50 protein-coding genes and 1 tRNA gene (1 of these 51 running past the window's edge) are annotated in these 55,958 nt (G+C 74.0%); 24 read left to right on the top strand and 27 right to left on the bottom strand.

Going from position 1 to position 55,958, the window contains the following annotated elements; all coding sequences use genetic code 11:
• From AC3ET3_RS27920 to AC3ET3_RS27885, 8 genes are all read right to left on the bottom strand, one after another.
• Window positions 1-60, bottom strand: partial view of an undecaprenyl-diphosphate phosphatase gene (locus tag AC3ET3_RS27920; RefSeq protein ID WP_432133404.1) — the beginning only. It extends 777 nt beyond the left edge of the window; only the first 60 of its 837 coding nucleotides appear in the window; its start codon is at window positions 58-60; its stop codon lies beyond the left edge, outside the window.
• Window positions 61-166: 106 nt separating this feature from the next.
• Complete coding sequence (gene crcB / locus AC3ET3_RS27915; RefSeq protein ID WP_432133405.1) at window positions 167-532, bottom strand: fluoride efflux transporter CrcB; 366 nt, start codon at window positions 530-532, stop codon at window positions 167-169.
• On the bottom strand, window positions 529-906 hold the full coding sequence (locus AC3ET3_RS27910; RefSeq protein ID WP_432133406.1) for a DUF190 domain-containing protein: 378 nt from the start codon (window positions 904-906) through the stop codon (window positions 529-531). The genes crcB and AC3ET3_RS27910 overlap by 4 nt, the downstream gene beginning before the upstream one ends.
• The gene (locus tag AC3ET3_RS27905; protein WP_432156734.1) at window positions 903-1,358 is read right to left on the bottom strand and encodes a fluoride efflux transporter FluC; all 456 of its coding nucleotides are present in this window, start codon (window positions 1,356-1,358) and stop codon (window positions 903-905) included. The genes AC3ET3_RS27910 and AC3ET3_RS27905 overlap by 4 nt, the downstream gene beginning before the upstream one ends.
• Window positions 1,359-1,408: 50 nt before the next feature.
• Complete coding sequence (locus tag AC3ET3_RS27900) at window positions 1,409-1,645, bottom strand: hypothetical protein (protein ID WP_432156735.1); 237 nt, start codon at window positions 1,643-1,645, stop codon at window positions 1,409-1,411.
• A gap of 208 nt (window positions 1,646-1,853) precedes the next feature.
• Entirely contained in the window at window positions 1,854-2,141 is a 288-nt protein-coding gene (locus tag AC3ET3_RS27895; RefSeq protein ID WP_432156736.1) for an ArsR family transcriptional regulator, read from the bottom strand.
• Between the two features lie 232 nt (window positions 2,142-2,373).
• The gene (locus AC3ET3_RS27890) at window positions 2,374-3,942 is read right to left on the bottom strand and encodes a glycoside hydrolase family 53 protein (protein ID WP_432133410.1); all 1,569 of its coding nucleotides are present in this window, start codon (window positions 3,940-3,942) and stop codon (window positions 2,374-2,376) included.
• Window positions 3,943-4,066: 124 nt separating this feature from the next.
• Complete coding sequence (locus tag AC3ET3_RS27885; RefSeq protein ID WP_435613082.1) at window positions 4,067-6,088, bottom strand: beta-galactosidase; 2,022 nt, start codon at window positions 6,086-6,088, stop codon at window positions 4,067-4,069.
• Window positions 6,089-6,271: 183 nt separating this feature from the next.
• Here AC3ET3_RS27885 and AC3ET3_RS27880 point away from each other — a divergent pair, with 183 nt between their 5' ends.
• From AC3ET3_RS27880 to AC3ET3_RS27855, 6 genes are all read left to right on the top strand, one after another.
• The gene (locus AC3ET3_RS27880; RefSeq protein WP_432133412.1) at window positions 6,272-7,600 is read left to right on the top strand and encodes an ABC transporter substrate-binding protein; all 1,329 of its coding nucleotides are present in this window, start codon (window positions 6,272-6,274) and stop codon (window positions 7,598-7,600) included.
• Window positions 7,597-8,571, top strand: coding sequence for a carbohydrate ABC transporter permease (locus AC3ET3_RS27875; RefSeq protein ID WP_432133413.1), 975 nt, complete (start codon window positions 7,597-7,599; stop codon window positions 8,569-8,571). Before AC3ET3_RS27880 ends, AC3ET3_RS27875 begins: the two co-directional genes overlap by 4 nt.
• The gene (locus AC3ET3_RS27870; protein ID WP_432133414.1) at window positions 8,568-9,473 is read left to right on the top strand and encodes a carbohydrate ABC transporter permease; all 906 of its coding nucleotides are present in this window, start codon (window positions 8,568-8,570) and stop codon (window positions 9,471-9,473) included. Before AC3ET3_RS27875 ends, AC3ET3_RS27870 begins: the two co-directional genes overlap by 4 nt.
• A complete protein-coding gene (locus AC3ET3_RS27865) occupies window positions 9,470-10,501 on the top strand; it encodes a LacI family DNA-binding transcriptional regulator (RefSeq protein ID WP_432133415.1) in 1,032 nt (343 codons plus the stop codon). Before AC3ET3_RS27870 ends, AC3ET3_RS27865 begins: the two co-directional genes overlap by 4 nt.
• Before the next feature lie 230 nt (window positions 10,502-10,731).
• Window positions 10,732-11,082 carry a VOC family protein gene (locus tag AC3ET3_RS27860; protein WP_432133416.1) on the top strand — a complete coding sequence of 117 codons (351 nt, stop codon included), beginning with the start codon at window positions 10,732-10,734 and terminating at the stop codon, window positions 11,080-11,082.
• A 154-nt stretch (window positions 11,083-11,236) separates the two neighbouring features.
• A complete protein-coding gene (locus AC3ET3_RS27855) occupies window positions 11,237-11,665 on the top strand; it encodes a MarR family winged helix-turn-helix transcriptional regulator (RefSeq protein WP_432133417.1) in 429 nt (142 codons plus the stop codon).
• A 16-nt stretch (window positions 11,666-11,681) separates the two neighbouring features.
• Here AC3ET3_RS27855 and AC3ET3_RS27850 read toward each other — a convergent pair whose 3' ends face one another.
• Both AC3ET3_RS27850 and AC3ET3_RS27845 read right to left on the bottom strand, forming a co-directional pair.
• Window positions 11,682-12,077: an SseB family protein gene (locus AC3ET3_RS27850; RefSeq protein WP_432133418.1), complete on the bottom strand. Its 396-nt coding sequence runs from the start codon at window positions 12,075-12,077 to the stop codon at window positions 11,682-11,684.
• A gap of 149 nt (window positions 12,078-12,226) precedes the next feature.
• Window positions 12,227-12,844: a MerR family transcriptional regulator gene (locus AC3ET3_RS27845; RefSeq protein WP_435613081.1), complete on the bottom strand. Its 618-nt coding sequence runs from the start codon at window positions 12,842-12,844 to the stop codon at window positions 12,227-12,229.
• A gap of 97 nt (window positions 12,845-12,941) precedes the next feature.
• On the opposite strand from AC3ET3_RS27845, the gene AC3ET3_RS27840 reads away from it, so the two are divergent.
• The 9 genes from AC3ET3_RS27840 to AC3ET3_RS27800 all read left to right on the top strand — a co-directional run bounded on the left by AC3ET3_RS27840 (window position 12,942) and on the right by AC3ET3_RS27800 (window position 31,249).
• A complete protein-coding gene (locus tag AC3ET3_RS27840) occupies window positions 12,942-13,340 on the top strand; it encodes a DUF3291 domain-containing protein (RefSeq protein WP_435613080.1) in 399 nt (132 codons plus the stop codon).
• A gap of 315 nt (window positions 13,341-13,655) precedes the next feature.
• Complete coding sequence (locus AC3ET3_RS27835; RefSeq protein ID WP_432133421.1) at window positions 13,656-15,170, top strand: hypothetical protein; 1,515 nt, start codon at window positions 13,656-13,658, stop codon at window positions 15,168-15,170.
• A gap of 242 nt (window positions 15,171-15,412) precedes the next feature.
• Window positions 15,413-15,486: transfer RNA gene (locus AC3ET3_RS27830), tRNA-Pro, on the top strand.
• Between the two features lie 401 nt (window positions 15,487-15,887).
• Complete coding sequence (locus AC3ET3_RS27825) at window positions 15,888-22,754, top strand: SDR family oxidoreductase (protein WP_435613079.1); 6,867 nt, start codon at window positions 15,888-15,890, stop codon at window positions 22,752-22,754.
• Entirely contained in the window at window positions 22,751-27,886 is a 5,136-nt protein-coding gene (locus AC3ET3_RS27820; protein ID WP_435613078.1) for a type I polyketide synthase, read from the top strand. Before AC3ET3_RS27825 ends, AC3ET3_RS27820 begins: the two co-directional genes overlap by 4 nt.
• Window positions 27,883-28,191, top strand: coding sequence for an acyl carrier protein (locus tag AC3ET3_RS27815; protein ID WP_432156746.1), 309 nt, complete (start codon window positions 27,883-27,885; stop codon window positions 28,189-28,191). The genes AC3ET3_RS27820 and AC3ET3_RS27815 overlap by 4 nt, the downstream gene beginning before the upstream one ends.
• A gap of 3 nt (window positions 28,192-28,194) precedes the next feature.
• Window positions 28,195-28,992, top strand: coding sequence for an alpha/beta fold hydrolase (locus tag AC3ET3_RS27810; protein ID WP_435613077.1), 798 nt, complete (start codon window positions 28,195-28,197; stop codon window positions 28,990-28,992).
• Window positions 28,989-30,194: a glycosyltransferase gene (locus AC3ET3_RS27805; protein WP_435613076.1), complete on the top strand. Its 1,206-nt coding sequence runs from the start codon at window positions 28,989-28,991 to the stop codon at window positions 30,192-30,194. The genes AC3ET3_RS27810 and AC3ET3_RS27805 overlap by 4 nt, the downstream gene beginning before the upstream one ends.
• Window positions 30,191-31,249, top strand: a complete 1,059-nt coding sequence (locus AC3ET3_RS27800; protein WP_435613075.1) for a class I SAM-dependent methyltransferase — start codon at window positions 30,191-30,193, stop codon at window positions 31,247-31,249. The genes AC3ET3_RS27805 and AC3ET3_RS27800 overlap by 4 nt, the downstream gene beginning before the upstream one ends.
• Before the next feature lie 49 nt (window positions 31,250-31,298).
• Here the strand turns inward: AC3ET3_RS27800 and AC3ET3_RS27795 are convergent, their stop codons facing one another.
• A complete protein-coding gene (locus AC3ET3_RS27795; RefSeq protein WP_432156750.1) occupies window positions 31,299-32,150 on the bottom strand; it encodes a polysaccharide deacetylase family protein in 852 nt (283 codons plus the stop codon).
• A gap of 299 nt (window positions 32,151-32,449) precedes the next feature.
• On the opposite strand from AC3ET3_RS27795, the gene AC3ET3_RS27790 reads away from it, so the two are divergent.
• Entirely contained in the window at window positions 32,450-32,794 is a 345-nt protein-coding gene (locus AC3ET3_RS27790) for a cupin domain-containing protein (protein WP_432133429.1), read from the top strand.
• Window positions 32,795-32,900: 106 nt separating this feature from the next.
• Here the strand turns inward: AC3ET3_RS27790 and AC3ET3_RS27785 are convergent, their stop codons facing one another.
• Window positions 32,901-33,902 (bottom strand): LacI family DNA-binding transcriptional regulator, encoded by a 1,002-nt coding sequence (locus AC3ET3_RS27785; protein ID WP_432133430.1) that lies wholly within the window; start codon window positions 33,900-33,902, stop codon window positions 32,901-32,903.
• 122 nt (window positions 33,903-34,024) lie between these two features.
• Here AC3ET3_RS27785 and AC3ET3_RS27780 point away from each other — a divergent pair, with 122 nt between their 5' ends.
• Window positions 34,025-35,182, top strand: a complete 1,158-nt coding sequence (locus AC3ET3_RS27780) for a Gfo/Idh/MocA family protein (protein WP_435613074.1) — start codon at window positions 34,025-34,027, stop codon at window positions 35,180-35,182.
• Here AC3ET3_RS27780 and AC3ET3_RS27775 read toward each other — a convergent pair.
• Window positions 35,166-36,197, bottom strand: a complete 1,032-nt coding sequence (locus AC3ET3_RS27775) for a LacI family DNA-binding transcriptional regulator (RefSeq protein WP_432156752.1) — start codon at window positions 36,195-36,197, stop codon at window positions 35,166-35,168. The genes AC3ET3_RS27780 and AC3ET3_RS27775 overlap by 17 nt on opposite strands.
• Window positions 36,198-36,317: 120 nt before the next feature.
• Between AC3ET3_RS27775 and AC3ET3_RS27770 the strand changes: the two genes are divergently transcribed.
• The 3 genes from AC3ET3_RS27770 to AC3ET3_RS27760 are packed head-to-tail and all read left to right on the top strand — an operon-like array spanning window position 36,318 to window position 39,319.
• Window positions 36,318-37,481, top strand: a complete 1,164-nt coding sequence (locus tag AC3ET3_RS27770) for a phytanoyl-CoA dioxygenase family protein (RefSeq protein ID WP_432133433.1) — start codon at window positions 36,318-36,320, stop codon at window positions 37,479-37,481.
• A gap of 22 nt (window positions 37,482-37,503) precedes the next feature.
• Window positions 37,504-38,280, top strand: coding sequence for an SDR family oxidoreductase (locus AC3ET3_RS27765; protein WP_432156758.1), 777 nt, complete (start codon window positions 37,504-37,506; stop codon window positions 38,278-38,280).
• 31 nt (window positions 38,281-38,311) lie between these two features.
• A complete protein-coding gene (locus tag AC3ET3_RS27760; protein ID WP_435613073.1) occupies window positions 38,312-39,319 on the top strand; it encodes a Gfo/Idh/MocA family protein in 1,008 nt (335 codons plus the stop codon).
• Between the two features lie 149 nt (window positions 39,320-39,468).
• On the opposite strand, the gene AC3ET3_RS27755 is transcribed toward AC3ET3_RS27760, so the two are convergent.
• Genes AC3ET3_RS27755 through AC3ET3_RS27735 form a run of 5 tightly spaced genes read right to left on the bottom strand, consistent with a single transcriptional unit; the run spans window position 39,469 to window position 43,983 of the window.
• Window positions 39,469-40,050 (bottom strand): GNAT family N-acetyltransferase, encoded by a 582-nt coding sequence (locus AC3ET3_RS27755; protein ID WP_435613072.1) that lies wholly within the window; start codon window positions 40,048-40,050, stop codon window positions 39,469-39,471.
• A gap of 22 nt (window positions 40,051-40,072) precedes the next feature.
• A complete protein-coding gene (locus AC3ET3_RS27750) occupies window positions 40,073-40,975 on the bottom strand; it encodes a sugar phosphate isomerase/epimerase family protein (protein ID WP_432133435.1) in 903 nt (300 codons plus the stop codon).
• A gap of 1 nt (window position 40,976) precedes the next feature.
• Window positions 40,977-41,882 (bottom strand): ATP-binding cassette domain-containing protein, encoded by a 906-nt coding sequence (locus AC3ET3_RS27745; protein WP_432133436.1) that lies wholly within the window; start codon window positions 41,880-41,882, stop codon window positions 40,977-40,979.
• A gap of 5 nt (window positions 41,883-41,887) precedes the next feature.
• Complete coding sequence (locus tag AC3ET3_RS27740; RefSeq protein WP_432133437.1) at window positions 41,888-42,964, bottom strand: ABC transporter permease; 1,077 nt, start codon at window positions 42,962-42,964, stop codon at window positions 41,888-41,890.
• A complete protein-coding gene (locus tag AC3ET3_RS27735) occupies window positions 42,964-43,983 on the bottom strand; it encodes a sugar ABC transporter substrate-binding protein (protein ID WP_432133438.1) in 1,020 nt (339 codons plus the stop codon). The genes AC3ET3_RS27740 and AC3ET3_RS27735 overlap by 1 nt, the downstream gene beginning before the upstream one ends.
• A gap of 284 nt (window positions 43,984-44,267) precedes the next feature.
• Between AC3ET3_RS27735 and AC3ET3_RS27730 the strand changes: the two genes are divergently transcribed.
• Window positions 44,268-45,026, top strand: a complete 759-nt coding sequence (locus AC3ET3_RS27730; RefSeq protein ID WP_435613071.1) for a GntR family transcriptional regulator — start codon at window positions 44,268-44,270, stop codon at window positions 45,024-45,026.
• Between the two features lie 103 nt (window positions 45,027-45,129).
• Entirely contained in the window at window positions 45,130-45,648 is a 519-nt protein-coding gene (locus tag AC3ET3_RS27725) for a cupin domain-containing protein (RefSeq protein ID WP_432133440.1), read from the top strand.
• Between the two features lie 46 nt (window positions 45,649-45,694).
• Here AC3ET3_RS27725 and AC3ET3_RS27720 read toward each other — a convergent pair whose 3' ends face one another.
• The 3 genes from AC3ET3_RS27720 to AC3ET3_RS27710 all read right to left on the bottom strand — a co-directional run bounded on the left by AC3ET3_RS27720 (window position 45,695) and on the right by AC3ET3_RS27710 (window position 48,338).
• On the bottom strand, window positions 45,695-46,456 hold the full coding sequence (locus AC3ET3_RS27720) for an SDR family NAD(P)-dependent oxidoreductase (protein WP_432133724.1): 762 nt from the start codon (window positions 46,454-46,456) through the stop codon (window positions 45,695-45,697).
• A 2-nt stretch (window positions 46,457-46,458) separates the two neighbouring features.
• Window positions 46,459-47,637 carry an acyl-CoA dehydrogenase family protein gene (locus AC3ET3_RS27715; RefSeq protein WP_432133441.1) on the bottom strand — a complete coding sequence of 393 codons (1,179 nt, stop codon included), beginning with the start codon at window positions 47,635-47,637 and terminating at the stop codon, window positions 46,459-46,461.
• 128 nt (window positions 47,638-47,765) lie between these two features.
• Entirely contained in the window at window positions 47,766-48,338 is a 573-nt protein-coding gene (locus tag AC3ET3_RS27710) for a TetR/AcrR family transcriptional regulator (protein WP_432133442.1), read from the bottom strand.
• Window positions 48,339-48,556: 218 nt separating this feature from the next.
• Between AC3ET3_RS27710 and AC3ET3_RS27705 the strand changes: the two genes are divergently transcribed.
• The gene (locus AC3ET3_RS27705) at window positions 48,557-49,303 is read left to right on the top strand and encodes a DUF4232 domain-containing protein (protein WP_435613070.1); all 747 of its coding nucleotides are present in this window, start codon (window positions 48,557-48,559) and stop codon (window positions 49,301-49,303) included.
• 18 nt (window positions 49,304-49,321) lie between these two features.
• Here AC3ET3_RS27705 and AC3ET3_RS27700 read toward each other — a convergent pair whose 3' ends face one another.
• The 6 genes from AC3ET3_RS27700 to AC3ET3_RS27675 form a co-directional block, all read right to left on the bottom strand.
• Window positions 49,322-49,981 (bottom strand): SDR family NAD(P)-dependent oxidoreductase, encoded by a 660-nt coding sequence (locus AC3ET3_RS27700; RefSeq protein WP_435613069.1) that lies wholly within the window; start codon window positions 49,979-49,981, stop codon window positions 49,322-49,324.
• Window positions 49,972-50,223: a hypothetical protein gene (locus AC3ET3_RS27695; protein WP_435613068.1), complete on the bottom strand. Its 252-nt coding sequence runs from the start codon at window positions 50,221-50,223 to the stop codon at window positions 49,972-49,974. Before AC3ET3_RS27695 ends, AC3ET3_RS27700 begins: the two co-directional genes overlap by 10 nt.
• A gap of 2 nt (window positions 50,224-50,225) precedes the next feature.
• Complete coding sequence (locus tag AC3ET3_RS27690; RefSeq protein ID WP_432133446.1) at window positions 50,226-50,792, bottom strand: DUF4383 domain-containing protein; 567 nt, start codon at window positions 50,790-50,792, stop codon at window positions 50,226-50,228.
• A 137-nt stretch (window positions 50,793-50,929) separates the two neighbouring features.
• Window positions 50,930-52,174, bottom strand: a complete 1,245-nt coding sequence (locus AC3ET3_RS27685) for an NAD(P)/FAD-dependent oxidoreductase (RefSeq protein ID WP_432133447.1) — start codon at window positions 52,172-52,174, stop codon at window positions 50,930-50,932.
• Between the two features lie 26 nt (window positions 52,175-52,200).
• Window positions 52,201-54,339 (bottom strand): MMPL family transporter, encoded by a 2,139-nt coding sequence (locus AC3ET3_RS27680; RefSeq protein WP_435613067.1) that lies wholly within the window; start codon window positions 54,337-54,339, stop codon window positions 52,201-52,203.
• Between the two features lie 214 nt (window positions 54,340-54,553).
• Window positions 54,554-55,048, bottom strand: a complete 495-nt coding sequence (locus tag AC3ET3_RS27675) for a MarR family winged helix-turn-helix transcriptional regulator (RefSeq protein WP_435613066.1) — start codon at window positions 55,046-55,048, stop codon at window positions 54,554-54,556.
• 230 nt (window positions 55,049-55,278) lie between these two features.
• Here AC3ET3_RS27675 and AC3ET3_RS27670 point away from each other — a divergent pair, with 230 nt between their 5' ends.
• Entirely contained in the window at window positions 55,279-55,905 is a 627-nt protein-coding gene (locus AC3ET3_RS27670; RefSeq protein ID WP_432133450.1) for a pyridoxamine 5'-phosphate oxidase family protein, read from the top strand.
• Window positions 55,906-55,958: the final 53 nt, after the last annotated feature.

Genomic DNA, 55,958 nt, shown 5'->3' with positions numbered 1-55,958 from the left:
CTCGGTCACTCCCTCTACGGCTCCGAGGACGACGGCCTGGCCGACGGAGATGGCGCTCATGGGGTCCTGTTCGGGTTCGGTTGGCGGAACGTGCGGGAGACCGTCCTACCAGGCGCCGGTACGAGCGCCGGCCGGAACCGGCGGCCACCGGGGGCCCCGCGGGCCCCTAACCCCACACCGTCCGGCCCAGCCACACTCCCGCGAAGGCGGCCGTGAGCCCGGCCAGCACGCTCCCCACGGCGTTGACGGCGGCCTGCAGTCCGGCCCCGGTCTCCGCCAGCCGCAGCGTCTCGTACGAGAACGTCGAGTACGTCGTCAGCGCCCCGCACAGCCCGGTGCCCAGGAAGAGCCGCAGGTCGGCGCTCGCGGGGGCGGCGCCGGCGAGCAGCCCGAGGACGAGGCAGCCGGTGACGTTCACGGTGAACGTGCCCCAGGGGAAGACCGAGTCGTGACGGCTCTGCACCGCGCGGTCGGTGAGATAGCGGAGCGGGGCGCCGACCATGCCGCCCGCGGCGACCACCAGCCAGTTCACAACCACTTCTTACCCTTCGTGTCCGATGTGCCGGATTCCCCGCGGCCGGTGTACCGGATCACCTCGCACGCCTCGAGGGTCACCAGACCTTCGGTGACGAGTTCGTCGAGCTGGGGCAGGAAGGCGCGGACCCGGTCCTCGGTGTCCACGACGACGACGGCCACCGGCAGGTCCTCGCTGAGGGAGAGCAGCCGGGAGGTGTGCACCCGCGAGGAGGCGCCGAACCCCTCGATGCCGCGGAAGACACTGGCTCCGGCCAGGCCGGCCGCGTGGGCGCGGTGCACGATCTCGGCGTACAGCGGTCTGTGGTGGACGGTGTCGTTCTCGCCGACGAACACGGTCAGGCGCAGGGCACGTCCGGTCAGTCGCGTCATCGCCGCCTCCGGATCAGGGCGCGGCGGGTCGCGGTGGCCGCCAGCCAGACCGCCGCGAGGGCCGCGAGCAGGGTCGCCGCGAGGTAGGCCGGCGCGGTGAGCGGGTGGCCCGTGTCGAACAGGTGGCGCGCGTCGACGGCGTAGGTGGAGAAGGTGGTGAACCCGCCGAGCACCCCGGTGCCGAAGAACGGCCGCAGCAGGCGGTGGGCGGAGAGCACCTCCGTGAGCAGCACCAGGAAGACGCCGATCATCGCGCACCCGGCGACGTTCACCCAGAGCGTGGTCCACGGGAAACCGCCGGCGGTGGTGGGCCACCACTGGGCCGCCGCGTATCGCGCCGTGGCACCGAGACCGCCGCCGAGGGCGACGGCGGCGACGACGGGCAGCTGCTCCCGGCGGGCGGGCCGCCGCGGGGCGGCCGTCGGCGGGCTCCCGGTTTCCTGCGCTGTCATCGGTCGTACGTCTCCTGCCCGGCCGCCCCGCCCCGCCCGTCGGCGGGTGATCACGGCCGGGCACCAGCGTAACGCCGTCTCACCGGGCTGCCGGGGTCGACGGCCGGCAGTCCGCCGTGGCCGTCGCGGACCAGGAATTCCCCGTCGGGGCACAGGTCCGGGCCGAGCGGACGCCCGCCGATCTCGGCGACGCACTCGACGCGGGCCGAGGGCGGAGCGTCCGGACCGTCGACGCGCGGGATCCGTCCGTCGGCCACCCCGGTCAGCACACGCCCTCTGGGCTCCACGACGGCGTCCTCGGGGCGGTGCCGGGGAGGGTGACGTAGCGGAGCGGCGCCGGGGGCGCGGGACGGTCCATCGGCGGGCCTTCCTGTCCGAGGCGGTCGTCGTCGCAGCCGGATGTGTCCGGTGCGGCGGTCTGCCACGACTTCGCAGGGTTTTCCGGACATGGTTCGGCACGGGTTCCCGTCCGCATCGACGGGCGGCCGGGTGGCGCTACCACCCCTCCTGGAACAGCCGGGACACCTCGGCGATGCGCGGCTCGTCGCGTCGGTAGAAGGTGCGGTGGCGGATGCGCTTGGTGCGCAGCAGGCCCAGGTCGGCGAGGAGGGCGAGATGGGAGCGCGCCACGCGGCGGTGGACACCGAGCCGGGCGGCGACGGCCCCGGCCGTGACGCCGTCGGTCGCCGGGTCGCCGTGGCGCTGCGCCGGGAAGTGCCGGTCCGGTTCCTTCAGCCATTCCAGGATGTCCAGGCGCCGCCCGCCGGCGGGAGTCCTCGCCATCGCCGCCCCCTTCGGTTCCCTCCGCCGGGGTCCTTCTTGTTCCGCGTTCTTCCCACTTTTCCGGATCCGAGGCCGGGCTGTCGCGCGCTGGGCGCACCTTCGGCCGGGAACCGAACGCCGTTGCCGGGTCCGCGGGCGCGGCGGGCCGGCCGAACGCCGTCTGGAGACGCGGCGAGGGCCCGGCCGCCCGGTGTGGTCCTGGTGTGGCGCGGCCGGGCCCCCGCGGGTCGGGTCAGCGGTGGCGGAACCACGACGTGGAGGGCAGCGCCTTGTCATCGAAGCCGAACAGGGCCTGGTTCTCCCAGCCGTTGCCGGAGGAGGCGTCGGCGGGGTCCCAGCCGTTGCCGGTGACCGCGGTCCAGGTGGCCTCCCAGTAGAAGACGCCGAGGCCGCGGCCGTTGGGGACGGCCTCCACGATGCTCGCGACGTCGTTCATCCACCTGGTCTGACCGGCGACCGTGGCCGGGTAGCCGGGGACCAGTTCACCGGTGGTGTCGATCTGGTTGACCAGCGGGTCGTCGCTGTCGAGGCGGAAGGGGTAGGCCGTCTCGGCGACGAACACGGGCTTGCCGTAGCGGGCGGCCGCGTCGTCCAGGGTGGTCTGGAAGTCGTACAGCGAGCCGTGCCAGTAGCCGTAGTACGACAGGCCGATCGCGTCGAACCGCACGCCGCTCGCGACCGCGTTGTCGAACCACCGGCGGGTGCCGGCCGGATCGCCGCCCTCGGCGAGGTGCAGGGCGACCGTGGTGGACGCGTCGACCGCCTTGACGGCGTCGTATCCGCTGTTGAGGAGTCCGGCGAGCTGGGACCAGTTGGCGGTGGAGCCCTCGTTCCACAGCATGCCGCCGTTGATCTCGTTGCCGACCTGGACCATGTCGGCGGTGGTGCCCTGCGCCTTGAGGGCGTTCAGCACGTCGTACGTGTGGGTGTACACGTCCGTCCTGAGCCGGCTGTAGGTGTGCCCGGCCCACGCGGCGGGCTTGGTCTGCTTGCCGGGGTCCGCCCAGGCGTCCGAGTAGTGGAAGTCGACCAGCAGTCTCATGCCGGCCGCCTTGACGCGTCTGGCGACGGCGAGGACGTGCGCCTTGTCGTTGTAGCCGTCGGCCGGGTCGACCCAGACCTTCAGCCGTGCGTAGTTCATGCCGGCGTTCCTCAGGATGGTGACCGCGTCGCCGCTGGTGCCGCCGGCGGTGCGGTACACGCCGCCCTCGGCCTCGCTCTTGGCGAGGGAGGAGATGTCGGCGCCGTGGATCGACGTACCCGATGTGCCGGCCGTGAAGGCCAGGTCGTCGACATTGATCCAGTTCCCCGCGCCGGCGTCACTGTTGATGCTGATGGTGCATTGGTTGTTGGTCACCCTGACCGGCACGACGACATGTATCCACCCGCTCGCCGAGACGGGCAGGTCGGTGCGCCGCTCGGTGCCCCCGCAGTTCTTCAGCGCTATGTAGGCGGCCTTCTGACCGCCGCCGGAGCGGACCCATGCGGTGAGCCGGTAGTCGCCGTTGGCCAGTCCGGACAGGTACTGCCAGGTCTCCACCTTGTAGGCGGAGGACGACCAGTGGCTGAGGCGGTAGCCGCCGCTGTGGCCGCCGGCCTCGGTGAAGGAGGCGGAGTTCTGCCCGGCCGCCGAGTACGTGGACCAGCCGGCCGGTGCGGCGGTGCCGGTGCCGTCGGACTCGAACCCGCCGTTGGTGAGGGTGGTCGCGGCCCGGGCGGTCTGCGCGGGCAGGGCGGTGAGGGCGAGCCCGGCGGTGAGGGGTACCAGCAGGGCCTTCAGGGTGCGTCTGGGATGGAACATCGTCGTCCGTCGTCCCTTCGACGTGGTGGGGATGGGATGCCCGGTGCCCCCGGGATGGCGCTGGGTGGGAGCGGGGCCCCCTCCGCCCGCGGCTCGCGGCTCCACGGGCGGAGGGGAGTCGGGTTCAGCCGTCGAGCCGGACGACCCGGACGGCGCCGGCCGGGACCGCGAGGCGGCCGGCGGCGGGCTCGCCCGTCAGCAGCTCGGTGCCGGGCGTGTCGAGCGGCACCTTGGCGTCGGCGCCGGTGTGGTTGACGGCGAAGAGGAAACGGCCGCTCTCGCCGCTGCGGACGACGACCTCGACGTCGTGCGGCAGGTCGGCGCGCGGGGCGAGGCGCGCGTCCTCGGCGGCCCGCCCGAGCAGCACGTCCAGGCCCTCGCGGCCCAGGCGGGTGGAGACGTACCAGGCGATGCCCTCGCCCAGGCGGTGGCGGGTGATCGCGGGGTGCCCGGCGGTCGGGCCGTCGGCGTACCTCCAGACCGACTCGGCGCCGCGCGGGACGACGAACTCGGTCCACACGTCGCCGCCCAGCTCGGCGCCATCGGGACCGGTGACGCGCACGTTCCGTCCCGGCAGCAGCGGGGAGAACTCCTCGACGCTCAGGCCCAGTACCTCGCGCAGCGGGCCGGGGTAGGCGCCCTCGTGGACGGCGTCGTGCTCGTCGACGATGCCGGAGAAGTACGACACGACGAGGGTGCCGCCGTTCTCGACGTACGCCCTGAGGTTGTCGCCGGCCGCCTTGGTCATCAGGTACAGGGCGGGCACCACGACCAGCGGGTACGCGCAGAGGTCCGCCTCGGGGTGGGCGAAGTCGACCGTGAGGTGGCGGTCGTAGAGCGCCTCGTGGAAGGCGTCGGCGCGCTCTCGCGGGTCGGCGTCCTCGCTGGGGCGCCAGGCGAGGTTCTGCGCCCACCAGGACTGCCAGTCCCAGAGCACCGCCACGTCGGCCTCGGTGCGCGTGCCGCGGACGGCGGACAGCGAGTCCAGGCCGGCGCCCAGCTCGACCACCTCGCGCCAGACGCGGGTGTCGGTGCCGCCGTGCGGGACCATCGCCGAGTGGAACTTCTCGGCGCCGCGCCGGGACTGGCGCCACTGGAAGAACATCGCGCCCTCGGAGCCGCGGGCGACGTGCGCCAGGGAGTTGCGGGCCATCTGGCCCGGCGCCTTGGCCGGGTTGTGCGGCTGCCAGTTGACGCCCGAGGTGGAGTGCTCCAGCAGGATCCAGGGGGCTCCCCCGGCCACCGAGCGCGTCAGGTCGGCTGCCATCGCCAGGTTGACGTGGGTGCGGCGGCCGTCGGTGATCAGGTAGTGGTCGTTGGTGACGATGTCCACCTCGCGGCCCCAGGCCCAGTAGTCGACCGAGTCGCACTGGCTGAGGGCGGTCATGAAGTTGGTGGTGACCGGCACGCCGGGTGCCAGCCGGTGCAGGATGTCCCGCTCCGCCACGAAGTTCTCGCGCATGGTCGCGTCGGCGAACCGCCGGTAGTCCAGCGCCTGGCCCGGGTTGCCGACGGTCGGCGTCAGGCGCGGCGGGTTGATCTGCCCGAAGTCGGCGTAGCGCTGGCCCCAGAAGGCGGTGCCCCAGGCGTCGTTGACGGCGTCGACCGTGCCGTACGTGGTGGCCAGCCAGCGGCGGAAGTGGGCGGCGCAGGAGTCGCAGTAGCAGGCGGAGACGGGGACTCCGTACTCGTTGTGCACGTGCCACATGGCCAGCGCCGGGTGGTCGCCGTAGCGCTCGGCGAGCTCGGTGGTGATGTTCGCCGCCGCCGCGCGGTAGTCGGCGTTGCTGTGGCAGATCGCGGCGCGGGAGCCGAACTCGTAGCGCACGCCGTCGGCGGTGACGGGCAGCGCCCCGGGGTGCTCGCGGTAGAACCAGGCGGGCGGGGCCACGGTGGGGGTCGCGAGGTCGACGCGGACGCCGTTGTCGTGCAGCAGCCCGATGATCCGGTCCAGCCAGCCGAAGTCGTACTCCCCCGGCGCGGGTTCCAGCAGCGCCCAGGAGAAGATCCCGACGCTCACCATGGTGACGCCGGCCTCCCGCATCAGCCGGACGTCCTCCTGCCAGACGCTTTCCGGCCACTGTTCGGGGTTGTAGTCCCCGCCGAAGGCGAGCCTGGTCAGGCCCCTGGGCGTGGTCTCCGGCATGGATCTCTCCCGTTGTGTTCGATCATTTGGGAACGTGCACACACATCGATGGCGGCGTAAGCCCAACATAACCGCACAGCAACAACCATTGACAAGTGTCCGGGATGTTTCTCTACTGTGAACGCTCACAGAAGCATGGCAGGTCCACGCAGCAGGCGGGGGCCCAGGTCAGGGGAGATTTCCATGCCCAACACCCAGCGCCGGAGACTCTTCGAGGTCACGGCCGCCGCCGTCGCCGTCGCACTCGGCGCCACCACCCTCGCCGCGTGCGGCTCGTCGGACGACGACGGCTCGGCGCGGTCCGGTCCCGTCTCGCTCACGTACTGGACGTGGACGCCGGGCATGGACAAGGTCGTCGACCTGTGGAACAAGGGCCCCGGCAAGGACCGGCAGATCACCGTCACGGTGAAGAAGCAGGCGTCCGGCGACACCCTGGTCACCAAGATCCTCACCGCGCACAAGGCGGGCAAGGGACCCGACCTGGTCCAGGCCGAGTACCAGGCGCTGCCGACGCTGGTCAGCAACGACGCGCTGGCGGACATCTCCGGGGAGGCGGGCGACGCCCGGAGCAAGTTCGCCGACGGCGTCTGGCAGCAGACGACGCTGGGCACGGACGCGGTGTACGCGATCCCGCAGGACATCGGACCGATGATGTTCTACTACCGCAAGGACCTGTTCCAGCAGTACGGCCTGACGGTGCCGACGACCTGGGACGCGTTCGCCGAGACCGCCCGCGCGCTGAAGAAGAAGGCGCCCGACGTCGACCTGACCACCTTCTCCGCCAACGACTCCGGGCTGTTCGCGGGGCTCGCACAGCAGGCCGGCGCCAAGTGGTGGACCACCGAGGGCGACAAGTGGAAGGTCGGCATCAACGACGCGGCGACGAAGAAGGTCGCCGACTTCTGGGGCGGCCTGGTCGAGGAGGGCGCCATCGACAACCAGCCGATGTACACCCCGGCCTGGAACAAGGCGCTGGACACCGGCAAGCAGATCGCCTGGGTCTCCGCGGTGTGGGCGCCCGGCACGCTGACCACGGCCGCGCCGTCCACCAAGGGCAAGTGGGCCATGGCCCCGCTCCCCCAGTGGTCCACGAGCGACAACGTCACCGGCAGCTGGGGCGGCTCCTCGACGGCCGTGACGACGGACTCCGGGCACAAGGCCGCCGCCGCCGAGTTCGCCGCCTGGCTGAACACCGACGGCGACGCCCTCAACGCGCTCGCCAAGGAGGGCGGCATCTACCCGGCCTCCACCTCCGCGCAGCTCAGCGGCGCCTTCACCACGCCGCCGGACTTCTTCGCCGACCAGGCGGACTTCTACACCACCGCCGCGAAGATCGCGAAGACCACGGCGCCCTCCGCCTGGGGCCCGAACGTGAACGTCGCCTACACCTCCTTCAAGGACGCGTTCGGCGCCGCCGCCAAGAACAAGTCGGACTTCGGTGCCGCCCTGGACAAGATGCAGGCGGACACGGTCGCCGACATGAAGAAGCAGGGCTTCGGGGTCTCCGAGTGAGAAGCGCACGCAGGAGGTCGTACGGGGCCGAGGGGGCCCCGTACGCCCACCCGTCTCCCGCCACCGTCCTCGAACGAGGGCGAAGCGCCCCCTACTTCTTCCTCCTCCCCGGCACGGTCCTGTTCGCCCTGTTCTTCGCGCTGCCCATCGGGTACGCGCTCTGGCTCAGCCTCCACACGGTGCGGGTCTCCGGCCTCGGCCTGGGCGCCGGCGCCCGCGAGGAGGTCTGGGCCGGCGCGGAGAACTACGCCGACGCCCTCACCGACGGCGAGCTGCTGGACGGCGCGCTGCGCGTGCTGGGCTACGGCTGCATCGTCGTCCCGGTGATGCTGGGTCTCGCCCTGGTGCTCGCGCTGATGCTGGACTCCGACAAGGTGCGGCTCACCCCCTTCACCCGGCTGGCGATCTTCCTGCCGTACGCGGTCCCCGGCGTGGTCGCCGCCCTGCTGTGGGGCTTCCTGTACCTGCCGGACGTGAGTCCCTTCTACTTCGTCCTCGACAAGCTGGGGATGCCGCAGCCGGACCTGCTGGACGGCGGCCCGCTCTACCTGGCGCTGTCGAACATCGCCGTCTGGGGCGGCACCGGCTTCAACATGATCGTCATCTACACCTCGCTGCGGGCGATCCCGGCCGAGGTGTACGAGGCGGCGAAGCTGGACGGCGCCACGCCGCTGCAGATCGCACTGCGGATCAAGGTCCCGATGGTGGCGCCCTCGCTGGTGCTGACCTTCTTCTTCTCGATCATCGCGACGCTCCAGGTGTTCAGCGAGCCGACCACGCTGAAGCCGCTCACCAACTCCGTGTCCACGACCTGGAGTCCGCTGATGAAGGTGTACCGGGACGCGTTCGGCGCCGGTGACATCCACGCGGCGGCCGCCGAGGCCGTGATCATCGCCGTCGTCACGCTGGTGCTGTCCTTCGGGTTCCTGCGGGCCGCGAACCACCGCAACAAGCAGGAGGCATCCCGGTGAGCTCCCTCGCCGTACCCCAGGCGCCCTCCACGACCGGCACCGCCGGTACCACGCGGGGCCGCCCGCCGCTGCGCCGCCGCGTCGCCCTGGTCCCGACGGTGACACTGCTGCTCGGCGCGGTCTACTGTCTGCTGCCGGTGGCGTGGGTGGTGATCGCGTCCACGAAGTCGGGCCGGGAGCTGTTCTCGACGTTCACCTTCCTCCCGGGGTCGGGCTTCGCCGACAACGTCCAGGACCTCAGCTCCTACCGAGACGGCGTCTACTGGAAGTGGATGGGCAACTCGGCGCTCTACGCCGGGCTCGGCGCCCTGCTGTCGACGTGCGTCTCCGCCTTCAGCGGCTACGCGCTCGCGACGTACCGCTTCCGGGGCCGCGAGACGATGTTCAACGTCCTGCTCGCGGGCGTGCTGATGCCGCCGATCATCCTCGCGATCCCGCAGTACCTGCTGATGGCCGAGGCGGAGCTCACCGACTCCTACTGGTCGGTGCTGCTGCCGCAGATCCTCTCCCCGTACGGCGTGTACCTGTCGCGGATCTACGCGGCCGCCGCGGTGCCGGCCGACGTGGTCGAGGCCGGCCGGATGGACGGGGCGGGCGAGTGGCGGATCTTCAGCCGGATCGCCCTGCCGATGATGGTGCCCGGGCTGGTGACCGTGTTCCTGTTCCAGTTCGTGGCGGTCTGGAACAACTTCCTGCTGCCGTTCATCATGCTCAGCGACGACGAGAAGTTCCCGATCACGCTCGGGCTGTACACGCTGCTGGAGCAGGGCTCCAGCACCCCGGCGCTGTACACCCTGGTGATCACCGGGGCGTTCCTCGCGGTGCTTCCGCTGGTCGCGCTCTTCCTGGTCATCCAGCGGTTCTGGAGCCTGGATCTGCTGTCCGGGGCCGTAAAGTCATGACCATGAGCACCTCGGGGGGTCGGCGCAGGGCGCCGACGATTCACGACGTGGCGCGGGAGGCGGGGGTCTCCCGCGGCACCGTCTCGCGCGTGCTGAACGGCGGCCACTACGTCAGCCCCGCCGCCCAGGAGGCGGTCAACGCCGCGATCCGCAGGACGGGGTACGTCGTCAACCGGCACGCCCGGTCACTGATCACCGGGCGGTCCGACTCGGTCGGCTTCCTGCTGACGGAGCCTCAGGAACGGTTCTTCGAGGACCCCAACTTCAACGTGCTGCTGCGCGGCTGCACCCAGGCGCTGGCCGCGCACGACGTGCCGCTGCTGCTGATGCTGGCGGGCACGAAGGACGAACGGCGGCGGATAACGCGGTACATCACCGCCGGGCACGTCGACGGCGTGCTGCTGGTCTCCAGCCACTCCGGGGACCCGATCGCGCAGGAGCTGCGTGAGGCGGGCGTACCGCTGGTGGCGTGCGGCAAGCCGATCGGGCTCGGCTCGAAGGTGAGCTATGTGGCCGCCGACGACCGGGACGGCGCGCGGGACATGGTGCGCCACCTGCTGTCCCTCGGGCGGCGCCGGGTGGGCGTGGTGACCGGCCCGCTGGACACGCCGGGCGGTGTGGAGCGGCTCGCCGGGTACCGGGAGGTCCTCGCCGAGGCCGGCATCGACCACGACGAGCGGCTCGTCGTCTCCGGCGACTACAGCCGGGCGAGCGGTGAGGCGGGCGGCGAGCTACTGCTGGAGCGGGCGCCGGACCTGGACGCGGTGTTCGTCGCGTCCGACCTGATGGCCCAGGGCGTCCTGGCCGCGCTGGGGCGCGCGGGCCGGCGGGTGCCGGAGGACGTCGCGGTCGGTGGCTTCGACGACTCGCCCGCGGCCACGGCGGCCACCCCGGCCCTCACCACCATCCGCCAGCCCTGGGACCGCATCAGCGCCGAGATGGTCCGGGTCCTCCTCGCCCAGATCGGCGGCGAGGAGCCGGCCGCGGTGATCCTCCCGACGGAGCTGATCGAACGCGACTCGACGTGAGCGAGCGCCGCGCACCGGCGGGCGCTGTCCCGGACCCGGGGCCCGGGCCCCGGGGCCGGCACTCGAGGCGGTGGTGGAGCAAGCGGTCAGGATCGGAGAAGCCGGCCGCGGCCGGTCCGTCCTAGCGTGGAGGGACCGCTTCGGCGTTCGGCGTCAGGCCGCGCCGGGCGGTGCGTTCCGCCGATTCCACTCGCGTGACCTCACCGGTCCGCCCCGCACAGGAGTACGTCATGGCCAACGGACTGCAGACGATCATCTACCCCGTGAAGGACCTGGACCGCGCGAAGGCCGTCTTCCGCACACTGCTGGACGTCGAGCCGTACGCGGACGAGCCCTACTACGTCGGCTTCAAGGCGGCGGGCCAGGATGTCGGCCTCGACCCCAACGGGCACGGCAAGGGCATGACCGGACCGGTCCCCTACTGGCACGTCACCGATCTGCGGGCGCGGCTCGCCGCCCTGCTGGAGGCGGGCGCGGAGCTGCTGCAGGACGCGCAGGACGTGGGTGGCGGCCGGCTGATCGCGTCGGTGAAGGACGCGGACGGCAATCTGGTGGGCCTCCTGCAGGACCCGGCCGCCTGAGGCTGCCGCGGCCGCTCCGCCCCGCCGGCCGGGTCTCCGCAGCCGGGGCCGGGGCCACGGAGCCGGAGCGGAGCCGGAGGCCCGCCGCGGAGTTCCATGCATCCGCACTAGTTGCACACTCAATGAATGGCCGGAACGGTGCTACCTTCGGAGTATGGGAGCGAAGACGGCCGGGGCGGGCCTGGAGCAGCGGTGGCGGGACATCCTGTCGGTCCACGCGCGCACGATGTGCGAGATAGACCGGGTGCTGCACCCGCACGGGCTCGGCGCCAGCGACTTCGAGGTGCTCGACATCCTGGCCGCCGAGACCCCCGGCGAGGGCGAGCAGTGCCGGGTGCAGAACCTGGCCGGGCGGGTCCATCTCAGCCAGAGCGCGCTGTCCCGGCTGATCGGCCGTCTGGAGAAGGAGGGCCTGGTCGAGCGCTCGGTGTGCGCGGAGGACCGGCGCGGTGTGTGGGTCGCCCTCACCCGTAAGGGCCGCGACCTGCACGGCGCGGTGCTGCCGCTGCAGCGCGCCGCCCTGGAGCGCATGCTGCCGCCCGGCCACGCCGGGGCGCCGGCCCCCGAGACACCGGCGCGGTGAGAGGCGAGGCGCGCCGTCAGCGCGCGAGCAGGGTGCGCACGCCCTCCGACGTGAGGGTCAGCCCGTGGTCGCCGGCCGCGTCGATGGTCAGGGACAGATCATCAGTGGGCCACTGCGCGGCGAGCGCACCGAGCGGGATCAGGCGGTAGCGGGAGATGTAGGGCAGCAGCTCCGACATCTCCAGCTCCGAGGTGAACACGGGTACCACCGGGCTGCCGCCGGGCTGCTCCAGCACGGGCAGCGCGACCGCGGTGGGGTCGGAGGCGTCCTCGTCGGACGTCTCGTCGGGCACCGGGACCAGCACCTCGCTGTGCGCGAGGGTGTCCAGCGCGTCGTTGTCCTCGGCATCCCTGGCCAGCGCGTCCAGCGCCCGCCGGGCGGGGGTGGTGGGGTCGTGGGCAGGTGTGTCCATGGGGGTTCCCTGGTGTGCGGTTGCGGCCGGAACCTGAGCGGTCCGTCCGGAGGGTCGTGGCTCGCGTACCCGGCCCCCGGCGGCTCAATCCGATCGACGGGCGGGGCCGCACGGCGCCGTGCCGGACGGCGGCCGCGGGGTGGGCGGACTCAGCCGCCGTGGCGGCGGGCCGACTCGTTCTCCTGGGCCATGCGGCGCAGCGCCATCAGGGCGGGTTCCAGGAGGACGGTCATCAGCAGGGCGCGCTCGGCGGCCTCCAGAGGGTCGTCGAGCCCGCCGAGCTGGTCGAGGTCGAGGACCGCGATCCGCTCGGCGAGACGTGCGTAGGGCAGCAGGGTCCGCCCGTCGACGGGGACGCCGAGACAGCGCAGGGAGGCCAGGGTTCCGGCGAGCACGGCGCGGGCCGGGGCGTCCTGGTGCACCTGCCAGCCCAGCTCCTCGACCAGGGCGTCGACCTCGGCGGTGTCGGCGGTCCGGTCGGCGGGGTCGTCCGCGACCCGGATCGCGCCCAGGGCCAGGCCGAGGACGCGGTGGGTGTCGTCGCCGTGCTCACCGAGGGCGTCCAGCACCTCGCGGGTGGTCGCCACCGACAGACCCCGGACACCTGTCAGGGCGCGGATCAGCCGGAGCCGGCGCAGGTGCTGGTCGTCGTAATCGGCCTGGGTGGCGGCGGTCTGACGGCCGGGCGGGAGAAGGCCCTCGCGCAGGTAGTACTTGATCGTCGTGACCGAGACGCCGCTGCGGCGGCTCAGTTCGGAGATGCGCATCGCCGACGCCTCGCCCTTCGAACCCTTGGCAACTGGATACCTTCACTGTCTAACATGGATAGCGTAAGTATCCAACTGCCGACGAAGGGGCACAGCCATGCCCACCCTCCCCTGGTCCACGGTCGACATCCCCGCCCCGGACGCCGAGGCGTTCGTCATGGCGTCCCGCTTCGAGGTGCGCTCCCCGGCCGACGTACCGCGCTTCTTCCTGAAGTCGCTGGCCGCCTGGAAGCAGGTCAAGGGCGCACCCGGCGCGTACGGAGCGTCGCTGGTCGCCCAGCCGCTCAGGCGCACCTTCTGGACCCTGTCGGCCTGGCGGGACGAGGACGCGCTGCGGGCGTACGCGCGCACGGAGCCACACAAGTCGATCATGGTCAGGCTGCGGCCGACCATGAAGGACTCGGTCTTCGTCTTCTGGCGGGTCCCGGCCTCACAGCTGCCCCTCGACTGGCCGGAGGCCCGGCGCCGGCTGGCGGAGCGGGCCGCGCGGTCCTGACGGCGCCCGCCCGGGTGAGGGACGGCCGCGCCGGGCGTCGGGTATCGGCCGTCCCCGGCGTGTGCCCCCTGCGGTCCGGCGTCCGACGGCTAGCGTGAGCGGGGCCGTACCGGAGTCCGCCCCGGCGCGCGCTCCCCGGCGCGCCTTCCGGGCGTGCGCACCGCTCGCGCGGCACCGGGACGGCCACCTTGACCGCCGCACCAGCCACCACCGCATCAGCGGCAGCCCGCGGTCGCCGTTCTCGCGGAACTCGCGGTGCGCGCCGCACCCGCCGCACAGGCAGGCCGCACTCGCGCAAGGGGTGACACCAAGCAGATGGCGCAGACCGTACGACCACGACCGCCGGGGTTCGCCCGTGCGTTCCCCTGGACCCGCGGCGACGACGTCCGCACGGCGGCGGTGGCGTGCGCGTTCGCCGCGGCGCAGCTGCTGCTGGTACCGCCCGCCATGGGGCTCGGCTGGGACGAGTCGGTGTACGTCAGCCAGGTCGGCGACCAGGCGCCGGCGGCGTTCTTCAGCGCGCCGCGCGCCCGCGGGGTGCCGGTGCTGGTGGCGCCGATCGCCTCCTGGTCGTCGTCCACGCCCCTGCTGCGGGTGTATCTCGCCGTCCTGTCGGCCGTCGCGCTGTTCCTGGCGCTGCGCGCCTGGCGCGGGCTGTTCCCGGCGCGGGTCGTCGCCGGCGGCGGCGCGCTGTTCGCCTCGCTGTGGGTGACGGTGTACTACGGCCCGCAGGCGATGCCCAACATCTGGGTGGCCCTCGGCGCGCTGGCCGCGGTGGGCTGCTTCCTGCGCTTCCAGCGCGACCCCGTCCTGCGCGGTCCCGTGTGGGGGCTGGGCGTGAGCGCGGTGCTGATGGCGCTGATGCGGCCCGGTGACGCGGCGTACGTGGGTCTGGCGCTCCTGGTGGCGCTGGTCACGGTGCGCCGGTGGCGGTCGGTCCGGCTGTCGGCCGCGCTCCTCGGCGGCCTCGCCGCCGGAGCGGCGCCCTGGCTGATCGAGGCCTACGCCGCCTACGGCGGTCCTCTGCGACGGCTGGCCGAGGCCTCCCGGATCCAGGGCGGACTGAGCTGGCATCTCGCCGTCGACGACCAGATGCGCAGCCTGTCGGGGCGTACCCTGTGCCGCCCGTGCGAGGGGCCGATGCCGGACACGCCGGTCATGCTGTGGTGGTTCGTGCTGCCGGCGCTCGCACTGCTCGCCCTGGTGATCGCCGTGCGGCGGGACCGGGCCGCGCCGACCGTGCTGTCCACGGCCTGCGCGGCGACGGTGGCCGTGCCGTACCTGTTCCTCATCGGCTACGCCGCTCCGCGCTTCCTGCTCCCGGCCTACGCGCTGCTGGCCCTGCCGGCCGCGGACGCCCTCGGGTATCTGCTGACGCGCGCGCGGGCGGCCCGGCGGCCTCTGGTGGTGACGGCCGTGGCGGTCGGGCTGGCGGGGCATCTGGCGGTGCAGTCGGCGGTGCTCTGGCGCACCGCCGAGCGCACGACCGCCGAGCACGAGCGCTGGGCGCGGGTCGCGGCGGACCTGCACCGGCACGGCGTACGACCGCCGTGCGTGCTGACCGGCCACTCCTCCCTGGCGCCGACGGTGCCGATCGCCTACTACACGGGCTGTGCCTCGGCCCACACGCGCGGGCACGACACCAACACCACCACGGCGGCCCTGGCCCGGACCGCGCGCCGCGTGCCGGTGGTGTTCCTGACCCGGGGGGCGCGGACCCCGCCCGGGTACGCGCACGACTGGGACGCGGTGCGGCTGGAGGGCGGACTGTCGGCGTACCTCACGGTGCCGGCGCCCACCGGTACGGCCCTGGCCGGCGACGGGCGCTGAGCCGGCGGACAGAACGGGCACTGAGCCGACGGACGGAACCGAGCGTGGCCCGGGCCTCCCGCGAGATCTGCTCGATGCCCGTGCCGCCGTGGCCGTGCCGTCGTGGCCGTGCGGTCGCATGAGCAGCGGGGCCGTGCGGATGACGTGCTCGCGCGGGGCGCCCCGACCGGCCCGCGAACCGGCGCCCGTCGCCGTGGGGTAGGGTTTACCTGCGTGTTCGCACGGTTCGCCGCCGGACACGACGGGACGTGGCGCAGCTTGGTAGCGCACTTGACTGGGGGTCAAGGGGTCGCAGGTTCAAATCCTGTCGTCCCGACCGAGAGAGTCGCGGCTCAGGGCCGGTTCGGAGACATCCGAACCGGCCCTCGGTCTCCCGCCGGGCGCTTCAGGTCACTCCCGCCTCGGCAGCCGAGGAGTCTCCGGCCGCCGCGGGATGCCGGAAAAGTGCGCCTGGATACGGACATGGGCCGACCGTCCGGCCGGATTTCTCCACGAGCTCGTGTTTCATCCGGCGGGAGCGGGAAAAGGGCCGGGCCGCGGCGAAAAGGAATTGGCCCGATTTCCGCCGCGGTGGCCGTGATCGGCCGCCTGACCGGATCGATGCGGCGGCTGACCTCGCGACTGTTGCTTCATTGACCAGCGAGTAACAAGCGGTCTACCTTTCAACGCGTTTCGCGCTAGCGCCTTTCCGTCAGTTTCACCTCGATTCGGAGAATCATGACGTCCGCTGTGCGTTCCGAGGATTTGATCATCGGCATCACTCCACTGGGTGAACCCGATCCGGGGCTCGCCCTGGCCGTGGGGCGCGCGGGCGGGCTGGGGGTGCTCGACCTGGGCGACGGCGACCGCGTGGCCCGTGCGGCGCTCGCGCGGCTGCGGGCCGCCGGCGAGGGGCCGTTCGGCGTCAGGGTCGGGGCGCGCTGCCGGCTCGGACCGGACGACCTGGACCCCGGCCCCCCGCGTACGGCGGTGCTGGCCCCGGACTCCGCCTGGCCGCTCGGTGACGCGCTCGCCCTGTTCCCGCGCGTACTGGTGGAGGTCACCGACCTGGCCGGCGCCCGCGCGGCGGCCGCGGCGGGGGCCCACGGGCTGATCGCGCGCGGCACCGAGAGCGGTGGACGCGTCGGGGAGTCGGGCACGTTCGTCCTGCTGCAACGACTGCTCGGCGAGCCGGAACTCGACCTCCCGGTGTGGGCGTGCGGAGGCATCGGCCCGCGCACGGCCGCCGCCGCGGTGGCCGGCGGGGCCGCGGGCGTGGTCCTCGACACCCAGCTCGCCCTGCTCGCGGAGTCGTCGCTGCCCGGGCCGGCCGCCGCCGCGTTGCGGTCCCTGGACGGCTCGGAGACGGTCGTGGTGGCCGGGCACCGGGTGCTGCGCCGCCGCGTCCCGGGTGCCGTTCGGCCACCGTCGGATCCGGCGGGCGTGGCCGTCCTGCTGGGCGCGCGGGACCCGGACACCCAACTGCTCCCGGTGGGTCAGGACGGTTTCCTCGCCGCCCGGTTCGCCGACCGGTGGGGGGACGTACGGCGCACGGTGCGGGCCGTGACCGACGCGGTGCGCGACGCCCTGCGGGACGCGGCACCGGCGCGGGCGCTCGGGCCGGACTCCCCGATGAGCCGGGCGCTCGGTACCCGGCTGCCCGTCGCCCAGGGCCCGATGACCCGGGTGAGCGACCGGCCGGCGTTCGCGGCGGCCGTGGCCGGCGACGGCGCGCTGCCGTTCCTCGCGCTGGCGCTGGCGGACGGCACGCGGACGCGGGAACTGCTGCACGACGCCCGTCAGGCGCTGGGCGACCGGCCGTGGGGGGTGGGGGTGCTCGGGTTCGCGCCGGAGGAGATCCGGGCCGCGCAACTGACCGCCGTACGGGAGATGCGGCCGACGCACGCGGTCATCGCCGGCGGGCGGCCCGCGCAGGCGGAGGCGCTGGAACGGGCCGGGGTGCGCACCTTCCTGCACGTGCCGTCGCCGGGGCTGCTGCGGCAGTTCCTGCGGGCCGGGGCCCGGCGGTTCGTGTTCGAGGGGGCGGAGTGCGGCGGTCATGTCGGTCCCCGGGCGAGCTTCCCGCTGTGGGAGGCGCAACTGGACGTGCTGGAGGAGCACTTCGGACGTGAGGGCGCCGACGGCGTAAGGGACGTGGAGGTGTTCCTCGCGGGCGGGGTGCACGACGAGCGGTCGGCGGCCATGGTCGCCGCGCTCGCCGCGCCGCTCACCGGACGGGGTGCCGCTGTCGGCGTACTGATGGGCACCGCCTACCTGTTCACCGAGGAAGCGGTCGTCCACGAGGCGATCCGGCCCCTGTTCCAGCGGCAGGTGATGGCCGCCGACCGCACCACACTGCTGGAGTCGGCGCCCGGTCACGCCACGCGGTGTCTGCCCAGTGCCTTCACCGCGGACTTCGCCGCGCTGCGGGCGCGGCTGCGCACGGAGGGCGTGCCCGAACGGCAGGTCTGGGAGGAGCTGGAACGGCTCAACGTGGGCCGGCTGCGGGTAGCCAGCAAGGGCGTGGCACGCGATCGGGCGGGCGGGCTCGCCCCGGTGGACGAGGAACGCCAGCTCACCGAGGGCATGTTCATGGCCGGGGAGGTGGCGGCGCTGCGCTCGGCGGCCACCACGATCCCCGAGCTGCACCGCTCGGTGACCACGGGGGCCGCCCACTTCCTGACCGAACGTGTCGCCGTGTTACGCCACTTGGCCGCGACCGAGCCACTGCCCGAGGCCCCGGCGCCGCTCGACATCGCCGTCGTCGGCATGGCCTGCATGTTTCCGCAGGCACCCGATCTGGCCACCTTCTGGGCGAACGTCGTCGGCGGCCGGGACGCCGTCACCGAGGTGCCGCCCGAGCGCTGGGACCCGGCCGTGCACCACGGCACCTCCACCACCTCGAAGTGGGGCGGCTTCCTGCCCCGCATCCCCTTCGACCCGCTGCGCTACGGCATCCCGCCGGCCTCGCTCGGCAGTGTGGAGCCGGTCCAGCTGCTGTCCCTGGAGGCCGCCCGGCGGGCCCTGGAGGACGCCGGGTACGGCGACGGGGGCCGGGGCTTCGACCGGTCGCGCGCCTCGGTGGTGTTCGGCGCGGAGGCCGGCAGCGACCTGTCGAACGCGGCGACGCTGCGGGCCGTACTGCCGGCCTACTACGGCCGGGTCCCCGACGGCCTGGACGGGCAGCTGCCCCGGCTCACCGAGGACTCCTTCCCCGGCATGCTCGCCAACGTGATCTCCGGGCGGATCGCCAACCGGCTCGACCTCGGCGGCGCCAACTACACCGTGGACGCCGCCTGCGCGTCGTCGCTGGCCGCCGTGGACGTCGCCTGCAAGGAACTCGCCGCGGGCACCAGCGACGTGGTGCTGTGCGGCGGCGCCGACCTGCACAACGGCATCAACGACTATGTGCTGTTCTCCTCCGTGCACGCCCTGTCCCCGACCGGCCGCTCCCGCGCCTTCGACGCGTCGGCGGACGGCATCGCGCTCGGTGAGGGCGTCGCCTGCGTCGTCCTGAAGCGGCTTGCGGACGCCGAGCGGGACGGCGACCGGGTCTACGGGGTGATCAAGGGCGTCGGCAGCTCCAGTGACGGCCGCTCCCTCGGCCTGACCGCGCCCCGTCCGCAGGGCCAGCGGGCCGCGCTGGAACGCGCGTACCGCAACGCGGGGATCTCCCCGGCCGACGTGGGTCTGGTCGAGGCGCACGGCACCGGGACGGTGGTCGGTGACCGCACCGAACTGGCCGTCCTCAGCGAGGTGTTCGACGCCGCCGGGGCGCGGCCGGGCAGCTGCGTGCTCGGCTCGGTCAAGTCGCAGATCGGGCACACCAAGTGCGCCGCCGGGCTGGCCGGCCTGATCAAGACGGTGCTCGCGCTGCACACCGGCGTCCGGCCGCCCACCCTGCACGTGGAGCGCCCCAACGCGGCCTGGGACGCGGACGGCAGCCCCTTCGTCTTCCACGACGGGGCCCGGCCGTGGGCGGTGCCCGCACGCGAACGGGTCGCGGGCGTCAGCGCGTTCGGATTCGGCGGCACCAACTTCCACGTGGTGCTGAGCGCCCACGACGGCGGTGTGCCGCCGGTGCGCGGCCTGGACGTCTGGCCGGCCGAGCTGTTCCTGTTCCGGGGCCGCGACGAGGCGGCGGCGCGCCGGGCGGCCGAGGAACTGCTGACGGCCGCCGCGGCGGAGGGCCGGCCCTGGCGGCTGCGCGACCTGGCGCTGGGCGCGGCCCGCCGGGCGGACGCGGGCACCGGGCCGGTCCGGATCGCGGTCGTCGCCACGGACGTCGACGACCTGACCGGCAAGGTGCGCCGGGCGCTGGCCGGTGAGCACGACCCGGCCCGCGGTGTCCATCTGGCCGAGGCACCCCTCGACGGGCAGGTCGCCTTCCTCTTCCCCGGACAGGGCAGCCAGCGCACCGGCATGTTCGCCGACCTGTTCGTCACCTTTCCGGAGCTGCACCACTGTCTGGAGCTCGGTCGGGACCACGTCGGCCCGCTGTATCCGCCGGCCGCCTTCGACGACGCCGCCCGGGAACGGCAGCGGGCCGCACTCACCGACACCCGGGCGGCGCAGCCCGCGCTCGGCATCGCCGGGCTCGCCGCGCACTGGCTGCTCGGCGCCGCCGGGGTGCGCCCCGACATGGCGGCCGGGCACAGTTACGGCGAACTGGTCGCCCTGTGCGCGGCCGGTGCCCTCGACCCGGCGACGCTGCTGCAGCTGAGCGCGGACCGGGCCGCGGCGATCCTCGCGGCCGCCGGGGACGAACCGGGCGGCATGGCCGCGGTACCGGCCGGTGCCGAGTCGGTCGCCGCCGCGCTCGGCACGGCCGGCGCGCCGGACACGGTGGTCGTCGCCAACCGCAACGCGCCCGACCAGACGGTGATCTCGGGCCCGTCCGACGACCTGGCCGAGGCGGTGCGGCTGCTGCGTGCGGCGGGGCTGCCGGCCCGGCCGGTCCCGGTGGCGTGCGCCTTCCACAGCCCGGTGGTCGCCGGGGCCGGGGACCGCTTCGCCGAGGTACTCGCCGAAGTGCCGGTACGCGCGCCCGAGTTCCCCGTGTGGGCGAACCGTACGGCGGCCCCGTACGCGGCCGACGCGGACGCGGTGCGGGCCGGCCTGGCCGCGCAGATCGGCGCGCCGGTGGCCTTCGTGGAGCAGATCGAGGCGATGTACGCGGCCGGGGCGCGGCTGTTCGTGGAGGCCGGACCGGGTTCGGTGCTGACCCGGCTGGTCGGGCGGATCCTCGGGGACCGCCCGCACCGCACGGTGGCCTGCGAGCCCCGGCCGGGCGACGGGCTGCGCGGCTTTCTGGACGCCCTCGCGCGGCTGGCCGTCACGGGGCAGCCGGTGCGCGCCGAGTGGCTGCTGCGCGGCCGGGACGCCGTGGACGCGCTGACCGCGCCCGCGCCGCGGCGGCCCGGCTGGACGGTGGACGGTCAGCTCGTCAGGACCGCCGCCGGAGACCTCCTGCCCGGTGCGCTCGCACCGGCCCGCCGAGTCGTGGAGAGCAGGGAGACGACTGTGACGACCAACCCCCCACCCGGCGTCCCGTCCGACCGGGACGCCCTCATCGCCGAGTTCCTCCGCACCAGCCGGGAGATGATCGCCGCCCAACGGGACGTGCTGCTCACGTACTTCGGGGCGGCGCCCGCGGCGGCCGTCCCCGGGCCGGGCACGGTGGTCCAAGCGGCCGAGCCGGTGCCGGTGGCGCAGGCGCAGCCGCTCCGGCCGGTGCCGCCAGAGCCGGTTACCGCCCATGGGGCCCCCGACACCACCCACATGACCGACACCGCCGACAGTGACAGCAACAGCGGCACCGGCACCGAGGACGTCCGGCAGGTCGTGCTGGAGATCATCAGCGAGCGCACCGGATACCCCGTCGACATGATCGAGCCGGATCTGGATCTGGAGGCCGACCTCAGCATCGACTCCATCAAGCGCGCCGAGATCGCGGGCGAGCTGGCCCGGCGGCTCGGGGTCGGCAACGGCGCTGACCTGACCGCGCTCGACGACTCCGAGGTGGAGGAGCTGGCCGGGGCACGTACCGCGGCGGCGGTGACCGACTGGCTCACGGCGCGGCTGGACGCACCGGGTCACGCCGCGTCCACGGCCCCGGTACCGGTACCTGAAGTGACCGTTGAGGCACCGGAAGTGGCCGGTGAGGCGCCGCGCCGGCAGGTGCTGCGGCCCGTGCTCCTCCAGGAGGCGGGCGGTACGCCGGACCCGGCCGCCGTGCTGGCCGGGACCCGCTGGGCCGTCCTCGGGGACGGCGGCGCGGCCGGGGCCCGCCTGACCGCGTACGGCGCCGACGTCGTCGTACGCGACGCGCGGCACGTGCTGTCGGACGCGGACGGGCCCGTGGACGGTGTGCTGTACCTCGGCGCGCTCACGGCCGACGGACCGCCGGTGCTGCCGGACGCCTTCCCCGTGCTCCGGGCGGCCGTGCTCGGCGAACCCCGGTGGCTGCTTGCCGTCGGCTCGCTCGACGGCACGGCGGCCGTGGGGCTGCCGGGGCTGTTCCGGACCCTGGCCCGGGAGTACCCGGGGACGGTCGCCCGGCTCGTCGACGGCGGGGACGCCCCGCTCGCCGACACGGTTCTCGGCGAGATCACCGCCGGCGACCGCACACCGGTGGTGCGGCGCACAGCGACGGGCCGGCACGGCTTCGAGCTGGTCGAGGCACCGCTCGGGGCGCTGGGCGACAGGGGTGCCGGGCCGGCCGGGGACGGTGCCGCGGAGGCGGCGGCGCTGGGCCTGGACCAGGACGCCGTGCTGGTGCTCGCGGGCGGGGCGCGGGGCATCGCCGCGCAGTGCGCCCTCGCGTTCGCCGCGGCGTCCCGCTGCCGTCTGGAGCTGCTGGGCAGGACGCCCGCCCCGGACGGCCCTGAGGACGCCGGCACGGCCGCCGCACGGACCCCGGCCGAGCTGCGAGCGGCGCTGGCCGCGCGGGGCGGACTGACGCCCTCGGACATCCACCGCGCGGCCGAACTGCTGCTGGCGCAGCGGGAGATCGCCGCCACGCTGGCGGAGGCGGCCGCGCTCGGCAGCCGCGTCCGCTACCGGTCGGTCGACTTCCGGGAGCCCGAGGCGGTGCTGCAGGCGGTCAAGGAGATCCACGCCGAGCACGGCCGTCTCGACGGGGTGGTGTACGCGGCGGGGGTGATCGAGGACCGGCTGATCACGGAGAAGACCCCGGAGTCCTTCCAGCGGGTCTACGGCACGAAGGCGGCCGGCGCCCGGGCCCTGCTCACGGCCTTGGAGGAACTGCCCGAGGGGCCCGCCTTCACCGTACTGTTCGGCAGCGTCGCCGCCGTGCTCGGCAACCGTGGCCAGGCCGACTACGCGGCCGCCAACGACGCCCTCGGGTCGCTGGGCGCGGCGTGGGCGGCCCGGACCGGGCACCGGGCGCTGACCGTGCACTGGGGGCCGTGGGCGCCCGCCGCCGGGCACGCCGGGATGGTGGGGCCGGAGCTGGCGCGGGAGTACGCGCGGCGCGGCGTCCGGCTGATCGACCCGCAGGAGGGCACCGCCGCGCTGCTGCGCGAGCTGGCCTGGGGCGATCCGTCCGTCACCGCCGTCGTCCACACGGTGTCGGGCTGGTGACCGGCGAGGTGACCGGCCGTCAGGTGCCGGTGGCCGTCGTGGGGATGGCGGTGCTGCTGCCCGGAGCCGACGGCCTGGAGGCCTACTGGCGCAATCTGCGCGACGGCGTCGACGCGATCGGCGAGGTGCCGGACGGGCGGTGGGACGCGGACTACCACCGGCCCGGCAGTGCCGGTGAGGCGCCGGCCGCGGACCGGGTGTACTGCCGGCGGGGCGGCTTCGTGGACGCGCTGGCCGAGGTGGAGGTCACCCGGTTCGGGATCATGCCGGCGTCGGTGCCGGGCACCGAGCCGGACCAGTTGATCGCGCTGCGGGTCGCGGCCGCCGCGCTCGCCGACGCGGGCGGCCCGGACCGGCTCCCCGACCGGCGGCGGATCGGCGTCGTCCTCGGCCGGGGCGGCTACCTCACGCCCGGTCTGGTGCGGCTGGACCAGCGGGTCCGGACCGCGGGCCAGCTGGTACGGACGCTGGGCGAGCTGCTGCCCGACCTGACGAGCGCCCAACTGGACCGGGTGAAGCGGGCGTTCACCGAACGGCTGGGTCCGGACAGCCCCGAGTCGGCGATCGGGCTGGTGCCCAACCTGGCCGCCTCCCGGGTCGCCAACCGACTCGATCTGCGTGGCCCCGCCTACACGGTGGACGCGGCCTGCGCGTCCTCGCTGGTCGCCGTGGACCAGGCGGTCGGCGCCCTCGCCGGCGGGCGCTGTGACCTGATGCTCGCCGGTGGGGTCCACCACTGCCACGACATCACCCTGTGGAGTGTCTTCTCCCAACTGCGGGCCCTCTCCCCCAGCGAGCGCAGCCGTCCCTTCCACCGTGACGCCGACGGCATCCTCATCGGCGAGGGCACCGGTGTGGTGGTGCTCAAGCGGCTGGCCGACGCGGAACGGGACGGCGACCGGGTGTACGCGGTGATCCGGGGCACGGGCGTGGCCGGCGACGGCCGGGCGGCCGGACTGGTCACCCCGGACCCCGGCGGTCAGGCGCGGGCGGTGCGCCAGGCGTGGGAGGCCGCCGGGCTCGATCCGGCCGCGGCCGGTTCGGTCGGCCTGCTGGAGGCGCACGGCACCGCGACCCCGGCGGGTGACGCCGCCGAACTCGCCACGCTCGCCGAGGTGTTCGGTGCCGGGGACGAGGACGGGGAGCGGGCGGTCATCGGCTCGGTGAAGTCGATGATCGGGCACACCATGCCCGCCGCCGGGGTGGCGGGGCTGGTCAAGGCCGTGCTCGCGCTGCACCACCGCACCCTGCTGCCGACGCTGCACTGCGACGACCCGCACCCGGCGCTGGCCCGCACCCGGTTCCGTCCGCTCGGCACGGCGGCCCCCTGGGAGACCGGTGCGGGGCGGCCGGTACGGCGGGCCGCCGTGAACGCGTTCGGGTTCGGCGGGATCAACGCGCACGTGGTGCTGGAGGAGGCGCCGGGTGCCGTCGGCGCCGCCGCCCCGCTGCGGGTGACGGAGCCCGAGCGGGTGCTGGTGCTCGCCGCCGACACCCCCGACCGGCTCGGCGCGCTGCTGGACGGCGACGACAGCACCGTACGGGCCGCGGGGCTCGACCCTTCGCGCCCTCGTCCGGCGGGGCGGGTCCGGCTCGGTGTCGTCGATCCGACGGCCGAGCGGCTGGCGCTGGCGCGGCGCGCGGTCGCCAAGGGGCGGCCCTGGCACGGGCGCGGCGACGTGTGGTTCCGGCCGGAGCCGCTGCTCGGCGGCGCGGGCGGCGGCCGGGTGGCCTTCGTCTTCCCCGGTCTGGAGGGCGACTTCGCGCCGCGCGTGAACGACGTGGCGGCCCACTTCGGGCTGGCCCTGCCCGCCCTGGGCCGGGGGCCTCGGGAAAGCGGTGGGGTTCCGGAGTCCGCGCGGCACGGGAGGCCCGGGGCCGGTAGCGGTACGGGGCAGGCGTCCGGGACGACCGGGGTGGCCGACCCCTTCGAGGGCGCCCCACCCGGCGGCGCCCCACCCGGCGGCAGGCGGCCGGACTCCGGGGCGGACGGCGGGCGGGCTGCGGCCGGGGCGGACGGCCGGTCAGGCTCCGGGACGGGCCGGGACGCCGGCGCGCGGGACGACGGCGGTGACCTGGGCCGGCACGGCTTCGGGGTCGTCGCCGTGGGCCGCCTGCTGGACGCCGCGCTGCGCCGGGCCGGGATCGTGCCGGACGCGGTGGCCGGGCACAGCGTGGGCGAGTGGACGGCGATGGTGGCCGGCGGCATGTACGACGGGGCCGAGGTCGACGCGTTCATGGCGGACTTCGACCCCGAGGCGCTGTCGGTGCCGGGGCTCGCCTTCGGCGCGCTCGGCGCGTCCGCCGAGCGGGTGGCGGCGGAGCTGCGCGACGGCGGCTGGACCGGGTCCGGCCTGGTGCTGTCGCACGACAACGCGCCCCGGCAGTCGATGGTGTGCGGCCCGGACGCGGCGGTGGCGGAGTTCGTGCGCGCCTTCCGCGCCCGGGGGGTGCTCGGCCAGGTGCTGCCGTTCCGCTCCGGTTTCCACACGCCGATGCTGGCGCCGTACCTCGGGCCCCTCCGCGAGGCCGCCGCCGGGTTCCGGCTGCGCCCGCCGACGGTGCCCGTCTGGTCCGGCACGACCGCCGCGCCCTTCCCTTCCGGTGAGGCGGACGTCCGGGCCCTGTTCCTGCGGCACCTGCTGGAGCCGGTGCGTTTCCGGGAGTTGTCGCAGGCGCTGTACGCCGCCGGCCACCGGGTCTTCGTCCAGGTCGGGCCCGGGCAGGTGGGCTCCCTCGTCGGCGACACCCTCGGCGGCCGGGACCACCTGGTCGTGGCCGCCAACTCACCCCACCGGTCCGGGCTCGCGCAGCTCCGCCGCGTGATGACCGCGCTCTGGACGGCCGGGGCCGGGGTGGCGCCCTCGCTGCCGCCGGCGGGCGGTGCGGGCACCTCCGCGGGCCGAGCGCCGGTACGCCTGAACCTCGACGGCGCGCTGGTGTCGCTGGCCCCGGAGTCCCTGGCCGAGCTCCGGCGGGAGCTGGCCGCGGCCCGGCCGGCGGCCCCGGCCGCGCCACGAGCGGACGCCGAGGGGCGGGTCGCGCCGGCCGCCGCACCGGCCGGCGGCGTTCCCGCGCGAGCGGCGGCCCCCACCTCGCCTCCCCGCGCCTCGATGCCTCCCGCCCCGCGGACGGGAACCACCACCGTGCCGGCCGGGGACCCTCTGGGGCAGGCGGTCGGCGGCCCGGCCCTGGAGGGGCTGGCCGCGCGGTTCCCGGTCGCCGCCGAGCTGGACGCGCTGCTGCGGGACACGGCGGACACGGCCGCCGCGCTGATGTCCGCGGCGCGGGACGCCACGGCCCGTGACTACGCCGCGCCGGGTACCGCGCGAGCCCCTGGCGGACCGCCCGGTGCGGCGGTACCGCCCGGCGCCCCGGCCCCCGCCCCGCCGGGCGGTACCGTGCCTTCCCCGGCCTCCCCCGCCCCCACCGGACGGTCCTCCGCCGCACCCGGGGGCGCCGTCCCGACCGGCACCGCGCCGGCCGGGACCGCCCCGCCCTTCGCCGCTCCCACCGCACCAACCATCGCCGGCCCGCCCGCCCCGGGCGCCCGCCCGTCCGGTGGGCCGGGCTCGTGGCGCGACACCGTGCGGGTCTCGCCCCAGACCATGCCCTACCTCCTGGACCACTGTTTCTTCCCGCAGCGGCCCGGCTGGCCGGACGTCGCCGACCGGTGGCCGGTGGTACCGGCGACGACGATCGTGGACCTGATGACGCGGGCCGCCGGGCGGGCGGTGCCGGGGCGGGTGGCGGTCGCGGTGCGCGGGGCGCGGTTCGAGGAGTGGCTGACGGCCACGCCGGCCGTGGACGTACCGGTGACGGTGACGCCCGAAGGCGGAGACCGGTTCGCCGTCTCCTTCGGCCCCCGGGCGCGGGCCACCGTCGAACTCGCCGACCGCCACCCGGCCCCGCCTCCCGTGCCCTGGCACACCGATCCGGCGACCGAGCGCGCGCCCGACCACACCGCGGCCCAGCTGTACACGGACCGCTGGATGTTCCACGGACCGGCGTTCCAGGGCGTCAGCGCGCTCACCGCGATCGGCGAACGGCACGTCCGCGGCGTGATCACCACGCCGTCGGCGCCCGGCGGCCTGCTGGACAACGTCGGCCAGCTCCTCGGCTACTGGATCATGGCGACCTGCACGGAGCGCACGGTGGTCTTCCCCGTCGGGATGCGGGAGATGCGCTTCCACGGACCGCATCCGGCGCCCGGCACGGACGTGGACTGCCTGGTGCGGATCACCACGCTCACCGACGCGCTGCTCGAAGCCGATGTCCAGCTCACCGTCGCGGGCCGGGTCTGGGCGGAACTGCGCGGCTGGCAGGACCGCCGGTTCGACAACGACCCGACCACCCGTCCCGTGGAACGCTTCCCGGAGCGCAACACCCTGTCCGAGGTCCGGCCGGGCGGCTGGACGCTGCTGCACGAACGGTGGCCGGACCTCGCCTCCCGGGAGCTGATCATGCGCAACTCCCTGGGCGGCGCGGAGCGTTCGGAGTACGCGGCGCATCCCCCGCGCGGCCGCCGGCAGTGGCTGCTGGGCCGGATCGCGGTCAAGGACGCCGTCCGGCGGTGGCTGTGGGACCACGGGGAGGGCCCGGTCTTCCCGGCGGAACTGCGGGTGTCCAACGACGCGGCGGGCCGGCCCCGCGTCACCGGGGTCCACGGCCGCCGGCTGCCGCCGCTGGACGTGTCGCTGGCCCACCGCGCGGAGGCCGGCGTGGCGATCGTCCGCCCCCGGGTGCCCGGCCGCCGACCCGGCATCGACATCGAGGAGGTCGTCGACCGCCCCGCGCAGACCGTCGCCACCGCGCTCGGCCCGGGCGAGATCCGGCTGCTGGACCGGCTGAGCGCCGCCGACGGCGCGTCGCGGGCGCTGTGGTTCACCCGTTTCTGGGCGGCCAAGGAGGCGGCCGCGAAGGCGGAGGGCACCGGATTCGGCGGCCGGCCGCGGGACTTCGCCGTACGGGACGCCACTCCGGACGGGGCCGTGCTGACCGTCTCGGGCCGCCGGGCCGGCGCCCACCCGGTGCGCTGCGCGCCGGCCGTCAGTCCGCCCCGGCTGCCGCCGCGCGAGTACGTCGTCGCGTGGACCACCGGCGCCGCACAGGAGGAGGAGTACGACCGATGAACCCCGTCACCGCCACCGAGGAGGCGGTCCTCGCCGACGTCACGGGCATGCTCGCGCGTCTGCTGGAGGACGAGTACGGCGTCGACGACGTCGAGATCGGGATGCGCACGACCTTCAACCGGGACCTGGAACTGGAGAGCATCGACCTGGTCACGCTCGCCGGGCTGCTGCAGGAGCGCTACGGGGACCGCGTCAACTTCGCCGAGTTCCTGGCCGGGATGGACCTCGACGAGATCATCGAGCTGACCGTGGGACGGCTCGTCGAGTACGTGGTGACCAGCCTGAAGGCGCTGGAGGCGAGCTGACCGATGACGATGGTCGACACCGGACGGCTGCGGACGCACGTGCAGCGGATCGGCCCGCGCGGCGGACCCACGGCGGTCCTGGTGCACGGGCTCCTCACCGACAGCCTCGCCAGCCACTACTTCACCCTGGGACCCACGTTCGCCGCCGCCGGCCTGGACGTGGTGATGTACGACCTGCGGGGCCACGGCCGCAGCGAGCGCACCGCCGGCGGCTACACCCTCGATGACGGCGTGGACGACCTGACGGCGCTGCTCGACCGGCTGGCGCTCACCGGCCGCCCGGTGCACCTGGTCGGCAACTCCTACGGCGGGACGATCGCGTTCGGCTACGCGACCCGGCACCCGGAACGCGTCGCGAGCCTGTCCCTCGTGGAGTCCGAGCCGGCCACCGCCGCCTGGGCGGTGAAGCTGGGCGGCATCCTGGAGCGGGTGGTGGGCGAACTGGCGCACCGGGAGTCGGACACGCTGGACTGGATCGCCGCGCACCGGGGCCACCACACCGCCCGGCTCGCCAAGGGCGCGGCCCGGCTGGCCCGGGAGACCACCCTCGGCCGGGACATCCCCGCCAGCCGCGTCCTGACGGAACGGCAGATCCGCTCCGTGCGCTGCCCGGTGCTCGCGCTGTACGGCGGTGACTCCGACCTCGCGGCGCTCGCGCCCTGGCTGGCGGGGCTGCTGCCGGACTGCCGGACGGTGGTGATCCCCGGGCACGAGCACTCGGTGCTGGTGGAGGCCGCGGAGGTGGTGGGCCGCCATGTGCTGGCGCTCATCCGTGAGTCGGACGGGTCGGCCGTCCGGTGAGCCGGTTCCTGTTCGTGGTGCCGCCGCTGGTGGGACACATCAACCCCCTGGTGGGGGTGGCCGCGCGACTGGCTGAGCGCGGGCATCGGGTGGCCTGGGCCTGCCCGGACCCGGGGCTGGTGGCCCGGCTGGCGGGCCCCGGCGCGGTCGTCCACCCGTGCGCGGGCCCCGCGCACGGCGGCGACCCGGCTCGGCGGCCGCCGGATCTGCGCGGTCCGGAGGCGCTGCGGTTCCTGTGGGAGTGGTATCTGCTGCCGCTGGCCGAGGCGATGGCGCCGGGGGTGCGGGCGGCGGTCGAGGCGTTCCGGCCGGATGTGGTGGTCGCCGACCAGCAGGCGTTCGCGGGGGCGCTGGTCGCGGAGCGGCTGGGGGTGCCGTGGGCGACCTCGGCGACCACCACCGCCGAGCTGACCGACCCGCTGGCCGGGCTGCCGAAGGTGCGGGCCTGGGTGGAGGAGCGGCTCGCGCGGCTGCGGCGCGCGGTGGGTGACCCGTCGGGGGCCGCCGACCCGCGGTTCTCGCCGAGCCTTCTGCTGGCCTTCAGCACACCGGAGCTGGCCGGTCACGTCGAGGGGCGCGCGGTCCGCTGGGTCGGCCCCTCGATCGACGCGCGCCCCGTGGCCCCCGGGTTCCCCTGGGAGTGGCTCGACCCCGGCCGGGCGACCGTGCTGGTGACGCTGGGCACCGCGAACGCGGATGTGGGCGGGCGGTTCCTCGCGCTGTGCCGGGACGTGGTGCGGGAGCGCGCCGGCCGGGCGCAGGCGGTGATCGCCGACCCGGGCGGCACGCTGGCCGCGGAGGGCTCCGGCGGCTCCGGCGGCTCCGGCGGCTCCGGCGAGGACGTGCTGGTCGTCCCGTCGGTGCCGCAACTCGCGCTGCTGGAGCGCGGGGTGGGGGCGGTGGTGTGTCACGCCGGGCACAACACCGTCTGCGAGGCGCTGTGGCACGGCGTGCCGCTGGTCGTGGCGCCCGTCCGGGACGACCAGCCCGTGGTGGCCGCGCAGGTGGTGGCGGCGGGGGCGGGGGCTCGGGTGCGGTTCGGCCGGGTGGGTGCCGCGGGACTGGGCGCGGCGCTCGACACGGTCCTGCACGACCCCGCGTACCGGGCCGCCGCCGGGCGGGTCGGCGCGGGATTCCGCGCGGCGGGCGGAGCCCCGGCCGCCGCGATCCATCTGGAGCTACTGGCCCGGGAGTCCATATGAGCGACGACGAACGGATCGGCGCCCTGCGCCCCCGCTACCGGGCCGACCTCGCGGCCGGTGTCGGGCGGTTCTTCGCACCCCGGCGCGCCGACTGCCCGTGGTGCGGCTCGGACCGGCTGGCGACCCGGCTGCGCACCACCGACCTGCTGCAGCACAAGCCGGGCCGGTTCACGCTGGACCGGTGCGGGGCGTGCGGGCACGTCTTCCAGAACCCGCGGCTGAGCGAGGCGGGACTGGAGTTCTACTACCGCGACTTCTACGACGGGCTGGGGGAGAAGAAGCTCGGGAACACGTTCGGCGGGCGGACGGCAATGTACCGCGCTCGGGCCGAGGCGCTGCTGCCGTACGATCCGGCGCCCAAGTCCTGGCTGGACGTCGGCACCGGGCACGGGCACTTCTGTGCCGCCGCGCGGGAGGTGCTGCCGGGGACCGTGTTCGACGGGCTCGACATGACCGAGGGGGCCGAACTCGCCGAGCGGGCCGGGCGGGTGGAGCGCGGGTACCGGGGCGGCTTCCCGGAGCTGGCGGGTGAGCTGGCCGGCCGGTACGACGTGGTGAGCATGTTCCACTGTCTGGAGCACAGCACCGATCCGGGACGTGAACTGCGGGCGGCGCGGGAGGTGGTGCGGCCGGGCGGGCATCTGCTGATCGAGGTACCGGATCCGCAGAGCCGGTACGCGCGGCTGCTCGGGCGGTGGTGGCTGCCGTGGCTGCAGCCGCAGCATCTGCACCTGGTGCCGGTGGGCAATCTGCGGGAGCGGCTGGCCGCGCTGGGGTTCACGGTGGTGGCCGAGCAGCACCGGCAGGCGCACGACCCGGTGGATCTGCTGGCCGCGGTGTGGCTGGCGCTGGATCACATCGCCCCGCGCGAGGACGCGCCGTGGCTGGAGCGGCGGCCGGGACACGTGCGGCGTGCGGTGCGGGCGGGGCTGCTCCTCGCGGGGGTTCCGTTCCTCGTGGCGGCGACGGTGCTCGACCGGCTCGCGGCGCGGACGGTGGTCGGGCCGCTCGGGTTGTCCAACGCCTACCGGCTGGTGGCGCGCCGGGACGGCTGAGCGCGACCGCCGTCGCCGGCGAGAGGGACCGGGGAACGCCGGGCGCGAGTCAGAGGTAGTCCTCCAGGCGGGCCACGGTGAAGCCCTGTTCCCGGATGTGCCGCAGCAGGTGGGCCGTCATCTCGGTCATCGTCGTGCCCTTGAGTTCCGAGGGCCCGCGGAAGTGCGCCAGGATGATGTCGCCGGGCCGGAGTTTCCCGCCGGGCAGCTGGTACCGCATGTTCGTGATCTGCATGGACTCGCGCCACAGCACGATCGCCTCGACGCCGCAGGACGCGGCGGCGGCCCGGGTGTCCTCGTTCCAGTTGCCGTAGGGCGGCCGGAACAGCCTCGGCACGGTGCCGTAGTGGTCCTTGAGCTCGCTCTGCTGGCCGCAGATCTCCCGCTTCTGGGCGGCGGCGTCCAGGGTCCGCAGGTTCGGATGGGTCAGCGTGTGGTTCTGGACGCCGTTGCCGAGGGTCTGGAGCCGCTTGAAGTAGCCGTAGTCGGAGCGGATGGCGGCGTCCGTGAGGAACATCGTGAAGGGAATGTCCAGTTCGCGCATCATCGTCACGAAGCGGGGGTCCTTCTCCGCCCCGTCGTCGAAGGTGAGGAAGACGATCTTCTCCTCGGTGGGTATCTCGCTGATCACCGGTACCCGGCTGCCGTCGGCCCCGGGGCGCACCGGCTTGGTGGCGGGCGGGGCGGGCGGGACGGCCAGCGGTTCGATGCCCCACTTGCGGTAGGCGGCCTCGACGGCCGCGCGGTCGGCCGCGGCGCCGTCTGCGGGGTCCGGGGGCACCACGGGCCGGTTCGGCGCGCTGGGCCCGGGAGCGGCGGACGGCTCGGCCGTGCAGCCGGTCGCCGATGCCGCCGCCACCAGTGCGCAGGCCAGTATCGCCCGCCTGATCCGCCAGTTCATGGTGGTGCCCCCATGCCGTGCCCGCTCGACGCCCTGTCCCCCTGCTTGATGCCGAACGGGCGTACGGGGTTCCATCACCCTTGCGGACCCCGGCGGGCGGGTCCGCTGACCCGCCGCGCGGCCAGGGACCGTCGGCGTCCGGGCGCGGACGGTCTCCCCGGTCGGCCTCACCGCGGGCCGCGGTCGCGGCCCGCCCGGCGGGTGCCGGGGTACGCCGCGACGTTGTGTCGGCTCGGTGCCCGGTATCCCCCACACTGTGTCCACGCCCGCGCCCGGCCCGTTCGCCCTAGGGTCGCCGCATGACGCACAGCTTCGCCCTGCACATCGCCGACGCCGACCTGGAACCGGAGCCGCTGGATCCCGCCCAGATCGTCTCCGGGTCACCGGAGGTGAGCGGCAAGGTGGTGTGGGAGTCGCCGGACGGCGGTCAGCTGCGCGGCATCTGGCAGATCACGCCCGGGGTGGTCACCGACACCGAGGCCGACGAACTGTTCGTGGTGATCAGCGGCTCGGCGACGATCGAGGTGGCGGACGGGCCCACCCTCACCGTCGGGCCCGGCGACATGGCGGTCCTGCGCGCCGGCGACCGCACGACGTGGACGGTGCACGAGACGCTGCGCAAGGCCTACGCGATCACCCTCTGAGGGGACGCCGGACGCCCCCCGGACCGCACGCCGCCGGGTCCGCCCGCCTCTCGCGGACCGCACGCCGCCGGCTCCGCCCGCCTCTCGCGGGCCACCGGGCGCCGGCTCACCCGCCCACCGGCGCCGTCGTCCCGCGGATCTCCAGGGTCGGCGCGGCCAGGTGGAGGCGCCCCTCTCCCCCAGGCCGTTCCAGCCGGTCCAGCAGGCAGCGGGCGGCGTGGCGGCCGACCTCGTGGCCGGCCGGGTCGACGGTGGTCAGCCACAGGTGGCGCAGCCGGGAGATGCTGGTGTTGTCGTAGCCGACCACCGACAGGTCGTGCGGCACCCTGAGGCCCAGGTCCTCCGCCGCCGACAGCACGCCGACGCAGGCCATGTCGTTGACGGCGAACACCGCGGTGGGCCGGTCGGGGCGGCCGAGCAGCCGGACGGCGGCGCGGTGACCGCCCTCCTCGGTCATGTCGCAGGCTTCGGTCACCACCCGCCGGCCCGGTCCGTGCGCCCGCATCGCCGCCTCGAAACCGCGCCGCCGCAGCGCGCCGACCGCGCCGTGTCCCGCGAGGTGGGCGATCCGGCGGTGGCCCAGCCCGAGCAGGTGCTCGGTGGCCAGCCGCGCCCCCTGTTCGTCGTCGTCGGCGACCACGTCCACGCCGGCCGGCACGGCCTCGCGCGCGCCCGCGACGACCACCGGCATCCGCGCCGCGACCGTGTCCAGGGCCGTCAGGTCGGGCAGGGTGCCGACCACCACCAGGCCGTCGGCCTGGACGTCGAGGAACGGCCCGGCGAGATCGTGGCCGACCCGGCGGGCGAGGCGGGCGTCGGCGAGCAGCATGTGCAGTCCGCTCGCGTGCAGCAGCGAGTTGAGGCCGTCCAGCAGATCGACGTACCAGGGGTTGCGCAGGTCGTCGAGGAGCACGCCGACGGTGCGGGTGCGCTGCTCGCTCAGGCTGCGGGCGGCGGCGTTGGGCCGGTAGCCCAGCTCGCGCACGGCCTCCAGCACGGCCTGCCGCTTCTCCGGGCGCACCTGCTCGGAGCCGCGCAGCACGAGGGAGACCAGGGACTTGGACACTCCGGCCCGGTCGGCCACGTCGCGGATGGTCGGCGGTCTCATGGTTGTGGACCGTTCCATGGCCGCGACGCGTTGTCAAAGGGCGGTGGAAGCCTTGACATGCTGGCGAAAGTGCCCGCAGGGTGACCCGGACAGGTAGTGGACCGGTCCAAAGAGGGGCTGTCATGGTGGATGAGCTGGGTGTCGCCGTCGTCGGGTTCGGCTGGATGGGCCGGGTGCACACCCAGGCGTACGCCCGCGTGCCGCATCACTTCCCGCTGCCGGCCCTGCGTCCGCGGCTGGTGGCCGTCGCCGAGGAGGTGCCGGGGCGCGCCGAGGAGGCCGCCGAGCGGTACGGCTTCGCGTCGGCCACCCGGGACTGGCGGGAGGTGGCCGCCGATCCGCGGGTCCAGGCGGTCAGTGTCACCGCGCCGAACTTCCTGCACCGCGAGATCGGCGTGGCGATGGCCGCGGCGGGCAAGCACCTGTGGATCGAGAAGCCCGTGGGTCTGACCGCCGGCGACGCCCGCGCCGTGGCGGACGCGGTCGCCGCGGCGGGCGTGTGCGGCGCGGTCGGCTTCAACTACCGCAACGCGCCCGCCGTGGAGCGGGCCCGCGATCTGATCGCCGCGGGCGAGCTGGGCCGCGTCACCCATGTCCGCATCCGCCTGTTCAGCGACTACGCCGCCCACCCGGACGGTGCGCTGACCTGGCGCTACGAGCGGGAGCGCGGCGGCAGCGGGGTCCTCGGGGACCTCGCTTCGCACGGCGCCGACCTGGCCCGCTTCCTGCTCGGTGACATCGCCGCGCTGACCGCCGACACCGCCGTCTTCCTGCCGGAGCGGGCCCGCCCGGCCGGCGCCACCGCGGGCCACACCCTCGCCTCGGGCGGCGAGCGGGGGCCGGTGGAGAACGAGGACTACGTCAGCTGCCTGCTGCGCTTCGCGTCCGGTGCGCGCGGCGTGCTGGAGGCGTGCCGGGTGTCGGTCGGCGAGCAGAACAACTACGGCTTCGAGGTGCACGGCACGAAGGGCGCGGTGTTCTGGGACTTCCGCCGCATGAACGAATTCGGCGTCAGCCTCGGCACCACCTACCAGGACCAGCCGGTCAGCACCGTGTACGTGGGCCCCGGCGACGGCGAGTACGGCGCCTTCCAGCCGGGCGCGGCCAACGCCATGGGCTACGACGACCTCAAGGTGATCGAGGCGTACCGTTTCCTGCGCTCGATCGCCGAGGGCGTCCCGCACGGGGCGACGCTCGCGGACGCCGTGCACAGTGCCGCCGTACTGGACGCGATGGCGCGGTCCGCCGAGACGGGCGGCTGGGTCACCCCTCAGGCATAGCGGGCAGGTTGTAGGGCGTGACCACCTGGATGGCCGACGGCAGGGTGGGCCCGGCGGGCGGCAGCGCGCCGTGGGCGCGCATCACCAGGTGGCAGGCCTCGCGCATGTCCTGGCGCAGGTCGTGGTGGAGGACGGCGGACAGCCGGTGCTCGCGCAGCAGGCGGGTGTTGTCGTGGTCGAGGTCGTGGGCGACGAACACGGCGCACGTACGCCCCAGGTCGGCGAAGGCGCGCAGGGTGGCGATGTTGCCGCCGCCGATGGAGTAGACGGCGCCGATGTCCGGGTCGCGTTCGAGGGCGGCGCGCACCAGGTCGTACTGGGTGGTGTCCAGGCCCTGGCCCTCGGTGATCTCGACGAGCCGGCGCTCGGGGTGGCGGGCCCGCATGACGCCGCGGAATCCCATCTCGCGCTCCTCCTCGTTGCGGAAGAAGCCGCTGCTGAGGCTGGTGAGCACATGGCCGGGCCGGTCGCCGAGCCACTGGCCCATGAGGTACGCGGCGGTGGCGCCGGCGGCCCGGTTGTCGCTGCCGACGTAGCCGACGCGGGCGCTGGCGGGCAGGTCGGTGACCAGGGTGACCACGGGGATCCCCGCCGCGGCCAGCCGGCCCACGGCCGCGCCGATCTCGGGCACGTCGGGCGCCTTGAGGATCACACCCTGGGAGCCGCGCCGCGCGATCCGGTCCAGGGTCCTGACCTGCTCGGCGGCCGGCCCGGTCTCGCGGAAGTGGAAGCGGGAGCGCACCACCGCCGGGTGCAGCGACGGCAGCTCGGCCTCCAGCGCGGTGCGCACGGCGGTGGTGAACCGCTCGGGCGCCTGCATGACGATGTCGACCATGAAGGTACGGCCCACCAGGCGGACCTGGGTGCGCTGCCGGTCCAGGTCGGCGATGGCGCGGTACACCTCCCGCGCGGTGGACTCGCGCACCCCGCCCCGCCCGTTGAGCACACGGTCGACGGTGGCCTCGCTCAGACCCGCCTGACGTGCGATCTCACGGATCGGGAAGGGATGGCCCACGGCTGACTCCTGGCTGATCGCTTGAGGGGTTTTTGATGGCTTGCTGCCGGTTGTTCGAGGTGTTTGTCATGACAAGAATGGCAGAGCCCCACCGCACCTCGTGACCCCGAAGGGACGCCGATGTCCTTCACGTTCGCCGCGTCCGCCGGTCGGCCGGCCGAGCAGGACTGCCGCCTGGACGACCTGCGCGCCCTGGTCGAGCGGTCCACCGGCCTCGCCGGCTATCCGCACGCGTCGTCGGTGGCGGAGGGGGTGCTGGTGTACGACGCCGAGCGGCTGCGGGCGGCGCCCGGGCACGCGGTGCGCACCGAGCTGGTGCGGGCGCTGGCGGACGGGCCCGGCGTGGTGGTGCTGCGGGGCGCGTTCCCCGAGCCGACGGTGGTGGACCGGATGACGGCGGTCTTCGAGGCGCTGATCGCCGAACAGCGCGCCTCGGGCACGGCGGCCGGCGACCACTTCGCCCGGCCCGGCGCCAACGACCGGGTGTGGAACGCACTGGAGAAGGCCGCGCTGTACGACCCGGAGGCGTTCGCCGACTACTACGCCAACGACATGGTGGCGCTGGTGTCGACGGCCTGGCTGGGCCCCGGCTACCAGATCACCTCGCAGGTCAACGTGGTGAATCCGGGCGGTGCCGCCCAGACCGCGCACCGCGACTACCACCTGGGCTTCCTGTCCCGGGCGACGGCGGCGGCCTACCCGGCGCACGTGCACCGCCTCTCCCCCGTGCTGACCCTGCAGGGCGCCGTGGCGCACGGCGACATGCCGCTGGAGTCCGGGCCGACCCTGTACCTGCCGTACTCGCAGCGCTACGAGCCGGGCTATCTGGCCTGGCGGCTGCCCGAGTTCCAGGAGTACTTCGGCACGCGCCGGGTGCAGCTGCCGCTGGCGAAGGGCGACGCGGTGTTCTTCAACCCGGCGGTGTTCCACGCGGCCGGCGCCAACCGAACGGCCGACGTACGGCGCACGGCGAACCTGTTGCAGGTGTCGTCGGCGTTCGGGCGGGCGATGGAGACGGTGGACCGCGAGGCGGTGGTGAACGCCGTCTATCCGGTGCTGCTGCGGCGCGCCGCGCAGGGCGCGGAGCCGTCCTGGGCGGAGCGGGTCATCGCCGCGAGCGCCGACGGCTATCCCTTCCCCACCAACCTGGACAGCGACCCGCCGGTGGACGGCCTGGCACCGCCCACGCAGGCGGACACCCTGCGGCGGGCGCTGCGCGAGCGGTGGACACCGGACACCCTGCGCGAGGAGCTGCGGGCGGGCGCGGAACGACGGGAGAGCTGACGTGAGAGACGAGGGCACGCCCATGGGACTCCTCGACGGCAAGGTCGTCCTGGTCAACGGCGGCAGCCAGGGGGTGGGCGCGGCGGTCGTGCGGGCCGCGGTCCGGGAGGGCGCGCGCGTGGCGTTCTCCGGGCGGCGCCGGGAGCCCGGCGAGGAGCTGGTGGCGGAGCTGGCGGCGGCCGGCGCCCGGGCGATGTTCGTGGCGGCCGACCTGGCCGACGCCGAGCGGGCCCGCGCGGTCGTCGCGGAGGTGGTCGACGCCTTCGGCCGGGTCGACTGCCTGGTCAACTCGGCGGGGCTGACCACGCGCGGCACCCTGCTGGACACCACGCCGGAACTGTTCGACCGGCACATCGCGATCAACCTCAGGGCGCCGTTCTTCGCGATGCAGGCGGCGGTCGCCGACATGCTGGCGCGCGAGGCGCCGGGGACGATCGTCAACATCATCACGTCGTCGGAGCACGGCGGGCAGCCCTTCCTCGCCCCGTACGTCGCCGCCAAGGCGGGCCTGGCCGGGCTGACCCGCAACGCCGCGCACGCCCACCGCTGGGACCGCGTCCGGATCAACGGCCTGAACATCGGCTGGACGGCGACCGAGGGCGAGGACGCCACCCAGCGGGCCTTCCACGGCGCCGGCGACGACTGGCGCGAGCAGGCGGCCGCGCGGCTGCCGATGGGCCGGCTCGGCCGACCGGACGAGATCGCCGACTTCGTCGTCCTGCTGCTGTCCGACCGGTCCGGCGTGGTCACCGGTTCGGTGATCGACTGGGACCAGAACGTCCTCGGCGCCCTCGACTGACCGCACCCCTTCCCCTGAGGAGCAACACCCCATGCGCATCGGAATCCTCGGCCTCGGCCGCATCGGCGCCTTCCACGCCGAGACCCTCTCCCGGCTCCCGGCCGTCGAGTCGCTGGTCGTCACCGACCCCTTCGCGGACGCCGCCAAGGCCGCGGCCGAGCGGTTCGGCGCCGAGGTCGCCGACTCGCCGGAGGCCCTGCTCGCCGCCGGCGTGGACGGCATCGTCGTCGCGGCGGCGACCGATGCCCATCCGGCGCTGATCCTCGCCGGGGTCGAGGCGGGCGTCCCCGTCTTCTGTGAGAAGCCGGTGGCGAGGACCATGCGCGAGGGCGTCGAGGTGGCGCGGGCCGTCCAGGGTCGGGGGGTGCCGATCCAGATCGGCTACAACCGCCGCTTCGACGCCGGTTTCGTCGCCGCCCGCGAGGCCGTGCGCGCCGGTGAGCTGGGCAGGCTGCACACCGTGCGGTCCACGACGCTGGACCCGGCGCCGCCGCCCGCCGCGTACGTCGCCGCCTCCGGGGGCATCTTCCGGGACTGCTCCGTCCACGACTTCGACATCATCCGGTGGGTGACGGGGCGTGAGGTGACCGAGGTGTACGCGGTGGGCGGCAACCGGGGCGCCGACTACATCGCGGCGGCGGGCGACGCCGACACCACGGGCGCGGTGCTGACCCTCGACGACGGCACGATCGCGGTCGTCTCCAACAGCCGCCACAACGGCCGGGGTTACGACGTCCGTCTGGAGCTGCACGGCTTCGACGACTCCCTCGCGGTCGGCCTCGACGACAAGCTGCCGCTGCGCTCGGCCGAGCCCGGCGTCACCTTCCCCGCGGGCACCCCGCACGACTTCTTCATGGACCGCTTCACCGAGGCGTACCGGGCCGAGCTGACCGTCTTCACCGAGGTGGTCGCCGGCGACCGCCCCTCCCCCTGCACCGTCGAGGACGCCCTGGAGGCCGGCTGGATCGCGGAGGCCTGCACGCTGTCCCTGCGCGAACACCGGCCGGTGACGATCACGGAGGTACGGGCGCGGGACTGACAGGTCCGCGCCGCGGCCGTCCTGCCCGCCCGGCGGTCCCGAAACGGGGCGGCGGCCCGAAGGCCCGCGCGTGAGCGCGGGCCTTCGGGCGTGTACCGGGGCTTTCACCGGGGCGGACCACGGCGGCGCGAGGGCGGCCGTGGGGCTGTTCACCCACGGGCCGTCGCTCTCCTCACGTGCAGGTGGCCGTCCGACGGGAAGTCGGGGGGTACGGCGGGCAGCGACCTCTCGTAGGGGTAGCCGCTCTTGTGGGCGACCCGGCAGGACGCCGTGTTGTCGGCCTGGTGGAGGAGTTCCAGGCGGGTCAGCCAGGGGTGGGCGGTGAACGCCCAGTCGGTCAGGGCGCGCAGGGCTCTGGGGGCGACGCCCCGGCCGCGGGCGTGGGCGGCGGTCCAGTAGCCGACCTCGGCGCTCTCGGACCGCGGGGTCAGGCCCTTGAGGACGGCCTGTCCGGCCAAGACGTCCTCCCCGCCGTCCGACGGGGTCTCCAGGACGGCGAACGCGAGCCGCTCTCCCCGCTGCCATGCCTGTGCTTCCCGCCGCAGCCACCGGTGCGCGTCGGCCTCGTCGGCCACGCGGTGGCTGGTCCAGCGGCGCAGCGCCGGGTCCCGGCACGCGGCGAGCAGGGCGGGGGCGTCGTCGTCCCGCCAGGGGCGCAGCAGCAGCGCGGGGGCCGACGCGGTGGCGTCGGCCCCCAGGCGGGTGTCCGGTCGTACGGCGGCCTCGTCCATGCACCGAGCCTAAGGCTGGTGTTCAGGCGCCGCAGGACCTCAGGAAGCGGCGGGTGCGGGTCGCGATCGGCAGGGGCCGGTCCGGCTCGCACGGGTACATGTCCTGCTCGACGATCGCGAACAGCTCCACGCCCAGCTTCTGCGCCGCCGCGAGAACGGGCTCCAACTCCGGTATTCCGGAGGGTGGTTCGCACATCACTCCCTGGGCGACGGCCGGCCCGAAGGGGGTGCCCTTCGCCCGTACGTCGGCGAGGACGCCGGGATCGACCTGCTTGAGGTGCAGGTAGCCGATGCGCTCGCCGTACGTCTCGATCAGGCGGACGCTGTCGCCGCCGCAGTAGGCGTAGTGACCGGTGTCCAGGCAGAGGTTGACGAGTTCGCCGTCGGTGGAGTCGAGGAACCGTTCGACGTGGGCCTCGGTGTCGATGTGGGTGTCGGCGTGCGGGTGGACGACGATGTCCAGGCCGTACGTCTCGCGCACCTCGTGTCCGAGGCGTTCCATGCCCTTGGTGAGGTGGGCCCACTGCTGTGCGGTCAGCTCGGGCGGTTCCAGGATCTCGGCGGTCTTGTCGTCGCGCCAGAAGGACGGGATGACGACGAGGTGCCGGGCTCCCACGGCCCGGGTGAGCGCGGCGACCCGGCTGACGTGCGCCCAGGTGGACTCCCAGACGGAGGGTCCGCGGTGCAGGCCGGTGAAGACGGTGCCCGCGGACACCCGCAGGCCGCGCCGGCCGATCTCGTCGGTGAGGCGGGCGGGGTCGGTCGGCAGATAGCCGTACGGGCCGAGTTCGATCCAGGAGTAGCCGGCCTCGGCGACCTCGTCCAGGAACCGCTCCCAGGGCACCTGCCGCGGGTCGTCGGGGAACCAGACGCCCCAGGAGTCGGGGGCCGAGCCGACGCGGATGCGGTCGAGGGGGTCGGGCATGTCAGCGCGTCCCTTCGGGGGCGTCGGCGGCGGGCGCGGCGAGGCCGTTCGCCTCGGGCAGTTCCTCCAGGTGGGTGCCGTGGACCTGGGCCAGTTCGTGCTTGAGGGCGGCGAGTTCGGCGCCGCCGGCCATGTGGTTGGTGAGCTCTTCCAGGGTGACCTCGCTGCGGTCGGCGGAGAGTTCGAGGGTGCCCAGGCGGAGCACGCTGAAGTGGTCGCCGACCATGTAGGCGTGGTGGGGGTTGTGGGTGATGAAGATGACGCCGAGGCCGCGGTCGCGGGCGGCGGCGATGTACTTCAGGACCACGCCGGACTGCTTGACGCCGAGGGCGGCGGTGGGCTCGTCGAGGATGAGGACGCGGGCGCCGAAGTAGACGGCGCGGGCGATGGCCACGCACTGGCGCTGGCCCCCGGAGAGTGTGCCGATGGGCTGTTCGAGGTCGTCGAGGACGATGCCCATCTCGCGCAGTTCGTGGTCGGCGGTGCGCTTCATCCTGTCGATGTCCAGGCGCCGGACCGGCCAGGGGCCGCGGGTCATCTCGGAGCCGAGGAAGAAGTTGCGCCACACCGGCATCAGCGGGACGGTGGCGAGGTCCTGGTAGACGGTGGCGATGCCCCGGTCCAGGGCCTCGCGCGGGGTGCTGAAGCGCACCGGGGCGCCGTCGACGAGGAACTCGCCCTCGGTGTGCTGGTGCAGCCCCGAGACGATCTTGATGAGGGTGGACTTGCCCGCGCCGTTGTCGCCGAGGACGCAGGTCACCTTGCCCGCGTGGACCGTGAGGTCGACGCCGTGCAGGGCGCGGACGTTGCCGTAGGACTTGCCCGCGGCGCGCAGTTCGACGAGGGGGCCGTCCGTGGGGACGGGGCCGGTCAGGACGGCGCCGTGGGTTCCGGGTCGCTGGGTCATGCGGGTCACCTCCTGGTCGCCGTGCGCTGGACCCACAGGTTGATGAGGACGGCGCCGAGCAGCATGACGCCGAGGAACGCCTTGAACCAGTCGGGGTTCCAGCCGGCGTAGACGATGCCCTGGTTCACCATGCCGAACATGAAGGCGCCGAAGACCGGGCCGATCGCGCTGCCGTAGCCGCCGGTGAGCAGACAGCCGCCGATGACGGCCGCGGCGATGTAGATCAGCTCCTGCCCGACACCCTCTCCGGACTGCACGGTGTTGAACGAGAACAGGTTGTGCATGCCCATGAACCAGGCGCCGAAGGCGACGGTCATGAACAGGGTGATCTTGGTGAAGTTCACCGGGACGCCGACGGCCCGGGCGGACTCCTTGTTGCCGCCGACGGCGAAGATCCAGTTGCCGAACCTGGTGCGCAGCAGCACCCAGGTGGCGAGGGCGGCGAAGACCAGCCACCACACCACGGTGATCTTCACCTCGATCCCGCCCACGTCGAAGGAGGAGGCGAAGACCGCCTTGGCCTGGTCGAAGCCGTCCATGTCGCTGATGTCGTCGGTGGCGACGTTGCCGGTGACCAGCTTGGTCACCGCGAGGTTGACGCCCTGGAGGATCAGGAAGGTACCGAGGGTGACCAGGAAGCTGGGCAGCCCGGTCCGGACCACCATCCAGCCGTTGAACCAGCCGATCGCCAGGGACAGCGCCAGGGCGAGGAGCACACCCGTCCACACGTTGACGCTCAGCTGGAAGCTGAGCATGCTCGCGGTCAGCGCCGAGGTGATCACGGCGACGCCGGACGACAGGTCGAACTCGCCGCCGATCATCAGCAGCGCCACGGGCAGCGCCATGATCCCGATGGTCGACGACTGGTAGAGCACGGTGGCCATCGAGCCGCCCTGGCGGACGGTGGGCGCGGCGATCAGGAAGAACACCAGGACCGCGACGGCGCCGAGGAACACGCCGACCTCGGGCCGGGCCAGCAGACGCAGGGCAAGCGGGCGTTCGGCCGTCCGGCCGTCCTTCTGGGGCGGGCCGGAGGCCGGCGGTGCGGGCACCGCCGGCGCAGCCTTCTGGGTCATGCTCATCACCGGGTGCCCTTCGCGGCGAACTCCGCCACCGCGTCGACGTTGTCCTTGTCCACGATCGCCGGGCCGGTCAGCACCGGCTGCTCGCCGCCGCCCATGTAGTTGCCGTTGGACTTGTAGAGCCACAGCGAGTCGACGGCCAGGTAGCCCTGGAGGTAGGGCTGCTGGTCGACGGCGAACTCGATGGAGCCGTCCTTGATGGCGCCGGTCAGCTCCTTGTTCAGGTCGAAGGTGGCGACCTTCGCCTTGCCGCCCGACTCGGCGACCGACTTGGTGGCGGCCAGCGCGATGGGGGCGCCGAGCGTGATCACGTGGTCGATGGCGGGGTCCTGCTTCAGCTTCGCGGTGATCGTCGACTGCACCGAGGGCCGGTCGGCGCCGTTGACGTAGAGGTTCTCGACCGAGCCGGAGAAGGACTTCTTCACGCCGTCGCAGCGCTGGGTCAGGCCGATGTTGCCCTGTTCCTGGATGACGCAGACGGCCTTCTTGGCGCCGAGTTCGTTGAGCCGGTTGCCGAGGCCCTGGCCGGCCACGGTCTCGTCCTGGCCGAAGAACTCCAGCAGGCCGAGCTTCTTCCACTCGCTGACACCGGAGTTGAGGCCGACGACCGGGATGCCGGCGGCGTCGGCCTTGGCGATGACGTCCTTCAGCGCGTCCGGCTTGGCGAGGGTGACGGCGATCCCGTCGACCTTCTGGTCGATGGCGTTCTGCACCAGCGTGGCCTGCTTGCCGGCGTTCGGGTCGGCGGAGTAGACCAGCTCGATGTTGTCCTTCGCGGCGGCGGCCTCGGCGCCCTTGCGGACGATGTCCCAGAAGGTGTCGCCGGGCGACTGGTGGGTCACCAGCGCCACGGTCATCCGGGGCGTGGAGGCCTTGCCCGCGGCCGCGCCGCTCTCCCCCTCCTCGGCCTTCTTGCCGCCGGAGCTGCTGGAGCAGCCTGCCACGGTCAGTGCCACCGCCGCGGCCATGGCCACGACCGGGGCGAATCTGCGGGAGCGGGAGGAAGTAGAGCGGTCCATCTGCCTGCACCTCACTGTGCTGCGGGGGAGACGACGAGATATCCGGAAAAAGATCGTTCCTGATCGTCAGCGACGGTCAGGTCCCGGAAGCGCCTGGTGCGCCGTTGGGACGCGATCCAATCCCCCGGGAGCGCCCACTGTCAATACTTTGTAAGGACATCATTTCAGGAACAGGTCCGAATGTAAGTACAAAGCATTGACACGGGTGTCCGCGCGCCCTACACCTGAGGGGACGATCTCTACCCCGTGCACCCGCGCGTCACCCACCGACCCAGGAGATGCCGATGGCGAGGACCTCCGCACTCGACGCGCTGCACTTCGCCCTGGACCGCACCAGCCCGGTCCCGCTCTACTACCAGCTCGCCCAGCAGTTGGAGGCGGCGATCGAGCACGGGGCGCTGGCCCCGGGCAACCTGCTCGGCAACGAGATGGACCTGTCGACCCGGCTCGGCCTGTCCCGCCCCACCGTCCGCCAGGCCATCCAGTCACTGGTGGACAAGGGGCTGCTGGTGCGCCGGCGCGGCGTCGGCACCCAGGTCGTGCACAGCCAGGTCAGGAGACCGCTGGAACTGAGCAGCCTCTACGACGATCTGGAGGCGGCCGGGCAGGGCCCGACCACGCAGACCCTGCGCAACGAACGGATCCCGGCGGCCGCCGATGTCGCGGCCGCGCTGGGCGTCCCGCAGCACAGCGAGATCGTCGTACTGGAACGGCTGCGCCGCACCCACGGCCAGCCGGTGGCGTGCCTGTGCAACTACCTGCCGCCGGACCTGCTCGACCTCGACACGACCCGGCTGGAGTCCACCGGCCTCTACCGCATGATGCGGGCGGCGGGCATCACCCTGCACAGCGCCCGGCAGACCATCGGCGCCCGCTCGGCCACGGCCGGGGAGGCCGAGCGGCTGGACGAGGAGGCGGGGGCGGCCCTGCTGACCATGCAGCGCACCGCGTACGACGACACCGGCCGCCCGGTGGAGTACGGGACCCACATCTACCGCGCCTCCCGCTACGCGTTCGACTTCCGGCTGCTGGTCCGGACCTGAGGAGGGGGCTCCGGGCGGATCGCGTCCGGTGCCGAATTGACCCATGATTTCAGTGCCGGAATGACACAGGCGCCGGGTCACTGCGGACCATAGGGTCGTGATCATGACTGAGAAGACACCTGCCGAGCCCACCACCCCGTCCTTCCAGGCGTTGCTGACCCGCGGCGCGGACGCCGAGACCTGCGCCGATCCGAGCAGTGTGATGACCCTGCTGGGCGAGTCGGACGGCACCCCCGGCGGCTTCACGAGCTACCGGTCCCGCTTCGCCGAGGGCGCGGTGGGCGCGCCCGCCCACTTCCACACCAGGGCGACGGAGCTGTTCTTCGTCCTCGACGGCTCCCTGCGGGTGCTGGTCGGCGACGAGGTGACCGTCCTGGACGAGGGGGACTTCCTGGCGGTGCCGCCCCGCACGCCGCACGCCTTCGCCGCGGCGCCCGGCCGCGAGGCGGACGTCCTGTTCGTGTTCACCCCGGGCATGGGCCGCTTCGACTACCTGCGCCTGCTCGGCCGGGTGATGCGCGGTGAGGCCGACCCGAAGGAGATCGCCGAGTCCGCGGACAGGTTCGACAACCACTACGTGGACAGCCCGCTGTGGCGGGCGACCCTGGAGGGCTCCGTGTGACCGGCTTGGCAGGAACCCTCGGACGGACGGGCCGCCCGGCGAACGGCTACCTGGGCGCCATCCGCAGCGCCCCGTCCATCCGGACGGTCTCCCCGTTCAGATAGTCGTGGTCGACGATGGCCAGCGCCAGCTTCGCGTACTCCTCCGGCTGCGCGAACCGGTGCGGGAACGGCACCCCCGCCGCCAGCGACGTCCGGAACTCCTCCGACACCGTGGCCATCATCGGCGTGTCCACGATCCCGGGCGCGATCGTGCACACCCGAATCCCGTACTGCGCGAGATCACGGGCGGCCGGCAGCGTCAGCCCGACCACACCGCCCTTGGACGAGGCGTACGCCGCCTGCCCGATCTGCCCGTCGTACGCGGCGATGGACGCCGTGTTGACGATGACGCCGCGCTGACCGTGCTCGTCGACGGCCTCGGTCCCGGCGATGGCCTCGGAGGCGAGCGCGAGCACGTTGAACGTGCCGACCAGGTTGATTTGGATCACCTTGGCGTACAGGGCGAGGTCGTGCACGCCCCTCTTGCCGAGGATCCGCGTCGACGGGCCGATGCCGGCGCAGTTGACGACCGTGCGCAGCGGCACGCCGGACCCGGCGGCGGTGGCGACGGCCGCCCGCACCTGCTCGGGGTCGGTGACATCGGCGGGCACGTAGCTCACGCCGGGCACCTCGGGCGCCTTGTCGACCGCGTCCTTCAGGTCCAGTGCGAAGACCCTGGCGCCCCGCTCGGCGAGTGCCTTCGCGGTGGCCGCGCCCAGGCCGGACGCACCGCCGGTGACGAGGGCGGCGGTGTTGTCGAGCTGCATCATCACTCCTTGCCGAGGACGGTGAGCACACCGCCCTCGTTCCGGTCCAGCGCCCGGGAGATGACCAGGCGCTGGATCTGGTTGGTCCCTTCGAAGATCTGCATGACCTTGGCCTCGCGCATGTAGCGCTCGACGGGGAAGTCACGGGTGTAGCCGTACCCGCCGAGCACCTGCACCGCGTCCGTGGTCACCTTCATGGCATTGTCCGTGGCCACGAGTTTGGCGACCGACGCCTCCCGGGTGAAGGGCAGCCCCTGGTCCTTCAGCCGGGCGGCGGCCAGCGCGGTGGCCCGCGCCGACTCGATGGCGGCGCCCATGTCGGCGAGGACGAAGGCCAGCCCCTGGTGCTCGATGATCGGCTTGCCGAAGGTCTCGCGCTCACGGGCGTAGCGCACGGCGTGGTCGAGGGCGCCCTGGGCGAGCCCGGCGGCGACGGCGGAGATACCGAGCCGGCCGCAGTCCAGCGAGGCGAGGGCGATCTTGAGCCCCTGGCCCTCCTCGCCGATCCGGCGCTCCAGGGGCACGCGGACGCCGTCCAGCCGCATGGTGGCGGTGGCGGACCCGGTGAGCCCCATCTTCCGCTCGGGCGGGTCGGCGCTCAGGCCGGGCGCGTCGGCGGGGACCAGGAAGCAGGAGATGCCGTGGGTGCGGTCCTCGGAGGTGCGGGCCATCACCGTGTAGAAGTCGGCGTAGCCACCGTGCGTGGTCCAGGCCTTGGCGCCGTCGAGGACGTAGTGGTCGCCGTCGCGCACCGCGCGGGTGCGCATGGCGGCCGGGTCGGAACCGGCGTGCGGCTCGGACAGGCAGTAGGCGCCGAGGAGTTCGCCCCCGAGCATGTCGGGCAGCCACTTCGCCCGCTGTTCCTCGGTGCCGAAGGCGGCCAGCGGGAAGCAGGCCAGGGCGTGCACCGAGACGCCCACGGCGACGCTGGACCAGACGGCGGCGATCTCCTCCAGGACCTGGAGGTAGACCTCGTACGGCTGGCCGGCCCCGCCGTGCTCCTCCGCGAACGGCAGACCGAGCAGTCCGCTGCGGCCGAGCGTGCGGAAGACATCGCGCGGGAACACCCCGTCCGCCTCCGCGTCGGCGACCCGTGGTGCGAGTTCCTTGGCGGCGAGGGTGCGCGTCAGCTGGATGAGCTGTACGGCTTCCTCGGTCGGCAGGGCGCGAGTGGCAGGCATGGTGACCTCCACGGAAAGTGATACTGGATTGAGTACGAACGTATCATTCCCAGTACGGCAGCCGAGCGCAACGCGTGCCGGTGCACAGTCCGGTAACGGTCGGAGCGCGGCCTCCGCCGAGCCGGGCCTCAGGAGGCCACGGCGTGCACGATCAGCGACGCGAGCTGCTCGTACGCCTCCGCGTCGGAGAGCCCGGTGCGCGCCTGGAGTTCGCCCTGCTGGATCTGGCGCATGGTCGCGGCGGCCACCTCGCCCACGAACGCGGCGTGCACGTCCCGGAAGGCCCCGTCGGCGACGCCCTCGGCGATCAGCTGCCGCACCCGCTCGGCCGCCATCCGGGTGTTCGCCTCGTAGACCTCGCGGGCGGGCGGGAAGTCGGCCACGTCGTCGAGGAAGCGGCGGGAGAGCGGGCGGAGCTGCTCGGCCACGGCGGTCAGGTAGGCGCGCACACGGTCGGAGGGCACGGCGGTCTGCGCGACCCGCTTCTCCACCGCCTCCGTGGCCCCCCGGAAGTAGTGCTTGACGACCTCCACCACCAGCCCCTGCTTGCTGCGGGCGAGCTGGTAGAGCGTGGTCTTGGAGCAGCGCAGCCGTTCGGCGAGGTCGTCGAGGGTGAGGTCCGAGAACCCCTCCGCCGTGAGCAGCGCGACGAGTCGTTCCAGCAGGTCGGCCTGGCGGGCGGTACGGCGGGTGCGCGGCATGATCCCAGCGTAACGGCGCCGCTCCGGCCGCCGGCCGGGCAGGGGCTTGAAGCGCGCTTCAAGTCAAGCCCCCTTGCGGCGGAACCGACCGTTCCCTGTACCCGGTCGGTAACAGAGCTGTGGGACAGGTGTGCGAGGGCGGTCCCCGGCGCAGGTTCTGCTCGCACGCGGCAGTCGAGAGCCGCTGTGCCCGACCCGACCGACCACGGGGGAACACCATGAACACCGGAAGGACCACCGGAAAGACCACCGGAAAGACGGCGAAGATCGGCTGGAACAGCTGGAACACCGGGAACACCGCTGTCCGCGAGAACGGGGCACGTCCCACTGGCTGGAGGCCCGGCGTGCTGGGAGCCGCGGTGGTCGCGGCGCTCCTGGCGTCCACGGCGTGCGCGTCGGGCGCGTCCGGCGCGACCCAGGCGTCGGTCGGCGCCGAGTCCCCGGCACGGCCGGTAGCGACGAGCCCCACCCGGCCGGACGCGACGCCGTCGGGGCGGCCGGGCGGCGGCACCGCCGCCGTCCCCGCCTGCACCCAGGAGTCCCTCGGAGTCTCCGCCGTCCGGGAACCCGCGGACGCCGAGGACGCCCGGCACCTCCTCATCACCGTGCAGAACAGCGGTGACGAGAAGTGCGCGCTCTACCGCTACCCGCACGTCCGGCTCGGGGCCGACGCCCGGACGACGGTGCCGGTGATCGAGGAGAGCGACCCGGATCCGGGTGTGCCCGTCGTCATCGCTCCGGGCCGGGAGGCCTACGCCGCTCTGCTCGTGAGCGGCGGCGCCAGGGACGAGTACGAGGCGAGGAGCATCACCCTCACCCTCCAGGGGCGCGCCGACGGCTCCCATGCGGGGGCGCCGATCGACGTCCCCATGCCGGTCGACACCCTCTACGCGGACGACGGCCAGCTCGTCACGTACTGGACCACCGCTTCCGGCTTCGCCCTGGACTTCATCATGTCGAAGTGACCACCGTGCGGCGAGTCGTCAGTCCCGGGGCGCCGTGAGGGCGTCGAGGATCACGTCCACGGCCTCGTCGACCGTGCGTCCCGGGGGCAGGGCGGGCGGGGCCCCGCCCACGGCGCGTTCCGCGAACCCGGACGCCACGTGGGGCAACCGGACGTCCAGGACGGCGACGCCGGCGCGCCGCCGTTCCCGCCGCAGCGACGCCAGCCAGGCCGCCAGCGCGGCCTTCGCCGCGGCGTAGTCGGCCATGCCGACGGGCGCGGCGTCCACGACGGCTCCGGTCACCGCGGCGAGGGCGCCGCCTGGCGGCACTTCGCTGAGGGCGGCGCGCAGGACGGCCATCGGGGCGAGCGCGTTGACGGTGAGCAGGTGCTCCGCGACGACGTCGCCGACCTTCTCGGCCGGGCCGAACCCGGCGACTCCGACGCAGACCGTCACCGCGTCCAGACCGCCGAGTTCGGCGACGGCCCAGGGGACCGCGCGGGCACAGCCGTCCAGGTCGTAGGCGTCGAAGCGGCGGGCCGGGGCGTCGCCGCAGGCGGCCGACACCCGCGCCAGCCGGGCCGGGTCGCGGCCCGCCACGGCGACCCGCGCCCCCTCGTGGTGCAGCCGCTCGGCCAGGGCACCGCCGATGGCACCGGTGGCACCGGGCACCAGGACGCGGGCGCCGGTCAGCTCCATGGTCCGTCTCCTGTCCCGTCGACGGTGACGCGATGTGTCGCGGTGAGTCGATGCGGCGTGGTGAAGCGGCGCGGCGCCGTGAAGGGACCCGGCGCCGTGAAGGGACCCTGCTGGGTGAAGCGGCCCTGCTGTGTGAGGCGGCCTTGCTTGGTGAGGCGGCCTTGCTTGGTGAGGCGGCCCCGCTTGGCGAGGCGGCCCCGCTTGGCGAGGCGGCCCCGCTTGGTGAGGCGGCGCGGGAGCACCGTCAGTCCTCTGCGGATGTCATCGCGGGGGCGGACGCACCGCCCCGTGCGGCGCCCAGGGCGCTCTGGCGGGCCCGGCGCCGCGCCGCCACCGACTCGTGGGCGGCCTCGCGCGGGTGCCGGCGCCGCCAGTAGGGGTTGTCGTGCGGCAGCCTGCCCGACACCCGGCCGTACATGCCGAAGCAGGCGATGATCAGGCCCATCACGAAGCTGAACATCACGTTCGTCATGCCGAAGTCCAGGACGTTGGCGGAGCGGTCCAGGACGAAGACGTGGAAGAAGCCGCTCAGCAGGAACAGTGAGCCGACGGTCATGTTGAGGGTGGAAGCGAAGTTGCCTCCCACCACGGCGCCCGCGATCAGCGCGAGTCCCACGAGGACCGAGATCAGGCTGAGCAGTCCGTTGGTCGGCATTCCCGCGATCCGGGTCCCGTCGGTGTCGAAGGGGCTGAGCCGGTCCGCGAACCCCAGGCAGCCGAACACCAGCAGGATCACCCCGCACAGGCCGGCGCCGTACCGGTACACCCGGGCCAGCCGGTGGTCCACGGGAAGTTCGTCGCGAAGCCGCATGGCGTCTCCTCTGTCGTGCCGCCGAGCGCCCTCCCACGACGGAACCGGTGTCCCGTCCGCTCTTGCCGGCTCTTCCCCGGGACCGCGGTGAACGGTTGCAGCTCCGTTCGGGTGAGTGCCGGCCGGCCTCGGGAACGTCACCCCGCGCGCAGGTCGTGCAGCACCTCGCGCGCGGCGCGCGCCCCCGAGGCCAGCGCGCCCTGTACGGAGCCGGTGGCGCGGTGGTCGCCGCACACGTACCGGCCCGCGGCGACCCGCGTGGTCCGTGACAGGGGCTGCGGGGGTGGCATGGCGGGCAGCGCCTGGTCCACGGTGCGGACGGTGAGCAGGTCCCAGCCGTCCGTGCCGGTGCCGTACGCCTCCCCCACCGCCGTCCGGACCTCCCGCTCCCTGCCCTCCGCGTCGCGGCCCAGCACCGAGGTGGCGACGAGGGTGTGGCCGGGCGGGGCGTGACCGGGCACCACCTCGCTGAGGACGCAGGTGTTGAGGAAGCGGAGCCGGGTGTCCACCAGCAGCGTCGGCTCGTCGAGCGGGGACCGGGGCGCCACGTGGTAGTACGTCGTCACGGTCCGGTAGGCGGGCACGGCGACCCCGGGCATCAGGGCCGTGACGGGGCCGGGGCCGGTGGCGACCACCACCGCGCGCGCGGGCAGTTCCCGGCCCCCGGCCGTCAGGGCGCCGTCGTCGGTGAGCCGTTCCACGGGTGTCTCCCGCAGGACGGTTCCCCGGGGCAGGGCGTCCGCCAGGGCCCGGGGTACGGCTTCGATGCCGTCGGCGGGCAGGCACAGGGTGCCGCGCAGCATGCTCCGCCACACGAGGTGGAAGAAGCGTCCGGAGGTCTCCAGCCGGTCCTCCAGGAAGACGCCGGACAGGAACGGGCGGAAGAACGTCTCGACGAACGCGTCGGAGACGCCGGCCTCCGCCAGCGCGGTGCGGGTGGTGGTGTCGGCGAGCCGTTTGAGCAGGCGGGGCGGAGCCAGCATGTCCCGGGCGCAGAGCACGCCGAGGGCGGCCAGGTCGCGGGGTCCGGCGAGCCGCCCGGGCAGCAGGTCGGGCAGCGTGCGCGGGCGGCGGGTGGGGTCGGTGAAGCGCAGCCGGCCGCGCGGGCTGTGGATGAGGACGCCGGGGGTGAAGGGCCTCAGACGCAGGACGCGCAGCGGCAGCCGGCGCCGGACCTGCGGGTAGGAGGTGTTGAACACCTGGAACCCGCGGTCCACGACGAAGCCCTCGACCCGGTCGGAGCGCATCCGTCCACCCACCTGGTCACTCGCCTCCACGACCCGCACGTCGACGCCGGCCGTCAGCAGGTCCCGGGCACAGGCCAGACCGGCCACACCGGCCCCGACCACCAGCACATCCGTCGTGTCGCGCACCGCAGGCACGTGACCACCTCTCCCGTTCGTCGGCCTCAGGTCCTCTCCGCGTGTTCGGCGGGTACCGCGTCCCCGGATGCGACACCCTTCCCGGCGGGTTCCTCCTTGCTGAGCGAGCCGGGCCACCAGGCGGTGCGGTCCAGGTCGCGCACGAGCGCGGGCACCAGCAGCGAGCGCACCACGAGTGTGTCGAGCAGGACCCCGAAGGCCACGATGAAGGCGATCTGCACCAGGAACGCGAGCGGGATGACGCCCAGCGCCGCGAAGGTGGCGGCGAGGACGACGCCGGCCGAGGTGATGACGCCGCCGGTCGCCACCAGTCCGCGGCGTACGCCCTCCCTCGTGCCGTGGCGCAGCGATTCCTCGCGGACCCGGGACATGAGGAAGATGTTGTAGTCCACGCCCAGGGCCACCAGGAAGACGAACCCGTACAGGGGGACCGAGGAGTCGGTACCGCTGAAGCCGAAGACGTGGTCGAAGACCAGCGCGGACACCCCCAGGGTGGCCAGGAAGTTGAGCGCGACGGTGGCGACCAGGAGCAGCGGCAGCAGCAGCGCGCGCAGCAGGCCGACGAGGATCACCAGGATGATCGCGAGCACCACGGGCACGATGAGGGTCCGGTCGCGTTCCGCGGTGCGCTGGGTGTCGTACTGCTGGGCGGTGTAGCCGCCGACCAGGGCGTCCGCCTCGGGCAGTGCGTGCAGGGCCGTCCGCAGCCGGGCGACGGTGGCCTTGGCGGCGTCCGTGTCGGCGCCGTCGGCCAGGGTGGCGTCGATCATGACCCGTCCGTCGACGACCCGGGGCTCACCGGCGCCGGGGCGCCCGGACACCGTGACGACGTCGGCGGAGTCGACTCCCTTCACGCCCGCCGCGGCGGACCGCACCTCGGCGGCCGACCCGGCGTCGGCGATCACGACGGCCGGGTTCCCGGCGCCGCCGGGGAAGTGCTCGGCGAGGGTGGCCTGGGCGGCGACGGAGGGGGCGTCGTTCACGAAGATCTCGTCGAGCGGAACGCCCTTCGACTCCAGGGTGGGCCAGAACGCGGCACAGGCCAGCAGCGCGGCGAGGGTGCCCGCCCACACCCTGCGGGGGGCGCGGTCGACCAGCGCGGCGACCCGGCGCCAGACCGAGTGCTCCTCGGCGCGAGCGGTGTGGGGTTTCGCGGGCCAGTAGGCGGCACGGCCGAGCAGGACGAGCACGGCGGGCAGAAACGTCAGGGCGCTCAGCACGGCGCAGGCGATGCCGATCGCGCCCACCGGCCCGAGGGCCCGGTTGTTGGTCAGGTCGCTGAGCAGCAGGGCCAGCAGTCCGAGGGCCACCGTGGCGGCACTGGCCGTGACCGGTCCGACGGACTGGCGCAGCGCGGCGCGCATGGCGGGGACGCGCTCGCCGTCGCGGGCAGCGAGTTCCTCGCGGTAGCGGGCGGTGAGCAGCAGGGCGTAGTCGGTGGCGGCGCCGATGACCAGGATCGACAGGATGCCCTGCACCTGGCCGTCGACGCGGACGACGTCGTGGTCGGCGAGCACGTAGACCACCGCGCAGGCGAGGCCGAGGGAGAACACCGCGCCGATGATGATCAGCAGGGGCAGCAGCACGCTGCGGTAGACCAGCAGCAGGATGACCAGGACGGTGGCGAGGGCGACGCCCAGCAGGAGCCCGTCGATGCCGGCGAAGGCGTCGGACAGGTCGGCCTGAGTGGCGGCGGGGCCGGTGATCCACACGGTGGTTCCCGGCACCGAGGAGGCGGCCTTCTCCACGGCCGCCAGCGCGGTGGGCAGTTCCTCCCCGAGATCGGGACGGAGCTGCACGACCGCGCGGAGCGCCTCCTGGTCGGTGGACGCCAGCGCCGGAGAGGGAGCGCCGAGGACGCCGGGCCGGCCCTCCAGGCCGGCCACCGCCCGGGTGGCCTCCGCCCGGACGTCCGGCGCGAGGCGCCCGCCGTCGGTGGCGGTCCAGACGACCACCGCGGGCAGCGACTCCTCCTGGCGGAACGCCTTCTGCGCCTCGATGACGCGAGTCGACTCGGCGCTGCGGGGCAGGAAGGCGGCCTGATCGTTGGTCGCCACCTCGCCGAGCCGGCCCGCGAAGGGGCCTAGGGCGCCGCCGACGGCGAGCCAGACGACGACCAGGAGCAGCGGCAGCGACCGGAGGACCCAGCGCGGCATTCGGGACATGACACTCCAAGCGGACACGGATAACTCGATCAGCAATCATCTTGAGCAGTAACAATCTCAATGATTGAGAGAGATTGAAGCATGGCACACTTCCTTCGCCCTCAGACGGTCCGGTGGATGCGGTGTCGGCGGCCCGATTCCCGACGCTCCGGCTCCGACGCCGAAAGCCGGGACCGGGAGTGGGGCTGGGACCGGGGCCGGGGCCGGTCCGCGGTCAGCGGCGCGGCACGCGCAGCCGGCCCAGCTCGGTGTTGAGCGCGGTCAGATAGCGCAGCACCACGGCGAGCTCGCCCTCGTCGAACTGACGGCGGGTCTGCTCCTCGGCCCGTGCGAGCGGCATGAAGTAGGTGCGGGCGGCGGCCCGCGCCCCCTCGACGTAGTGCACGTGGACGATCCGGCGGTCGGCGCTCTCCCGGATGCGCCGGACGTGCCCGGCACGTTCCAGCCGGTCGAGACACGCCGTCACGGCGCCCGACGTCAGCCCGAGGTGCTCACGCAGCTGCCCAGGGGTCGGCGGGTCGGGGCTGTCCAGCACGAAGGACAGTGCCTGGACGTCGGTGGGGTGCAGTCCCTGAGCCTGAGCGAACCCGTGCACGAGCCGGTTGACCTCGCCGATCGTCCGCCGCAGGGCGACGGCGAAACTCTGCGCGTCCCCGGGCGCCCCGGCGGCGGGTCCACCACCGGTCTCGTCCTGTTCTCCCCTGGCCACGCGGCCAGCGTATCCAAGGCGGCCCCGACGACGGCCGCCAGGGGACGGCCGCCCGGGGACCGGGGTCCGACGCGGAGGCGGCCGACGCCCGTGACGGGGGCCGCGCGCTTCCGCCGGGGGGCCGCGGTGCCGTGCAGCCGGCCGGAGCCGGCTTGCCTTTGCGGGCGGAGGCGGGGTCGATAAGGTCGATGATCGAGCACATTTCGGCGGCGACGACCGGAGGGGACCGAATGAGCCGGTATGCACAGTTGGCATTCACCGAGAGCGTCCGGGGTGTTCAGGAGGAGCGCGGCAGCGCCTTGGCCATGGCGCGGCTGCTCGCGCTCGACTCCGCGGAGCCCGACCGGCTGGGCCCCGCCGAAGCGGCCTTCATCTCGGCCCGCGACGGGTTCTACCTCGCCAGCACCGGTGAGGCCGGCTGGCCCTACGTTCAGTTTCGCGGCGGGCCGCCCGGATTCGTGCACGTGCTGGACGCCGGGACACTCGCCTGGGTCGAGGTACGCGGCAACCGGCAGTACATCACGACGGGCAACCTGCGCTCCGACGACCGGGTGTCGCTGTTCTTCATGGACTACGCGCAGCCCACCCGGCTGAAGATCTTCGGCCGCGCCGAGACCCTGGATCCGGCGCGGCACCCGGAACTCCACGAGGCGCTCGCCGACGTCCGCACGGACGGCCCGCTCGAACAGCTCATGGTGATCCGGGTCGAGGGAATCTTCTGGAACTGCCCCAAGCACATCACCCCGCGCTACTCGGAAGCCGAACTCGCCCAGGCGCTGCAACCGGTGCGGGAGCGGCTGCGGATGCTGACGGAGGAGAACCGGGCCCTCAAGGAGCAGCTCGGCACCCGGGACTGACCGGTGCCCCGCCGACGGCAGCGGGGGGGGGGGGGGGGGGGGGGGGGGGGGGG

The organism is Streptomyces sp. bgisy159 (assembly GCF_057707805.1).
The sequence above is the reverse complement of the archived record's forward strand: the minus strand, read 5'-3'. Positions and strand labels throughout refer to the sequence as shown.

Bases quoted from the DNA above. Each gene is read 5' to 3' on its own strand.
- AC3ET3_RS27910 (WP_432133406.1), bottom strand. From the start codon at position 906: ATGACGCGACTGACCGGACGTGCCCTGCGCCTGACCGTGTTCGTCGGC.
- AC3ET3_RS27905 (WP_432156734.1), bottom strand. From the start codon at position 1,358: ATGACAGCGCAGGAAACCGGGAGCCCGCCGACGGCCGCCCCGCGGCGG.
- AC3ET3_RS27895 (WP_432156736.1), bottom strand. From the start codon at position 2,141: ATGGCGAGGACTCCCGCCGGCGGGCGGCGCCTGGACATCCTGGAATGG.
- AC3ET3_RS27890 (WP_432133410.1), bottom strand. From the start codon at position 3,942: ATGTTCCATCCCAGACGCACCCTGAAGGCCCTGCTGGTACCCCTCACC.
- AC3ET3_RS27885 (WP_435613082.1), bottom strand. From the start codon at position 6,088: ATGCCGGAGACCACGCCCAGGGGCCTGACCAGGCTCGCCTTCGGCGGG.
- AC3ET3_RS27880 (WP_432133412.1), top strand. From the start codon at position 6,272: ATGCCCAACACCCAGCGCCGGAGACTCTTCGAGGTCACGGCCGCCGCC.
- AC3ET3_RS27865 (WP_432133415.1), top strand. From the start codon at position 9,470: ATGACCATGAGCACCTCGGGGGGTCGGCGCAGGGCGCCGACGATTCAC.
- AC3ET3_RS27860 (WP_432133416.1), top strand. From the start codon at position 10,732: ATGGCCAACGGACTGCAGACGATCATCTACCCCGTGAAGGACCTGGAC.
- AC3ET3_RS27855 (WP_432133417.1), top strand. From the start codon at position 11,237: ATGGGAGCGAAGACGGCCGGGGCGGGCCTGGAGCAGCGGTGGCGGGAC.
- AC3ET3_RS27850 (WP_432133418.1), bottom strand. From the start codon at position 12,077: ATGGACACACCTGCCCACGACCCCACCACCCCCGCCCGGCGGGCGCTG.
- AC3ET3_RS27845 (WP_435613081.1), bottom strand. From the start codon at position 12,844: ATGCGCATCTCCGAACTGAGCCGCCGCAGCGGCGTCTCGGTCACGACG.
- AC3ET3_RS27840 (WP_435613080.1), top strand. From the start codon at position 12,942: ATGCCCACCCTCCCCTGGTCCACGGTCGACATCCCCGCCCCGGACGCC.
- AC3ET3_RS27835 (WP_432133421.1), top strand. From the start codon at position 13,656: ATGGCGCAGACCGTACGACCACGACCGCCGGGGTTCGCCCGTGCGTTC.
- AC3ET3_RS27825 (WP_435613079.1), top strand. From the start codon at position 15,888: ATGACGTCCGCTGTGCGTTCCGAGGATTTGATCATCGGCATCACTCCA.
- AC3ET3_RS27815 (WP_432156746.1), top strand. From the start codon at position 27,883: ATGAACCCCGTCACCGCCACCGAGGAGGCGGTCCTCGCCGACGTCACG.
- AC3ET3_RS27810 (WP_435613077.1), top strand. From the start codon at position 28,195: ATGACGATGGTCGACACCGGACGGCTGCGGACGCACGTGCAGCGGATC.
- AC3ET3_RS27800 (WP_435613075.1), top strand. From the start codon at position 30,191: ATGAGCGACGACGAACGGATCGGCGCCCTGCGCCCCCGCTACCGGGCC.
- AC3ET3_RS27795 (WP_432156750.1), bottom strand. From the start codon at position 32,150: ATGAACTGGCGGATCAGGCGGGCGATACTGGCCTGCGCACTGGTGGCG.
- AC3ET3_RS27790 (WP_432133429.1), top strand. From the start codon at position 32,450: ATGACGCACAGCTTCGCCCTGCACATCGCCGACGCCGACCTGGAACCG.
- AC3ET3_RS27785 (WP_432133430.1), bottom strand. From the start codon at position 33,902: ATGAGACCGCCGACCATCCGCGACGTGGCCGACCGGGCCGGAGTGTCC.
- AC3ET3_RS27780 (WP_435613074.1), top strand. From the start codon at position 34,025: ATGGTGGATGAGCTGGGTGTCGCCGTCGTCGGGTTCGGCTGGATGGGC.
- AC3ET3_RS27770 (WP_432133433.1), top strand. From the start codon at position 36,318: ATGTCCTTCACGTTCGCCGCGTCCGCCGGTCGGCCGGCCGAGCAGGAC.
- AC3ET3_RS27765 (WP_432156758.1), top strand. From the start codon at position 37,504: ATGGGACTCCTCGACGGCAAGGTCGTCCTGGTCAACGGCGGCAGCCAG.
- AC3ET3_RS27760 (WP_435613073.1), top strand. From the start codon at position 38,312: ATGCGCATCGGAATCCTCGGCCTCGGCCGCATCGGCGCCTTCCACGCC.
- AC3ET3_RS27755 (WP_435613072.1), bottom strand. From the start codon at position 40,050: ATGGACGAGGCCGCCGTACGACCGGACACCCGCCTGGGGGCCGACGCC.
- AC3ET3_RS27750 (WP_432133435.1), bottom strand. From the start codon at position 40,975: ATGCCCGACCCCCTCGACCGCATCCGCGTCGGCTCGGCCCCCGACTCC.
- AC3ET3_RS27745 (WP_432133436.1), bottom strand. From the start codon at position 41,882: ATGACCCAGCGACCCGGAACCCACGGCGCCGTCCTGACCGGCCCCGTC.
- AC3ET3_RS27740 (WP_432133437.1), bottom strand. From the start codon at position 42,964: ATGAGCATGACCCAGAAGGCTGCGCCGGCGGTGCCCGCACCGCCGGCC.
- AC3ET3_RS27735 (WP_432133438.1), bottom strand. From the start codon at position 43,983: ATGGACCGCTCTACTTCCTCCCGCTCCCGCAGATTCGCCCCGGTCGTG.
- AC3ET3_RS27730 (WP_435613071.1), top strand. From the start codon at position 44,268: ATGGCGAGGACCTCCGCACTCGACGCGCTGCACTTCGCCCTGGACCGC.
- AC3ET3_RS27725 (WP_432133440.1), top strand. From the start codon at position 45,130: ATGACTGAGAAGACACCTGCCGAGCCCACCACCCCGTCCTTCCAGGCG.
- AC3ET3_RS27720 (WP_432133724.1), bottom strand. From the start codon at position 46,456: ATGCAGCTCGACAACACCGCCGCCCTCGTCACCGGCGGTGCGTCCGGC.
- AC3ET3_RS27715 (WP_432133441.1), bottom strand. From the start codon at position 47,637: ATGCCTGCCACTCGCGCCCTGCCGACCGAGGAAGCCGTACAGCTCATC.
- AC3ET3_RS27710 (WP_432133442.1), bottom strand. From the start codon at position 48,338: ATGCCGCGCACCCGCCGTACCGCCCGCCAGGCCGACCTGCTGGAACGA.
- AC3ET3_RS27705 (WP_435613070.1), top strand. From the start codon at position 48,557: ATGAACACCGGAAGGACCACCGGAAAGACCACCGGAAAGACGGCGAAG.
- AC3ET3_RS27700 (WP_435613069.1), bottom strand. From the start codon at position 49,981: ATGGAGCTGACCGGCGCCCGCGTCCTGGTGCCCGGTGCCACCGGTGCC.
- AC3ET3_RS27690 (WP_432133446.1), bottom strand. From the start codon at position 50,792: ATGCGGCTTCGCGACGAACTTCCCGTGGACCACCGGCTGGCCCGGGTG.
- AC3ET3_RS27680 (WP_435613067.1), bottom strand. From the start codon at position 54,339: ATGTCCCGAATGCCGCGCTGGGTCCTCCGGTCGCTGCCGCTGCTCCTG.
- AC3ET3_RS27670 (WP_432133450.1), top strand. From the start codon at position 55,279: ATGAGCCGGTATGCACAGTTGGCATTCACCGAGAGCGTCCGGGGTGTT.